The sequence below is a fragment of the Hymenobacter miniatus genome (genome assembly GCF_016427455.1).
GTDB classification, from domain to species: Bacteria; Bacteroidota; Bacteroidia; order Cytophagales; family Hymenobacteraceae; genus Hymenobacter; species Hymenobacter armeniacus.
Genome location: NZ_JAELXR010000010.1, coordinates 115344 through 171218 on the forward strand (window position 1 = coordinate 115344; position 55875 = coordinate 171218).

Below are 55875 nucleotides of genomic sequence, written 5' to 3' on the forward strand. Positions count from 1 at the left end.
ACCACGGTTTTGCCCAGGTACAAGTCGCCGTAGTGCTGCAGGAAATCCAGCACCTCCGCGTCGGTATCCGGCGTCGGAATGATTTCGAGCAGCTTCAGGTAGCGCGGCGGGTTGAAGAAGTGCGTGCCCGCAAAATGCTTCTTGAAATCCTCCGACCGGCCCTCGGCCAGCAGGTGAATCGGAATGCCCGAAGTGTTGCTGGTGATGAGCGTGCCGGGCTTGCGAAACTGCTCAACCCGCTCGTAGAGGCTCTTTTTGATGTCGAGCCGCTCTACCACGACCTCAATGGTCCAGTCGCAGCCGGCAATGTCTTTCAGGTTGTCGTCGAGGTTGCCGGTTTTGATGCGGCTGGCGTCGGCCTTGCGGTAGAGCGGCGACGGGTTGGCGGTGATGGCGGCCTGCAGCGCGGCGTTCACGATGCGGTTGCGCACGGCGGGAGCGTCCAGCTTCAGGCCTTTTTTCTCTTCGTCGGGCAGCAGCTCCTTGGGCGCAATGTCCAGCAGCAGCACCTGCACGCCAATGTTGGCGAAGTGGCAGGCAATGCGCGAGCCCATGACGCCGGAACCCAGCACGGCAACTTTCTTGATGGTTCGTTTCATCCTCTTTCTTGGGTGGTTAGGGGTAATGAGGTGAGGGAATAGTAGCGGCATACCGAGCGCCGCGAAGCACCTCGGACCGGTAGCGTTTTTAAGAAGCAGAGCTTTCTTGCCGCAATGGTTTCAGCACAAAGTCTTCGAAAAGGGTTTTGCCCTCAATCATGCCCGTAATCTGGGCGGCTACTTTAAAGAAATTATCGAGCTGGCTCTGCGGGATTTTCTCGCGCACTTTCAGGTTGAAGTGGCGCACGGTCTGGCGCGACACCTCTTTTTTCTCCAGCCCGAGCGGGGTCAGAAAAATGCGCACCGAGCGTTTGTCCACCGAATCGGCCTGTTTGTAGATGAGGCCTTTTTCCTCCATGCTGCGCAAAATGCGGGTCAGGCTGCGGGTTTCGAGGCCCAGCAGCGGCGCAATTTTGGTAGCCGGCGTTCCCTTCTCCTGGTCGATGTTCAGCAACACAAAGCCAATGCTGGTGGTGATGTCGTTCTGCGCCGCCTGGGTGTTGTACATCCGCGAAATCGCATGCCAAGCCACTTTGATGTTGTAATCGACGGTTTCTTCGGGTTTCATAAGCAGACGGTAAGTGCGGTAAACTTACGAAAAATTTGTTAGGCTTGCATACTAGTTTCCAATTAAAAAAGTTGGAGAAGCGCCGCCTTTGCCGGCTTCCCCAACTTCCTTTTTGTGTGCGCAAACCAGCGAAAGGCGCCTCTCTGACGCCCTTCGCCAGAGTCGTTTAACGCTTCTCGGCCTGCAGGTACAGGCTGTCGATGAGGTCCTTGTTATTCTCGGTAATCACCTTGCGCTTCACCTTCATGGTGGGTGTCATCTCGCCGCTTTCCACGGTCCAGAGTTCGGGCAGCAGCACAATGCGCTTCACCTGCTCCCACTGCGCGAAGCTTTGGTTGTACTTCTTCACCAGCCCTTCGAAGAGGTCCACGATTTTCTCGTTTTTGATGAGTTCTTCGTTGGAGCAGTCGCAATTCACGTTGTTGCGCTTGCACCAGCCCTTCAGGTCCGAGAACGAGGGGATGACCAGCGCGGAGGGAAACTTCTGGTCGGCGCCCACCACCATGGCCTGCTCAATGAGCGGGTCTTCCTTCAACTTGCCTTCGATGACCTGCGGGGCAATGTATTTGCCGCCCGACGTCTTGAACATCTCCTTCTTGCGGTCGGTGATTTTCAAGAATTTGCCGTTCACCAGCTCGCCAATATCGCCGGTGTGGAACCAGCCCTCCTTGTCAAACACCTCAGCCGTGAGGTCGGGCTTGTTGTAGTAGCCTTTCATCACGGAAGCCGACTTGGTCAGAATCTCGCCGTCCTGGGCAATTTTCACTTCCATGTTGTCGATGAGCGGGCCCACAGTGCCAATCATGTTGTTCTCGGGCTCGTAGCCGCCCACAGCAATTACGGGTGAAGTTTCGGTGAGACCATACCCCTCCATGACCCGGATGCCCGCAGCCCAGAACACACGCGCCAAGCGCGGCTGCAGGGCTCCGCCGCCGCTCACAATGCAGCGCAGGTTGCCACCCAGCGCTTCACGCCATTTATTGAAAATGATTTTGTTGGCTAGCGCCAGTTGCGTGTTGTAGAGAAATCCCTGGTCTTTCTGCGTGTCGAACTTCAAGCCCAAATCCAGAGCCCAGAAGAACAAGCTTTTCTTGATGCCTTCCTGCTCGTGACCTTTGGCCACAATCTTGTCATACACTTTTTCCAGCAGGCGGGGCACGGTGGTGAAAATCTGGGGCTTCACCTCGCGCAGGTTGTCGGCAATCACGTCCATGCTTTCGGCGTAGTAGATGCTCACGCCGTTTATCATATACAGGTACGTTACCATGCGCTCGAAAATGTGGCAGAGCGGCAGGAAACTCAACGCTTTGTCGTCCTTCGTGACGGGCACAAACCGCTGCGAATTACGGCAGTTGCTCAGGATGTTGTCGTGCGTGAGCATCACGCCCTTGGGGCTGCCGGTGGTGCCGCTGGTGTAGATGAGGGTGAGCAAATCGTCGGGTTCCACGGCAGCCTTCAGCGGGTCGAGGTCGGCAGGATTGCCCTTTTTGCCAATCTCGAGCAGTTCGCTGAAGTGGCGAGCACCGTCAATTTTGTCGAACGTGAAGATGTTTTCGGCGGGAATGTCGAGGTCCTGCGTGGCTTCCTTCACCTTGTCGAACAGCTTGGCGTCGGCCACGAAAACGGCTCGCACGCCGGCGTCGGTGAAGATGTACTTGTAATCCTCGACGGTGATGCTGGGGTACATGGGCACGCTGGTGGCCCCGATTTGGGAGATGCCGAAATCGGCCAGCATCCACTCCGGGCGGTTCATGCTGATAATGGCCACCTTGTCGCCGCGCTTGAGGCCAAGCGACACGAGGCCCAGGCTGACGAGGTTGGCCTGGTCGAGCAATTGCTGGCTGCTGATGGGCACCCACTGCCCGTTTATTTTCGACGCCAAGGCATCGGGCTTGGGCGAAGTGGCAATTTGATGCGGGAGGATATCGAAGGCGCGACGAACGTCCATGAGGGTGGGATTTGCGAAAGCAGGCGAATGAAATTCACCTTAAATAAAAAGCTTTTTTCTCGGGCAAGCTAGGCCCCGGGGGCGCAACAGCACGGTTGGGCTTACGGGTAAAAACCAATCGAGCCGCAAAAACGGTCAAAAAACCACCGGCGCGGCCTTTTCCTGTGTAATTTTGGGCCGCTTGCTTTTCCGTCCCCAATGAACCTGGCCCTGTTTTTTGACCCTCTGCCGGAAACGCTGACCGCCGCTGCGCCCGCGCCCACCACGCTGGCCGCCTACGCCACCCGCTTCACCGAAACGTTTCCGGACTGGCGTGCCGCCGACCTGGCCCTCATCGGACTGGACGAATGGCGCGGCAGCGCCACCGGCCACCCCAGCCGCCACGGCGCCAACGAGGTGCGCCACCGCTTCTACAGCCTGCAGAAAGGCAGCGGCGCCGTGCGCCTCGTCGACCTGGGCAACCTGCGCCCCGGCCTCACCCTGGAAGACACCTACCAGCGCCTGCGCGAAATAATCGGGGCCCTAATTGAGGAAAACACGGTACCCATCCTGCTCGGCGGCAGCCACGACCTCGACTACGGCCAGTTCCTGGCCTACGAAACCCAGAACCGCGCCATCAGCTTCGCCATGGTCGACTCGCGGCCCGACATGGCCGAGCCCGGCCCCGGCACCGCGCCCGAAGACAGCCACCTGCGCCGCATGCTGGTGCACGAACCTAATTTCGTGTTCAGCCTGGCCCACTTGGGCCACCAGCAGTACCTCACGCCGCCCGAAGTGCTGGTGGCGCTGGAGAAGATGCACTTCGAAACCATGAGCGTGGGCGAGGTGCGGGCCGACCGACGCCTGTCGGAGCCGCTCATTCGGCAGGCCGATTTCATGAGCGTCGACATTGCCGCCATTCGCTGGCAGGACGCGCCGGGCTATTATCCGGCCTATCCCTTCGGCCTCGGCAACGAGGAAGCCACGCAGTTGTGCTGGTACGCGGGCCACAACGAGCAGCTCAGCTCCTTCGGCCTCTATGGCTACCGCACCGACCAGGACACCAACGGCATGGCCGCCGCCACGCTGGCCACCATGCTCTGGTATTTTGTGGAAGGCTTCTACCACCGCCGGCCCGAAACGGGCTTCGGCACCTTCCGCTTCCTCACCTACACCGTGGTGCTGCCCGGCAACCCCGATAAGCTGGTGTTCTACAAATCGCGCCGCGCCGACAAGTGGTGGATGGAAGTGGAGCGCTTGGGCGACAACGCCGTGAAGCGCGTGGTGCCCTGCACCTACGAAGACTACCTAAACGCCTCGCAAGGTGACTTGCCGCAGCGCTGGATTCGACTGCAGGCCTTGCTGAGCTAGGTTTTCTATGGTATGAAAAATACAGAACGTCATGAAGAGCGCAGCGAAGCATCTCGCCAGCGCAACTAATTACTTACTGCGAGCGAGATGCTTCGCTGCGCTCTTCATGACGTTCTTTAGCCTTGCCCGTTCAAGATAATTCGGTCGCCCTCCCTACCTACACCAAGCGCCAGCTGGCCCTGCGCAATGGGCAGGACCGCGACGAAATCTGGGTGGCCTACCAAGGTCGGATTTACGACGTGAGCCGCTCGCGTCTGTGGCGGCGCGGCAACCACTACGAGCACTGGGCCGGCCAGGACCTCACCGCCGAACTCGACCGTGATGCCCCGCACACGGCCAACGTATTTGATAATTTTCCCGTCATTGGGACCCTGATGTAACCCCGCGCCATGACCACCGAATCCCCGTCCGAATTCGACCACCTCGAAACCCTCTCCACGTCCGAGCTGCTGGCCGGCATGAACCGCCTCGACCACACCGTGCCCGACACCGTGGCCAAAGCCCTGCCCCAAATTGAGCGGCTGGTGGAGGCCATTGTGGCGCGGCTGGGCGCCGGTGGGCGGTTGTTTTACATCGGGGCGGGCACCAGCGGGCGGCTGGGCGTGGTGGATGCGTCGGAGTGTCCGCCCACGTTCGGCGTGCCGGCAAGCTTGGTGGTGGGCATCATGGCCGGCGGCGACGGCGCCATTCGCCAAGCCGTGGAAGGTGCCGAAGACGACGCCGAACAAGCCTGGATTGATTTGCAGCAGCACAACATCAACGCCAACGACGTGCTGGTGGGCATTGCCGCTTCGGGGCGCACGCCCTACGTCATTGGCGGGCTGAACCGGGCCCGGGAGGCGGGCCTGGCCACCGGCTGCGTGGTGTGCAACGCCGGCTCGGCCGTGGCCGCGGCAGCCGAGTTTCCGGTGGAAGTGGTGACGGGGCCGGAGTTCCTCACGGGCAGCACGCGCCTCAAAGCCGGCACGGCCCAGAAACTGGTGCTCAACATGCTCACCACCGCCACGTTCATTCGCCTGGGCCGCGTGAAGGGCAACAAGATGGTCGATATGCAGCTCTCGAACGAAAAGCTGGTGCACCGCGGCGAGAAAATGCTCATGGAAGAGTTGGGCATTGAAGAAGCCGAAGCCGTGCAGCTGCTGAAGCAGCACGGCGGCGTGCGCGCCGCGCTGGATGCCCGGGCAAAGCAGTAACACCACCTGCTTTGCCTTGTGGCTCACCGGCTTATTTTTTCGGCCGAACGATTCGGGCTTAATGGCGTTTCTAGGTAGGCACCGGCTACAGCCGGTGCTACTCCGCTATGCACACCATCGAGCCGTACTATAACTGGATTGACCAGTATTCCGCTTCCGAAGACCCCCGCTCGCCCCTCTTCGAAGCCGAGAACAGCCTGGAGGCGTACACCAACACCATCTACGGCTACTACATTCACCCGCAGTGGGATAGCCTGGGCTCCGACACGCTGTTTTTCAAAATCCTGTTTGCCGATTACGAGGACGGCATTGCCATTCTGGAGTTCATCGGCGAGTGGAACGACGCCATCGAGAATGACATCATGGAGCTCAAGCGCAACATCATCGATGTGCTGGTGCACGAGGGCATTCGCAAGTTCATTCTGGTGGGCGAGAACGTGTTCAACTTCCACGGCTCCGACGACGACTATTACGAGGAGTGGTACGAAGACGTAGAAGACGGCTGGATTGCGGGCGTGAACTTCCTGGAGCACGTGCAGCGCGAGATGAAGCAATACAACGTCGACAACTACATCAACTTCGGCGGGCAGCTCGACGACCTACCGTGGCGGACCTACGAACCGCGCCGGCTGTTTGAGGTAGTGGACCACGTGCTAAACCGCCGCCTGGGCGCTCCGGAAACCGACCTGTAAACACCACAAAAAAAGCCCCACCGTTTCCGGTGGGGCTTTTTTTGTGCCGTAAGGCGAAGTATTACTTCTTCACTTCTTCAGCGGGGGTTTCGGTAGCGGGGGCCATTTTGTCGGCACCGTCTTCCATTTTGTCAGCCTTGGCATCAGCCGAGTCACGTACGGCGTCAGCTTGGTTCTCCATGGCATCAGCTTTGGCTTCGCCAGCAGCTTCTACGTTGTCAGCAGCCTGCTCGGTAGCCTCTTCTTTCTTGCTTTCGCAAGCGGTGAACGAGAACGAAGCAGCAGCCAGGGCGAGGAACAATACTTTTTTCATCTGGGGTTGGGGTTAAAATGTGGGGTGAGATACAAGGCAATGGTTGAAGCGCTGCACCAGGCAATTCTTCAAATGTGCGGCTTTATACTCCGGCTTTGATTAGGTAACCCACTCATTCAAAAAATTTGCGAAGATTTTATGAACGAGCTTTTTCCCCGGTCCGCGGTTGGTCCACTTATTTCTTGCGGAACACAATGCCGATGGGCACGCCCTTGAAGTCGAAGTTCTCGCGCATGCGGTTTTCGAGGTAGCGCGTGTAGCTGGCCGTCACGTACTGCGGCAGGTTGCAGAAGAAGGCAAACACCGGGTTGTGGGTGGGCAGCTGCGTCACGTACTTGATGCGAACCATCTTGCCCTTCACGGCCGGCGGACCGTACCGCTCAATCTCCTTCAGCATCACGTCGTTGAGCTGCGAAGTCGGAATTTTGCGGCGCTTGTTGTGGTACACTTCGATGGCCGTTTCGATGGCCTTGTGCACGCGCTGCTTGTTGAGCACCGAAATGAAAATGACGGGCGGGTAGGCAATGGGCGCCAGCTTCTCCATGATTTTCGCCTCAAACTCCTTGGCGGTGTTGGTCTGCTTGTCCTCCACCAGGTCCCACTTGTTCACCAAAATGACGATGCCTTTGCGGTTTTTGTCGGCCAGGGTGATGATGTTCACGTCCTGGGCCTCGATGCCGCGGCTGGCGTCGAGCATCACGATGCACACGTCCGACTCTTCCAGCGCGCGCAGGCTGCGCATGTTGGCGTAAAACTCCACATCCTCGCTCACCTTGGCCTTGCGGCGCAAACCGGCCGTGTCGACGAGGATAAACTCGTTGCCGAAGGCATTGTAGCGGGCCGAAATCGAGTCGCGGGTGGTACCGGCGATGTCGGTCACGATGCTGCGGTCTTCGCCCAGCAGCAGGTTCACGAGGCTGGACTTGCCCACGTTGGGGCGGCCCACCACGGCAATGCGCGGAATCTCTGACTCGGGCTCTTCCTCGCCGGGGTCGTTGAAATGGCTCACCACCTGGTCGAGCAGTTCGCCGGTGCCGTGGCCGTTCTGGCTGCTAATGGCGAAGATTTCGCCGTCGCCGAGGCCCAGCGAATAAAACTCGCCGGCGCCGTGGGCGCGCAGGTTGGTGTCGGCCTTGTTGGCCACCAGGTAGATGGGCTTTTTGCCCAGGTAGCGGCGCAGCACCGAGGCAAACTCCTCGTCGAGGCCGTGCACGCCGGCTTCGGCGTCCACCATGAAGAGCACCACGTCGGCCTCTTCAATGGCCAGCTTCACCTGCTTGTTGATTTCGCCCTCGAAAATGTCTTCCGAATTATGCACGTAACCGCCCGTGTCAATCACGGTGAAGTTCTTGCCAATCCAGTCGCCGTAGCCGTAATGACGGTCGCGGGTCACGCCGCTCTCGTTGTCCATGATGGCCTTGCGCTGGCCCACGAGGCGGTTGAAAAGCGTGGATTTGCCCACGTTGGGCCGCCCCACGATGGCGATGGTGTTCTGCTTAGACATGTTGTGTGGCCCCAGCCGCCGACCCGACCTAGATTCGGCAGTGCCCGGGGTTATGTATGTTATAGATGGTCGGAATGTATTTTCTCTGTCATCCTGAGCGCAGCGAAGGACCTTCTCACGCCTGCGCCGTTTTGCTTTTGCCACAAGCAACTCAGGCGTGAGAAGGTCCTTCGCTGCGCTCAGGATGACAGACGAATTATTTATTGATATCCAAACCGGCTCAGCGCTTTCGCGTCGGTGCGCCAGTTCTCGTTCACTTTCACGTGCAGCTCCAGAAACACCTTTTTGAGGAAAAACTTCTCCATTTCCTCTCGCGCCCAGGTGCCTACTTTCTTCAGCGCCTCGCCGCCCTGGCCGATGACGATGCCCTTCTGGCTGCTCCGCTCCACGTAGATGATGCCGCGGATGCGGATAATGGCGTCTTCTTCCTTAAACTCTTCGATAACGACCTCGCAACTGTAGGGAATCTCCTTTTTATAGAGCTTGAAGATTTTCTCGCGCACCATTTCGGCGGCGAAAAAACGCTCGGGCTTGTCGGTCAGTTCGTCTTTGGGGTAGTAGGCGGGGTGAATGGGCAGGCGTTCGAGCACCATTTCCAGCACCCGTTCGGTGCCAAAGGCGTTGAGGGCCGAAATGGGCAGTACCTCGGCGGCGTTGGGCAACTGCTCTTTCCAGTAAGCCAATTTGGCCTCCACATCGGCCTGCTCAGCCTGGTCAATCTTGTTGACGAGCAAGATGATGGGCGTGTCCACCATCTTACGCAGGCGCTCTACCACGGGCTCTTCGTCGTGTTTCTCGTAGATATCGGTCACAAACAGTACCACGTCAGCGTCTTCGAGCGACGAGTACACGAACGACATCATGGCGTTGTGCAGCTCGTACTTGGGCTGAATGATGCCGGGCGTATCGGAATAAATCAGCTGAAAATCATCGCCGTTGAGGATGCCCAGGATGCGGTGGCGCGTGGTCTGGGCCTTGCTCGTGACGATGCTAAGCCGCTCGCCCACCAGCGCGTTCATGAGCGTGGACTTGCCCACGTTGGGCTTGCCAATGATGCTCACAAAGCCGGCGCGGTGGGGTTTGGTTTCGGGATTCACGATGGATGGGTTTGATAATCAGGGCCGCAAAGGTACGGCTTTCCGGGCGCAAAAGCTAGACCTGGCCGCAAATCGGCCATTACGGGTCGTCTCCGAAACCATGCCCGCGGCCGGCTGTTTGCTGGGCAGGCACGTGTAGCGTAGACTCTGCGAGTCCGTGACCAGGCACCATTCGCTCGCGGACTAAAAGTCCGCGCTACACTCCGCCACAGTTCCGACCTTTGCCCCCCATGAATTCCACTACTTCGCCCAACGCCCGCATTGGCGTGCTGCTCGTCAACCTCGGCACGCCCGACTCGCCCAATACGCCCGACGTGCGTCGCTACCTCAACGAATTCCTCACCGACGGCCGCGTGGTCGACATGCCGGCCGCCATTCGCTACCCGCTGTTTCAGGGGCTGGTAGTGCCGCTGCGGGCGCCCAAGTCGGCCAAGATTTACAAGGAACTCTGGACTGAGCGGGGCTCGCCCCTGCTCTTCCACGGCCTCGACTTGCAACAGAAAGTGCAGGCCGAACTGGGCGAGCGCTACGTGGTGGCCTTCGGCATGCGCTACCAGAAGCCCAGCATCGAGAAGGCGCTGGAGGAACTGCGCGCGGCCGAGGTAGAGCGCATCATTGTGCTGCCGTTGTTTCCGCAGTATGCGTCGGCCAGCACGGGCTCGGTGCAGGAGAAGGTGATGGACATCGTGAAAGACTGGTGGGTGGTGCCCAGCATCAGCTTCATCAGCCAGTTTGCTACCGACCCCGGCTTCATTGCCACCATCGTGGCGCGGGGCCGGGCCGAAATGGCCAAGCACGACTACGACCACATCGTGTTCAGCTACCACGGCATTCCAGAGCGCCACGTCAAGAAAGGCGACCCCACCAACTATTGCCGCTTCGGCAGCTGCTGCGACACGCTCACGCCACAGAACCAATATTGCTACCGCGCCCAGTGCTTCGCCACGTCGCGCCTGGTGGCCGAAGGCCTGGGCATTGGCCCCGAGCAATACACGGTGGCTTTCCAGAGCCGCCTGCAAAGCCGCCTGCGCGACCCCTGGCTGCAGCCCTACACCGACGAAGTGCTGAAGGAATACCCCGCCAAGGGCATTCACAACGTATTGGCCTTCTCCCCTGCCTTCGTGGCCGACTGCCTCGAAACCACCATCGAGGTGGGCGAAGAATTCAAGGAAATGTTTGAGGAGGCAGGCGGCAAGCACTGGCAGCTGGTGCCCTCGCTGAATTCGGAGCCGCAATGGGTAGAGGCCGTGGCCGAGATGATTCGGCGGAATTAGCACACCCGCAAACGCATGTCGGTGAAGGCCCTGTTGAGCATAGTTCGGCAGGGCCTTCTCGCATATTTATATTTCCATCAACCGCATTTGCTGTAACTTCGAGGTTTCGTCCCCCGCAATTTCCCACCCAAATGCGCTTTTGCTACGCGTTATCCTTTGTTCTTAGCTTAGCAGCCAGCACCCAGGCCCGAGCCCAGCAAGCTGTCAAAATCCTATTTGATGCCACAAAAGCTCAAACGGCCGGCAACGCCGACTGGGTGATTGATGCCGACGTGGCAGGCAGCGCTCAGCGCCTGCCCACGCCCGCTCAAAGCACCATCTCGGCCAGCACGCCCGAAGGATTCTGGACGGGTGCCATCTCGTCGTGGGGCATCGCATTGGTGAAGCGCGGCTACCAAGTTGAGACTCTACCCAGCAGCGGCCGCATCACCTACGGCGACGCCAGCAATGCCCAGGACCTGCGCAACTACGCGGCTTACATTGTGGACGAGCCCAACACGCGCTACACCGCGGCCGAGAAAACGGCCATTCTGAACTACGTGCGTAATGGCGGGGGCCTGTTCATGATTTCGGACCACACCATTTCGGACCGCAACGGCGACGGTTGGGATTCGCCGGCTATCTGGAACGACCTGATGAGTTCGGCCAGCCCCGCCAACCCCTTCGGCATCACCTTCGACTTGAACAACCTCACCTTCACCAGCGGCGTGGGCGCGGCGGCGGCCCCGGCCGACTCGCTGCTACACGGCCCCGCCGGCAACCCCGTGGCCATGGAATACCACAACGGCGCCAGCCTCACGCTGAGCCCGGCGGCCAATGCCAGCGTGCACGGCGCCCTGTTCCGGCCCGGCGCGGCCACTACCGGCACCACCGGCGCCCTGGTGGCGTGGGCTCGCTACGGCCGGGGCCGCGTGGCCGCCCTCGGCGATTCGTCGCCGCCCGACGACGGCACCGGCGCCCCTGGCAATAACCTTTACGACGGCTGGGCCGCGGAGGCCAACGGCGACCACGCCCGTATTCTGCTCAACGCCACCATCTGGCTGGCTACGCCCAATCGCATCGTCAGCGCCGCGCGCCGTGCCACTGAGGCCGATTTCAGCATCTACCCCAATCCCTTCGCCGACGCCTTTTTCATCAGCGGCAACGTGCTGCCCACGGCAATTCGCTGCCAGGACATGCTCGGCCAGCCCGTGGCCATTACCAGCACACCGGCCGGCGCGGGCGCCCTGCGCATAGAAGCGGCTGGCCTGGCGCCGGGCATCTACGTGCTCAGCTTGCGCCTGCCCGACGGGCAGGTGCTTACGCGCCAGATTGCGCGGCAGTAGCAGGCGGACGAATCACGACGCCCGGCGGCTGTAGAAGCTGTCGGTATCGAACGATTCCTGCTCGTAGAAGCGAGGATTGGCGGTGGGCTCCTTGCCCAGCGCGCGCAGCATGGCTTCCTCGTATTCGCGGGTAATCTGAATTTCGATGTAGGGCGGATAGTTCAGCACCGACTCGGCATTGAGCGCCGGCACAAACACGTTGTCGCCTTCTTCATCGAGCGAAGCAGCCCCGATGGGCAGCAGGATGTGGTTTTCGTGCTCGTTGATGTGGAAACGCGAGTCCAGCTCCACGTCGAGGTAGCGCACATTCATGGCGTCGGGGTCCACAATCAGCTCAAATACAGTGCCCAGGGCCTGGCCATCGTTGCCGCGCACGGTCCATCCGCGCACGTCGGGGTTGTCGTCAGCTACTTCAAAATCGGTGAGGTCGCGCAGGCGACGCAGCACGGGGGTTTCCATGGCTTGATTCGTTAATTCAGGGTGTGTTGGGTGGGTTCGCTCAGGGCGCGCACGATATCGGCCGCTTTGGTCAGGAACTGCTGGGTTTGCTGCTGGTCGGCGGCCGTGGCACTGCGGCCCGACAGCTGGTCCGCCAGCCGCGTCAGCTCGGCGGCCTGGCTTTCCAGCTCAGGGTAGGCTTTCTGCTGCATGGCCCTGATGAGGGAAGCCGCCGCCACAAAGCCCGGCCGGAGGCTGACCTTGGGGTCGCCCAGGCGGTCGGTGGCGCTGGTCAGATTGTCGCGCTGCTCCGTGATGGTGGGGTCGCGCAGGTCGTCGCGGTCGGTGAGCGACACAAGCACGCCGGTGAGCTTTTGCAGGCCGTTGCGGGCGTAGCCGGGCGCGGCCGGGTCGGTGGCAGCCTGGGCGGCCAGCGAGGCCGCGGTTTCGGTGCTGGCTTCTTCGGCGGTGGTAGTGCCACCGGGCCCGGCGGGGTTGTGCGACTGGCGGAACGTGTGCCCGGCTGCGGTATCGGCGGGGGCCGGCGCGGCAGTGTCGGCAGTTGCCGAGGCTGTTGTATCGGTCGCAGCGCCCGCTACGCCGGTATTGGCAGGCGGGGCGGGCTCGTCGGCGGGGTCGGGCCGGAGGAAAAAGTAAGCGGCTACCGCCACGGCAGCCACCGCCAGCAGCACCAGAATCCAGGGGCTGGGCGACGCTTTCTTGCGTTGAATGTTGATATCAGCCATGCTGAAGTAAAAAGCTAAAAAACCATCTTCCTGTACGCTAATGTACCCGGGCGGTTTTTATCAACCCACAGGACGTCCAGGCCACCTCGCAAATTCCACCTTTAGCCACAAAAAATCCGGCCGCGCGGGTGCACGGCCGGATTTCAACGTTGTCGTCTTCCGCACCTACCGCGTGGTAGCGTCCATGCGCTTCAGCTCGCCGTAGGTTTTCTTCGACTGCGCATACTGGTGTTCCACGGCCCGACGCATGGGGCCGGTGAGGGTGCCGTCGTTGAGGGCTTCTTCGTAGGCCTTCAGGGCCCATTCCTCGCCGTAGATGTTCGAGCCGATGATGGAGCTTTCGTCGCGGCCGGTCACGGCGGCCTTGGCATCCATGAAGGCGCGGTAGAGCTTGCCTTTCAGGGTGGTGCTGTTCTGGCGGCCGGCGCCCTCCTGGTCGAGGTAGGCATTCAGCTGGTTGGCAAATTGCTGGCTTTGGCTCACTAGCTGCAGGTAGTAGCTGCGATGTTGGGTGTCCTGGCTTTCGTCGGCGGCACGGCGGTAGCCCTCAATGCGGTCATTCACAAAGTACAGCAACTCGTTGATGGTAGCGGCTTGGGCGCGCTTGGCGCTGCTGCCGCGGCGGGCCAGGTAAGTGGCCCCAGCTACTAACAAGGCGCCGCCTACCACTTTCTGGGTAGTACTCAGCTTGTTGAAACCAGTAGTGGCGGTGTTGCCCACGTTTTTCAGCGAGGCCGGCACCTTGTTCAGCAGTTCCTTGGCATTGCTGTCTTTGAGCCACTGCTGGGCTTTGGTCAGCAGGGCTTCGGCGGCGTTGCCGTTAGGGGTCGCGCTGGCATTGTCGGTAGCGGGCGTGGCCGTCGGGGTAGCTTCGGAGGAGGCGTTAGTCGGTTGCATTAGTGGTTGTGCTTGGAATAGAAAGGTGTAACAATCAATCCTGCCTACGCCCAAACCCCCGTTGGCGTTCGATTGAACACGCCCTTCCCTACCAAGACCAGCCCACTCCTACCTTTCGATAACCTCCGCTCAGCGCGGCATGCAACTACCTGACGCCGACCTCAGGCCCACTTCGTTCTAGGCAAGCCCCCAATCGTGCTGCCTTCGCTGATTTATTATTTTCTACACCGCTACCGGCCGGTAGAGCTTGGCCAGCGCCTCCACGGCGTAGTCTACTTCGGCCGCGGTGTTCATCTTGCTCATCGAGAAGCGCACCGTGGCCCGGTCGGGGTCGCAGCCCAGCGCTTCCAGCACGTGAGAGCCCGCCTGGGCGCCGCTGGTACAGGCCGAGCCGCCCGAGGCCGCCACTTTGTTGATGTCAAGGTTGAACAACAGCATCTCGTTGATGGCCGACGGCGGCAAACTCACGCTCAGCACCGTGTAAAGGCTCTTATCGGCGTGCTCCGAGAGGCCATTGAACTGCACGTCGTCAATCTCGGCCCGCAGCTTTTCGATGAAACGGGTTTTCAAGCCCTGCACGTGGGCCTGGTGGTCGGCCAGGTCGCGCACCGCAATTTCCAAGGCCTTGGCCAAGCCCACGATGCCGTACACGTTTTCGGTGCCCGAGCGCACGTTGCGCTCCTGCGAGCCCCCGTGAATGAGCGGGCTCACCTGCAGGCCGCTGCGGGTATAAATGAACCCCACGCCTTTCGGCCCGTGAAATTTGTGCGCCGAACCCACCAAGAAGTGGTTTTTCAGCTGCTGCACGTCGTGCCGGTAGTGGCCCATGGTCTGCACCGTATCGGTGTGGAACACGGCGTCGTAGCGCGCACAAATTTCGCCAATGGCCTCAATGTCATTGAGGTTGCCAATTTCGTTGTTGGCGTGCATCAGGCTCACAAAAGTGCGCGACTGCCCCGCCAGCAGTTCTTCTAGGTGGCCCAAATCCAGCGCGCCCTGGGCGTCGTGCTTCACGTAGTGCAGCTCAATTTCGCCCAGCTTGGCCAGCGCCTGCAGCGGGTGCAGCACGGCGTGGTGTTCCAATTTGGAAGTAATGGCGTGCTTCAGGCCCAGCGTGCGAATGCTGCCAAAGGCCGCGTAGTTGTCGGCCTCGGTGCCGCCGCTGGTGAAAATGATTTCCGACGGGGCCGCGTTCAGCAAATGGGCCACCGTCTTGCGGGCGTTTTCGATGGCCGCGCGCACCTGCCGGCCGGGCCCGTGCAGGCTGCTCGGGTTGCCGTAGTGGTTGCGCAGGAAAGGCAACATGGCCTCCAGCACCTCCGGGTCGAGGGGCGTGGTGGCGGCGTTGTCGAAGTAAACGAAGGCGGGGGCGGACGGGGTGGTTGGGGTCATGGGGTGAAGAAAGACGGGTTGACCGGGCGTGGGTGCGCCCGGCCAACCCGGTTGTCAATGCACAAACCTCGGACTTTTAGCCGAAAGCAACCGCCCAGCGCTCAGCCTTATGCCTTCACGGCAATAATCTCCTTGATATCGCCAATGATTTTCTGGGCCAGGTAGTCGGCCGTGGCGTTGGTTTCCGACTCGGCGTAGATGCGAATAATGGGCTCGGTGTTGGACTTGCGCAAGTGCACCCATTCCTTGTCGAACTCAATCTTCACGCCGTCGATGGTGTTCACCGGCTGCTTGGCGTAGCGCTTCTGCATCTGCACCAGCACGTTGTCCGTGTCAATTTCCGGCGTAAGCTCAATTTTGTTCTTCGAGATGAAGTAGCCGGGGTAGGTGTTGCGCAGGCGGCTCACCGTAAGACCCGACTTGGCCAGGTGCGTCAGAAACAAGGCAATGCCCACCAAGGCGTCGCGGCCGTAGTGCAGCTCAGGGTAAATGATGCCGCCGTTGCCCTCGCCGCCAATCACGGCGTTGGTTTCCTTCATCTTGGTCACCACGTTCACCTCGCCCACCGCGGCGGCGGCGTAGCTGCAACCGGCTTTTTCGGTCACGTCGCGCAGGGCGCGGGTGCTGCTCAGGTTGCTCACGGTGTTGCCGCCGCCCAAGGACTTCAGCACGTAGTCGGCCACGGCCACCAGCGTGTACTCTTCGCCAAACATCTCGCCGTTTTCGCTCACCAGGGCCAGGCGGTCCACGTCGGGGTCTACCACGATGCCGAGGTCGAAACCGCCTTTTTCCAGCACCTTGGCAATGTCGCGCAGGTGCTCGGGCAGGGGTTCGGGGTTGTGGGCAAAGTCGCCGGTAGGCTCGCAGTGCAGCTTCTCAATGGTGGTCACGCCCAGCGCTTCCAGCAGCTGCGGCACGGCAAAGCCGCCCGAGGAGTTCACGGCATCCACCACCACCCGGAAGTTGCGGGCCTTGATGGCTTCCACGTCCACCAGCGGCAGGGCCAGAATGGCCTTGATGTGCTTTTTGAGGAAGGTATTGTCGGTGGTGTACTGGCCCAGCTTGGTCACGGGCGCGAAGTCGAAGCCTTCGCTTTCGGCCAGGGCCAGCACCTGCTGCCCGTCGGTGTCGGAAATGAATTCACCTTTGGCGTTGAGCAGCTTCAGAGCGTTCCACTGCTTGGGGTTGTGCGAGGCCGTGAGGATGATGCCCCCGGCCGCGCTCTTGGCGGGCACGGCCATCTCTACGGTGGGCGTGGTGCTCAGGCCGAGGTCGCACACGTCGAGGCCAAGGCCCTGCAGGGTCGCGGCCACGAGGCGGCTCACCATGTCGCCGGAGAGGCGGGCGTCGCGGCCAATGACGATGAGCTTGCTATCAGTGGCCTGGGTTTTTACCCACGTGCCGTAGGCGGCGGCATACTTTACCACGTCGAGGGGGGTCAGGCCTTGCCCAACCGGGCCCCCGATGGTGCCGCGAATGCCGGATATTGATTTTATGAGAGTCACGCAGTAGATTTTTTGAAAGACCAAAATTAGGCATGAACGACCGGTTGGCGACGCCCGGTTTATCTTTGGAACAATGGAAAATACTGCCCCCGCCCCTGGCGACCTGCTCGCCAGCGCCCGCCGGCCGGCTCAGCTAGAAGCTTTTGGCCGCCTGCTCGACGTCCTCGACCGCCTGCGCACCGAGTGTCCTTGGGACAAAAAACAAACCCTGCAAAGCCTGCGCCACCTCACCATCGAGGAAACCTACGAAATCAGCGACGCCATTTTGCGCGACGACCTGCCCGACCTGAAAAAAGAGCTGGGCGACGTGATGCTGCACCTGACGTTCTACGCCCGCATTGCCGCCGAAAAGGGCGCTTTCGACATCGCCGACGTCCTCAACGCCCAGTGTGAAAAGCTCATTTACCGCCACCCGCACATCTACGGCGACGTGCAGGCCGACGACGAAGACGCCGTGAAGCGCAACTGGGAGCAGCTTAAGCTGAAGGAAAAAGGCAACACCACCGGCGTGCTCGGCGGCGTGCCCACCTCCCTGCCGGCCCTGGTAAAGGCCATGCGCATTCAGGAAAAAGCCCGCGGCGCGGGCTTCGATTGGGAGAAGCCCGAGCAGGTGTGGCAGAAAGTGCAAGAAGAATTAGGAGAATTTGGCGAAGAGTACGGCCACGGCAACCCCGCCAAAATGCAGGCCGAGCGAGCCGCCGATGAGTTTGGCGATTTGCTCTTTTCGCTGGTCAATTTTGCCCGCTTTGCCGGCATCAACCCCGAAGAAGCCCTCGAACGCACAAACCGCAAGTTTATCAGTCGGTTTCAGTATCTGGAAAAGGCTGCGGAGGCCCATGGCCAGCGCCTGGCCGACCTGTCGTTGGCCGAAATGGACGTGTACTGGGAGCAGGCCAAACAGCAGGCAACCCAACCCAAGGGCGCGAATTAGCGTTGTCCCATTTCTACCGCACTTCCGTTTCATTTCAATTGGCCGCAGCCAAGTTTTCTTTGGTAGGGCCGCTCTTTTTGGTTAGGTTTGCCCAGCTAAGCCGGCACTGGGGCAGTTCAAACTTTGGTAAGTGCTATTCTAGTCTACCTTCATTGCGGGATTATCAAGGTTCCCGGCCGCTAGCTGCGCTTCTCACCAATTTTTGCTTTTTCTTTACCCACTCAATTCAACTACTTCACACAATAACCCCCAAACACTCCGGAACAATGGAACAGAAAAATGCCATGAATACGAGCCCCCGGCCCGCCGCTACGGCCGCCAAAGCCGAAGCCCAAAGCAGCGGTGGAGCCTCGCTGTTCTCCGTCCTGGTCATTATCCTAGCCTTCATCGTCAGCGTTGTCGTCTATAAATTCGTCCTCGGCGACCCCAGCCACTTCCAAGGCAATAACAACGAAAACAACCCCAATGCCGGTGACTACCTCGGCGTGGTATACAAAGGCGGCTTCATCGTGCCGATTCTGATGACCATGCTGCTTTGCGTAATCACCTTCTCGATTGAGCGCGCGCTCACCATCAGCAAAGCCAAAGGCTCGAAGAGCATCGAAGCTTTCGTGCGCACTGTGCGTCAGAAGCTGAACACCAACGACATCAACGGCGCCCTCGCCGCCTGCGACCAGCAGAAAGGCTCGGTAGCTAACGTGGTGAAAGCCGGCCTGTTGAAATACAACGAAATGGGCCGTGACCGCTCCATGGCCACCGACCAGAAAATTCTTGCCATCCAGAAGGAAATCGAAGAAAGCACCGCTCTGGAGCTACCCATGCTGGAAAAGAACCTCGTTATCATCTCCACGCTGGCTTCTATCGCCACGCTGGTAGGTCTGCTCGGCACGGTATTCGGCATGATTCGCGCCTTCGCCGCTCTGGCGCAGGCCGGCACCCCCGACGCCGTGGCACTGGCCAACGGTATCTCGGAAGCTCTGATTAACACGGCTCTGGGTATCGGTACCTCGGCCCTGGCCATCGTGGCTTACAACTACTTCACCAGCAAAATTGACGAGCTGACCTACAGCATCGACGAGGCCGGTTTCAGCATCATCCAGACGTTTGCCGCCCAGCACGGCAATACGCAGCCTGCCCAAACGGTTTAATTCCGTTTTCAGCACGTTGCTGATGCACTAAAACGCGGGGCTATTCGTTCTTCGGAACGAGTAGCCCCCTTTTAACCCCACCTCGCAATGCCTAAAGTAAAACCGCACCGTACCTCGCCGTCGCTCGACATGACGCCGATGGTGGACCTGGCCTTCTTGCTGGTGACGTTCTTCATGCTCACCACCAAGTTTGCCCCCGAGGAATCTGTGGTGGTGGACACCCCGTCTTCCATCTCGGAGATTAAGTTGCCCGAGAACAACGTGATTACGCTGACCGTCGACAAGAACAAGCGCGTGTTTTTTGGCGTCGACGCCAAGCAAACCAAAATCCAGGCCCTGCAGCGGGTTGGCGCCAAGTATGGCGTGCAGTTCACGGCTGCTCAGGCCAAGGAGTTTGGCGACCTGCCCAACTTTGGCCTGCCCATCAGCCAGCTTGGCTCCTACCTCAATATGGACAAGGAGTCGCGCAAGACGGTGAACAAGCAGCAGCCCGGTGTGCCCCTCGACTCGCTCAACAACCAACTGGTTGACTGGGTGCTGGAGTCGCGTCGCGCCAACCAGGCTATCTTCCACAAGCCGACTTACATTGCCATCAAAGGCGATGGCGACGCGGACGTGCCCACGGTGCAGAAGATTATCAAGGTGCTTCAGGAGAAGGACATCAACCGCTTCAACCTCATCACGGATATGGAGAACAAGCCGGTTGCAGCCAAATAATCTTGGCCTGCCTCTGTGCTCCTCTTCATTAACTTAATCAAATACCATGGCAGAAATCCAACCGAAAGGCGACTCCGGTGGCAAAGGTGGAAAGAAGCGGGCGAAGAAGATGTCGACCAAAATCGACATGACGCCGATGGTGGACTTGGCCTTCCTCCTGCTCACCTTCTTCATGCTGACTACCACCTTCGCCAAACCCAACGTGATGCAGCTCACGATGCCGGTGAAGAAAACCGACGACGTGGAGGACACCAAAATCAAGGCTTCACAGGCCATGACCATCCTCCTCGGCAAAGACAACAAGGCGTACTACTACTTCGGCCTCAATACCCCGGCCGATAAAACGGTACCCAAGCCCGAGCTGAAAGTGACGAACTTCTCGGCCAACGGCATCCGGCAAGTGCTGCTGGAGCGTCAGCGCCAGCGCCCGGAGCCCATCATCCTCATCAAGGCCACCGAAGACGCCAAGTACAAAAACATGGTGGACATTCTGGACGAGATGAACATCACGAACCAGAAGAAGTACGCTTTGGTGAAAATCCCCAAAGAAGACACGGACCTCATTAAAGAATCAGCGCTATGATGGACAACGCGCAAATTGCCAAGGCCAGCTTAAACGACATCGTTTTTGAGGGCCGGAACAAGGCATACGGAGCCTATGTGCTCCGTCGCTTGTATCAGCGGCACGTGACCCGGGCGCTGATTATTGCCACGGCAGTTTTCCTGTTGCTGATTGCTTTTCCGCTCATTTCGCAGTATCTGAAAGACCGGATGCCGAAAGAGCCCAAGAAGAATCTGCAGGAAAACGTGCTGATGGACGCGCCCCCGCTGGACGAAACCAAGCCGCCACCCCCTCCCCCGCCGCCCGAGGCTCCGCCGCCCCCGCCGCCCAAGCTCACCACCATCAAATTCACCCCTCCGGTGGTGAAAAAGGATGAGGAAGTGAAGAAGGAAGAGGTGCCGGACCAGGAAGAGCTGAAGGACAAAACGGTGGCTACCGTGACCGTAAAAGGCAACACCGATGCCCCGGACCTGAGCGAACTCGCAAGCGGCGAGGGCGACAAAGTGGTAGAGGAGGTAGTAGAAAATAAAGTCTACACCTACGTGGAGCAGATGCCCCAGCTGCCCGGCGGCGGCGGCAACGCCGCCATCGTAGCAGCCATCCAGAAAGCCACCAAGTACCCGCCCCTGGCACTCCGTAACCAAGTTGAAGGCCGCATTTTCGTGAGCTTCACGGTAAATGCCCAAGGCGACGTTTCGGACGTGAAAGTGGTGAAGGGCCTGGGTTCGGGATTGGACGAGGAGACGATTCGGGCAGTGAAAACCCTGCCCAAGTTCATCCCCGGCAAGCAGAACGGCCGCGCAGTGAGTGTATCGTTCACGGTGCCGATTACCTTCAAGATTCAGTAATTGCCGCGGCTGGCCTTTGGCCCGCCGCACTTGAAACCCCGGATTGAGCCTTACGGCTAAGTCCGGGGTTTTTCGTTGACGGCGATGCGGTAAGGCAATTAAAAATGTTGTCGGCTTGCATACTATTAGCAATGAGTAAGTCGTTGTGGAAAGGCAAGCCAGTGGCGGAGGGCCCCCGCCCGCGTGGCTTGGGTTCGATTGTATCACCTCAACCCATTGCTGCCATGTCCACGCCCATCCTCCTCACCGGCTCCCTCGACGATATCGTGTTCGAGGGGCGGAACAAAGCCTATGGCGCCTTTCAGCTGCGCCGCTCGTATCAGCGGCACCTTGGCTCGGCGCTGCTCATTGCCGTCACGGCTTGCACGCTGCTGTTTTTACTGCCCTTCGCCGTGAACCTGCTGTGGCCGGCAGTAGTGGAAGCACCGCCGGTACTGCCCGAGCTGCCGCAGAACCAACCCAACATCTACGAGTTTGAGAAGGTGACACCGCCCCCACCGGCCGCCGCGGCGCCGGAGGTGAAGGTGACGCCGCACGACGTGATTCAGACCCACGTAGCCCCCGATGCGGAAGTAAAACCCACCGTGGAATCGACACTTCCGCAGGACGTAGGCCCGACAGGGCCGGCTAAAGACGGCGCCGAAAACCCGACCGGCGCAAGCGGTGGCAGTGGCCCCGCGACCACACCGGTAGGAGATTCGGCAGCACCGGCGGCCGCGGCGCCGATGGCTCCGGTGCTGGCCCCTGAAGTGATGCCCGATTTTGTGGGCGGCCGCGCCGCCCTGATGCGCTACCTGCAAAAGCACCTGCGCTACCCGGCCGCCGCGATGGCCGCGCAAGTATCGGGCAAAGTGTACGTTTCGTTTGTGGTGCAGACCGATGGCAGCATTGGCGAAGTGACGGTGCTGAAAGGCTTGGGCTACGGCACCGAGGAAGCCGCTTCCCGCGTGGTGCGCGAAATGCCGGACTGGACGCCGGGCCTGCAGAACAACCACGCCGTGCCGGTGCGCTTTACTCTGCCCATAACTTTTCAGTTTGAGTAGCAAACCGGTACCGTACACCGTCGAGTAATCTCAGCAAGGCAAAAACCGAAAATTGGCCGTAGCTATGAAAAGCGGCTAATTTTCGGCTTTTTTGTGGGCTGGTTGCCGTGTGGCTTTGCGATTTGGCCGAACCTTTACGGGCCTTTTGCGGGTTTATACATCTCCATTCCTGCATTTATCACTTTATGCTCAACCTTCCCACTACCGAGGAACGCCTCGGCAAGTCGCCCCAGCGACTGGTGCGTTACTTTGTGCTCGCCATGGCCCTGGTGTACCTGGGGCTGGGCGTGTGGCTGTGGTGGACGGCCGACACGGCGACGGGCGGCGGCGTCATCACGCTGGGCCCCACGGCCCGCCGGGTGCTGGGCTCGGTTTTCGTTCTGTATGGCCTGCTGCGGTTTTTCCGCGGCTACCAAACCTATTTCCGCAAAAAACCCTTCTCCGATGACAATGAATAAGCGCGCGCACCTGCTGACCAGCGGGGCCCTGGCCATACTGGCAGGAGCCGCTACCGTGATTTCCTGCAACGGCCCCGGCACGCCGGGCGCTCAGGACACGCCCACTACCGGCACGGTGGCTGTGGGCGTGGACGAGACGTTTGCCCCCATTCTGCAGGCGCAGATTGACACCTTTGCCAAGCTCTACCCGAACGCCCACGTCAAGATGAGCTTTCAGCCGGAAGAGAAGGTGATGCTCGACCTCATCAACGACCAGATTAAGCTGGCCGTGGTGTCGCGGGAGTTGAACGCCGAAGAAAAGGCGGACTTCGAAAAGCAGAAAATCAGCCCACGGCTGACCCGCATCGGCATCGACGGCCTGGCCATCGTGCTGAACCGTGCCAATCCTGACTCGCTGCTGACGGTGGCGCAGCTGAGCGATATTTTCACGGGCAAGACCAGCACCTGGAACCAAGTGAGCGGCAAGAAGGGCCTTGATGCCATTAACGTGGTGTTTGACGCCAACCGCAGCAGCACGGCCCGGTTCGTGCGCGACTCCGTGACGCACGGCGCGCCCCTCACCAAGCGCGTGTTTGCGGCGACTTCCAACCTGGCCCTACTCGATTACGTGGCCACGCACCCCAACGCCATCGGCGTGGTGGGCGTGAACTGGATTTCGGACCGCGACGACCCGGCGGCCATGAAGTTTGCCAACAAAGTGCGCGTAGCCAGCATCACGGCGCGCCCCAACCCAACCGCCGACGACTACATTCAACCTTACCAGGTTTACCTGGCAGAAAAGACGCCGGAACAACTCGCCGAGCACCCGGAGTTGCAGAATTACCCGCTGCGGCGCAACCTTTACATCATCAGCCGGGAGGCGCGCGCAGGGTTGGGCACGGGGTTTGCATCCTTCGTGGCAGGCAAGAACGGACAGCTGATATTTCAAAAGTCGGGCTTACTTCCCGCTCAGATGCAGGCTCGCATCGTGACCACGCCTAAACTGTAAGCGCGCTTCGCGCGTACCCCCTTTTCACTTACGCTTTTTCATTTTTTCTTCATCCTATGACTTTCAAGCCCTGGAAACAGCCGCTGCTCGCCGCCCTCCTCGTAGCGGCAGGTACTACGGCAGCCACTGCCCAAGACATTCAGAAAGCCCAGCGCGCCATCGAATTGGGCCGCTACAACGAAGCCCGCGCCATGTTGCGTGCGGGTTCTTCGCCCGAGTCGAACTTTGAACTGGGCCGTTTGTACCAAATGCGCGACATGCCGGATTCGGCCGCGTTCTACTTCAACCGTGCTTCGGGCTCTTCGCCTTTCGGCCAGGTAGCCGCCGGCCGCGCGTTGCTCGCCAAGGGCCAGCTTGGTCCGGCCGAGCAGCAGTTTGACGCTGCCGCCAAAGCCACCAAAAACAAGGACACCAAAGTCCTGACCATGATTGCCCAGGCGTACGGCGAAGCCGACATCAAAGAAGCCGGCAAGTCGCAAACGTACCTGACGGCCGCCCAAACGGCTTTCAAGAAAGACGACCCGGCCCTGATGGTGGCCCGTGGCGACATTTATCTGCATTCTGACCAAGGTGGTGGCGAAGCCATGACCAGCTTCGACCGCGCCATTGCGGCCAACCCCAGCTACGCGCAGGCTTACTATAAGAAGGGTGCGTTGAACGTGCGTTCGCGCAACTTCAACGAAGCCCGCACGGCGCTGACCAAAGCAACCGAACTGGACCCCAGCTACGCTCCCGCCTACCGCGAGCTAGCCGATATGTACTACTACGCCGGTCAGTACGACCTGGCCGCCAGCACGTTCAAGAAGTACCTGGAGCTGGCAGAGCGCACGCCGGCCACGGATGCGCAAAATGCTTCGTTCCTGTACCTCACCAAAAAGTACCCCGAGGCATTAGCGGAAGTAAATAAGGTACTGGTGGCTGACCCCAAGAACCTGACCATGAACCGCCTCAAGGCCTATCTGCTGTACGAAACCGGCGATTTCAACGGTGCCTTGGCAGCCATGGACACGTACATGAAGCTGGCTCCCGCCGAGAAAATCATTCCGGAAGACTACTCGTACCTGGGCCGCATTCAGGCCCGGGCTGGTCGTCCTGATGAAGGCATTGCCACCATCAACAAAGCCATTACCACCACCACGGACCCCGCCAAAAAGGCTGAGCTCCAGAATGACTTGGCAACGGCTTACATGACCAAGAAGGACTACAAGAGTGCTATTGGTGTGTACCGTGACAAGCTGAAAAACGGCGGCGACCTGACCGACCAGTTCCGTTTGGCCGTGGCTTACGGCAACAACAAGCAATATGCCCAGGCTGACAGCGTGTACGGCATCATCAACACGGCCAAGCCTACCTACGCTCCGGCAGTGTTGGCCCGCGCCAAGGTGAATGCCGCCCGCGACGCCGACGGCAAGCAGGGCCTGGCCAAGCCGTACTACGACAAGTACATTGAACTGTCGAAGGCCGAAGGCGCCGACGCCAGCAAGTTCAAAGAAGGTCTGGTGGCTGCTTATGGCTACCTGGGCGTGTACAACTACACGAAGGGCGACAAGGCTGCGGCCCTGACGAACTTCGAGCAGGTACTGGCCTTGGACCCCAGCAACGAAGGTGCGAAGAACAACATCGACGTGCTGAAGGCCAAGCCCAAGGCTCCCGCCAAAGCGGCTCCTAAAGCTGCTGCCAAGAAGAAATAATGGCTATATAAGCCGTTAGCCCAAAAGCCCCGACGCAGCTGCGTCGGGGCTTTTTTTATTGTCATAACACGACTAGGCCGCAGCCCAGGCCCGCCACTTTTCCAGCACGCCCGCAAAGTCATTGGGAAGCTCGGCTTCGAAAAACAGTTGCTCGCCCGACGTGGGATGGACAAAGCCGAGCGACCGGGCGTGCAGGGCCTGCCGGGGCATAAGCTGAAAAGCACCTTCGACAAAGTCGCGGTAGGCCCCGGTGTTCTGGCCCACGCGAATGCGGTCGCCGCCGTAGGTGGCGTCCGAAAAAAGCGGGTGGCCGAGGTATTGCATGTGGGCCCGAATCTGGTGGGTGCGGCCGGTTTCGAGCACGCAGCGCAGCAGCGTGACAGGGCCAAAACTTTCCAGAACTTCGTAATGCGTTACGGCTGGCTTGCCCTGCTCGCCGTTCGGATACACGGCTTGTACCTTGCGGTCGCGCACACTGCGCCCAATATGCCCGCGGATGGTTCCGGTAGGCCCAGGCGGCGTGCCCCACACCAGCGCCAAATAACTGCGCTGAATGGTGTGGTGAAAAAATTGGTTGGACAGGTGCGTCATCGCAAACTCCGTTTTGCCGATGACCAGCAGGCCCGAAGTATCCTTGTCGATGCGGTGCACCAGCCCGGGCCGGATTTCGCCGTTGCGACCAGTAGGCAGGTTAGCCAAGTGAAAGGCCAGTCCGTTGACCAGCGTGCCCTGCCAGTGCCCGTAGGCCGGGTGCACCACCAGGCCCGCCGGCTTGTTCACGATTAGCAATTCGGCGTCTTCGTAGCGAATATCCAAGGGCATTTCCTCGGGTACCACCCGGTCATCGCGTGGCGGTTCGGGCAGCGTCACCGTAATGGTGTCATTCGGCTTCACCCGGTAGTTGGGCTTAACGGGGGTACCGTTCACCTCCACGGCCGAGGCGCGAATGGCTTCCTGCACTTTGTTGCGCGAAGTATTGCGCAGGCGGTTGTGCAGAAACTTGTCGATGCGCAGCAGCTCCTGGCCGCGGTCCACTACGATGCGGTGGTGTTCGTAGAGTTCATCGCCCTCGGCGCCGTCGGCGTCGAGTTCATCGTTTGCTAGGTCGTTGGGTATCATGAGCGGTTCGGTACACGAAAAAAGCCGGAGCACTTGCTCCGGCTTTTCGCAATTGGGGCAGCGGGCGCTGCTTATTTCTTGGTCTTGGTCTTCGTTTTGCCAGCGGGCGCCGGCGCGGGCGACGTAGCAGGAGCCGGCGTTTTGATTACCGGAGCGGGCGTAGCAGCACCAGGCGTAATGCCCATCTTCTTCAGCACGAGGTCCGATATGTCGCCTTCTTTGGGAGCGTGCAACAGCAGCGGGCTGCCGCCACCATCCGAGTTAAACACGTAGGTGAAGCCGTTTTCGTTGGCCACGTCGTCAATGTTCTTCTGCAGCTTGTCGAGGGCGGGCTTTAGCAGGGTCTGCTGCTTCTGCTGCAGCGACTGCTGGGCGCTCTGCTGGAACTCCTGGATGGACTGCTGCAGGTTTTGCAGGCTCTTCTCCGTATCAGCCTTCACGATGTCGGTCATCGTACCAGACTTCTGCTGGTAGTCTTTCACCTTGGTTTCGAACTCAGTGGTTTTGCTTTTGAGCTGAGCAGCCAGCTGGTCGTTGTACGTCTTCAGCTGCGATTCAATTTGCTTGCTCTCGGGCATCTGCGACAGTACATATTGCACGTCGGTGTACCCAATCTTGAGGGGGGCCTGGGCCTGCGCGGAAGTGGCGGCCAGGGTTCCGGCGGTCAGCAGAGCGGCGGCGAGCGTCAGACGAAAAATTTTCACGAGGTTCATCAAAAGAAAAAGGGTCAGAAAAATGTTGGAACAAAGGTAATTACTTCGAGCCCTTCTTCACGGGCCGGGTGGTTTTGGGCGCGGCTTTGGTGGGCGCTGCCGGTTCGGGCGTGCCCGAATCGGACTCAAAGTTGGGGTCAACGGGGGTTTTGGGCGGCGCCACGGTCTTCACAGCACCTTTCGGGCCAGGTTGGTTCCGGTCCTCAGCACCGAGGCCCAATTCCTCCAGCACAAACTCCGTGTAGTCGTGTGCCGGATTGGTATAGAGCATCGTCAGGTCGCCCGATTTATCGAACAGCACGGCCAGGGACTTTTTCTTCGCCACCTTCTCGCAGGCTTCAAAAATCTTATCCTGCACCGGCTTGTTCAACTCCTGGCGCTTCTTGAAAATCTGACCTTCGTAGCCGAACTGTTTGTTCTGGTAGGCTTTGATGTCTTGTTCTTTTTTCAGAATCTCGTCTTGGCGCTTCTTCTTCATGGGCTCGGTGAGCACCACTTCTTCGGCCTGGTAATTACGGTAAAGCTTGTCGAGGTCCTTTTTCTGGGCTTCGAGTTCCTTCTGCCACGTATCCGAAAGCGCGTTCAACTCCACCTGGGCTTTGGCGTATTCGGGCATCTTGTTCATGATGAACTCCGAATCTATCCAACCAAATTTCTGCGCCCAAGCACTCGGCGCAACAAGTAGCAACCATAAGGCCAGCAGCGGGCCACCGAAGTTCTTCATACTGGAGGAAACGTGAAATGAGGCCCGCTAGTGCCCTGCTATCGAATTTGCTGACCGATGATGAAGTGGAAGTGGTTGGGGTCTTGCTTCGTGTTGTCGGGCAGGCTCGGAATCACGCTGTCGAAGCCGTGGCCGAAGTCGAAGCCCAGCAAGCCGAACGCCGACATGAAGATGCGGGCGCCTACCCCGGCCGAGCGGTACAGCTTGTAGGGATTGTAGTTTTTGTAAGAATCGAACGCGTTGCCGGCTTCGGCAAACGCCAGCACGTACACGGTGGCGGCCGGGTTGAGGCTGACGGGGTAGCGCATTTCCACCACGTATTTGTTGAAAGCAATGCCGCCCGCTTGCGAGTTTTGGGCCGTTGGGATGGCATAAGTGGCGCCTGGGTCGTCGTAGCCGCGCAGGCCTACGTAGTCGGTGCCCACTAGGAAGTTGCCGCCGCCGTTGTAGCCCAGGCCGGCACCGCCCATTTTGAAGCGCTCAAAGGGCCCAACCGGACGATTGGAATTGTAGGTGCTGAGGTAGCCAAAGTGCGCCCGCGTATTTAGCACCAGCTTGCCCACGATGGGCGTGAACCATGAGGCGTCGAACATCCACTTATGGAACTCAATCCACTCGTTGCTGGTGTGGTCGTTGTTCAGCAGCGAATACGGGGGAGTCAGGCTCAGGCTCAGGCTCAGCGACGAGCCCCGGCGGGTATAAGTCGGATTGTCGATGCTGTTGCGAGCCAGCGTGGTGTTTAGGGTAATGTTGTTGAACGTACCGGTAGCCGCCCCGGGAATTACCGGATAATTCTGCGTCTGATACTGGCTGTAGGACAGCGAATTGCTGAGCGTGAAGTAGTCATCCGGCACGCGCAGCTGCCGGCCCAGGCCCACGCTGGCGCTGTTCACCTTGATGAACTGGTCGCTCGAAGCATCCAAGGCCGCGCCCGTACGCTGCACGCTGTGGTTGAGGCTGAACGAGAATGAATTCGGGCGGCGTCCGCCCAGCCACGGCTCGGTGAAGGACAGCGAATACGCCTGGTATTGCACGCCGTTGGCCTGCACGTTCAGGGCCAAGCGCTGGCCATCGCCGGCCGGCACCGGGGTCCAGTTGCGCAACGTGCCGGCTTTGCGCAGCGAGAAGTTGTTGAACACGAGGCCCACCGTGCCAATGAAGCCGGCGTAGCCGCCCCAGCCGCCCGACAGCGTTACCTGGTCAGAAGGTTTCTCCACCACCGTGTAGTTGATGTCCACGGTGCCATCGGCCTGGTTCGGGATGGGGTTGATGCCGATTTTTTCCGGGTCGAAATAGCCCAGCGTGGCAATTTCCCGCTGCGAGCGAATCAGCAGTTCGCGGTTAAACTTGTCGCCGGGCAGCGTGCGCAGGGTGCGGCGCAGCACGTGGTCGCTGGTTTTGGTGTTGCCCGAAATGTTGATGTCTTTGATGTGCGCCTGTACGCCTTCGCTCAAGCGCATCTCAATGTCGATGGAGTCGCCCTCCACCTTCGTTTCCACCGGGTCGATGGTGAAAAACAGATAACCGTCGTTGAGGTACAGCGAAGAGATGTCCTGACCGGTCGGGTTGTAATTCAGGCGCTTGTCCAGCGTTTCCTTGCTGTAGGGGCTACCCGATTTGATGCCCAGCACGTTAGCCAGCGTCTTGTCGTCGTAGAGGTAGTTGCCGCTCCAGGTAATGTGGCGGAAATAGTATTTCGGACCCTCGTCCACTTTGATGGTCAGCGCCAAGCCTTTTTCGTCGCGCACCAGCGTGTCGCTCACGATAGCGGCGTCGCGGTAGCCCTCAGCGTTGTAAAATTCCAGCAGCTTCTTTTTGTCTTCCTCGTACTCGGCGCGCTGAAACTTGCCCGCAGTGAGGATTTTATACGGCTTCCGCTCCTTTGTCTTTTTCAGCTTGCCTTTCAGCTTACGGTCCGAAAAGGCCTTGTTGCCCTCGAACGCAATGTCATGGATACGCACTTTTGAGCCCTTGTCCACGTCAATACGCAGGGCCACGCTGTTGGCCAGCGACGAGTCAGCTACCTGCACCACGTTCACCTTGGCGTCGAGGTAGCCCTTGTTCACGAAAAACTTCCGCACCTGCGTCCGCGTGTTGTTCAGCAGGGCGTCGGTCACCACCTTTCCGCGAATCAGCGTAATTTTTTTGGTCAGGTCCTCGGTCTGTCCTTTCCGGATGCCCGTGAAGGTGAATTTTGACAAGCGGGGCCGTTCCTTCAGGTTGTAGTCCAGGAATATCTTGCTGCCCTCGATGCGGGCAATGGTCACGCTCACGTCGCCCAGAATACCCTGGGCCCACAGCTTGCGGATGGATTTACCAATTTCTTCGCCCGGCACCGAAATGGGGTCGCCCACACGAAGGCCGGTGAGGCTAATAAGGGTATTGGGGTCGAGGTAGCGCGCGCCGCTCACGGTAATGCCCCCTAATTCGTACCGCTTGGGCTCATCGGCCGCGCTGCCGCCCGCCTGTTGCGCCCGCACCGGACTGCTCATCACCCCACCCAACACCACCAGGGCCAGGACCAACTTGACAACTAAATTACGCACAAGAAACATTACTAGAAATTAAGAGACAGCGACTTGCTCGCTTGTTTTGCCAAAGCGCCGTTCCCGGCCCTGGTAGGCCCGAATGGCCTCCTGGAAATGCTCTTTCCGGAAGTCCGGCCACAGCAAATCCGTGATATACAACTCCGTATAAGCCAACTGCCACAGCAGAAAATTGCTAATGCGTTGCTCGCCGCTGGTCCGAATAAGCAACTCGGGGTCGGGTATGCCCGCGGTGGCCAGGTACCCGGCCACGGTGGCTTCGCTAACGTCCGCAGGCTTCACCTGGCCGCTGGCCACATCGGCCGCCAAGCGCCGCGCGGCCTGGGTCAGGTCCCAACGGCCACTATAGCTCAGCGCTAGCACCAAGGTCATGCGGGTGCCGCCTTTGGTCAGTTCCATGGCCTCGGCTAGCTCGCGCTGGCAGTTCTTGGGAAGCGTACTGATGTCGCCAATAGCCTCGAGGCGGATGCTGTTTTTGAGCAGCGTGGCCGTTTCCTGTCGAATGGTGTGCACCAGCAGCTGCATCAGGGCCATTACCTCCAGCGCCGGACGGTTCCAGTTTTCGGTAGAGAAAGCGTACAGCGTGAGGTAGCGCACGCCTAATTGCGCTGCTTCCTCCACGGTTTCGCGAACAGCCGTGATGGCGCTTTGGTGCCCGAACACGCGCATGCCGCCCCGTTGCTTGGCCCAGCGTCCGTTGCCGTCCATAATGACGGCCACGTGGGCAGGAATATTTTGAGTATCAATTTCGGCCTTGCCGGTCATCTTTGCGGTTTCGCTAAAAGAGCCCGCAAGTTACGGAAATGGTTGCATTTGGGCGTCGTCGGCCCAATCGCCCTCCTGCACCCGCATTCCCGGTATCCGGGTGATTTCAAGGCCTGAATCAGCCTTGCTGACTATTTCAGCAGCCTCTTATTCTTCTTGTACTGCGACGGACAAGGAATTTTATAGAAAGTATACGAAATGCTGAGTCCGCTGTAATAATACCAGTCTTGGTCGTGCACGTTCACCAGCAGCGGGTCCTGCTCCGACAAATGGTCGAGTTGGTCGGTGAAAGCCTTGCGCACGCCTACTTCCAGACCTAGGTTGATATGCTCCGATAGGGCATACTTGAGCCCCGCGCCGGCCGGAATGGAAAATCCCAACATGGACCCTTCCTGATTGAACTCCCCACCCAGGGTGTTGCTCACCGTGGTGGTGCTGGCATAGAAAGCAGCAACGCCGGCGAACAGGTAAGGGGTGAAGTGTATCTTATCGGTGCGGTAGTGGTAGTCTAGGAAATTGTATTCCACCACCGCCGATGCTTCCAGAATGCTGCCTTTGGTATTGGCTTGGCGGTAGTTTTGCAGGGGCGGTACGCCCCCGTTCTCGCCGGTCACGTTGCCGTCGTCGGCGCGCAGAAAGCCCGCGGTGAAGCCTCCGCGCAGCGTGATGGGCACCGATACATCCTTACGGTAGAAGACGGTGAAGGCCGGCCGGTTGTTTTGCAACTGGTAATCGGGCGAGATTTCTCCGCGGTAGTTGGTGGCCCCGAGGCCAACACCCAACTCACTGGTGTTCTGCGCACTGGCAGAGGCACAAAAAAGTGCACTCCCCGCCTGCACGAAGCAAACGAGGAGTGCACTTTGAACAAATGACTTTATCATCTAAACTAGGTTGCTGGCTAGGAAAGTAGCGTTTCGGCCAGCGGCCGCAGGCTAGCGGAATTTCGGGTTCTTGATGCGGGGCGTCAAGATGTAGTTCAACGTCACGCCTGTAACGATGTACCAATCGGTTTTATTGCCTTTATCGCCGCGAGGAGACGGGTTATTGGGGGTACCGAGGAAACCGGGAAATTTCGTTGGGTTAAAATTGTTGTCGGGCTGCGAAATGCTACGCGTGATGTCGCGGCCAAAGTACTGCTGGGAAGCAGTCGTTAGCTTGGCCGGGTCAGCATAGTTTCCTCCTACGTCGTCGAGGTAGTCGGTGAAGGTTTTGCGCCAGCCGATTTCGAGGCTTGCGTCAAAGTTACGGTTGATGCGGTAGCGGATACCACCGCCGAAAGGAATGGAAAACTGCGTCTGACCGTAAGCTTTGTCTTGGCCCTCCGTTTTCAGGTCGGCCAAGGCAACGTACTGACCTTCGGAAAGGCCGAGGTTGTTCTTGCCTACCAAACCTTTGGGATTGTGGTAGAAACCGGCCACGCCTACAAATACATACGGCACAAAGTCCGGACGCTTCAGGTAGTTGTTGCGGTTCTCAATCAAGTCGATAACGGCAACGGCCGAAGCTTCGAAAATGTCGTTGCGGAAGGTCATATTCCGGTTGTAGCGGAAACGTGCATCCGGGTCTTCGCTGTTGGCTGCCTGCGAGTCGTCGCCCGAGATACGGCCGTAAGAGAGACCAAAGCGGCCCGACAAACGCGGATAGAAGCGACGCGTGATGGAAACACCGGCACCTACCCGAGTAGCCCCCAGACGCAGGCTGGTGAAGTTGGTCACCGGCGTCACGTCGCCGAAGTAGTTCATGGCGTTCAGGCTGAAGCCAATGGAGTTATACTGCTTCCGCTTGCTGAACTGCTGAGCATCTGCATCGGGCGTCGCCACCAAGGCCAGGCCCAGCACAAGTGCCGAAGAATAAGTGAAAATATTTTTCATAAGGCAACTAAAATGATGATTCGGGTTTCGGGGTGTTGAGGGCAGAGCAGTGAATGCGCAGTTTCAGACGGTGACAAAAGTAGGCCTAATCGGGAACTAAAAAAACTTTCAACGTTTTTTTCCAAAAAAAAGCTATCCGTTTCTATTTAAATTCCTGCCGGGTTGCGGCGGTCGAGGCCCCAATTCAGCTTACTGCGCAAGGTACTTAGGAAGTTAACGTGGTTGAGCTTTACTAGACGAGCGTTGAAAGTTTCGCGGCGAACGGCTATCTGGACGGAGGCTTCGACGGGCAGGGAGCGGGAATCGAGCGCCAGCATGTAGCTGGTGCTACGGCCTTCGATTTCGAAGGAAATCACGCTCTGGTCAGACACCACGAGCGGGCGCACGTTCAGATTGTGGGGGCATACGGGGGCAATAATGAAATTGTTTGTTTGCGGCAGCATCACGGGGCCGCCGCAGCTCAGCGAATAGCCGGTGGAGCCGGTGGGCGTGGCCACCACCAAGCCATCGGCCCAATAAGAATTGAGGTATTCGCCATCGATGTACGTGTGCACGACAATCATGGACGAAGTGTCGCGCTTGAGCACGCTGAATTCATTGAGCCCAAAATTGAGCCCGCCGAAAACGTCGGGGTCCGTATCGACGCGAATCAGGCTGCGCTCTTCGATATTGAAGTGGCCTTTATATAGGGCGTCGATGGCCTGGGCAATGCGGTCGGGGGTGATGGTGGCCAGGAAGCCGAGCCGGCCGGTATGAATACCCAAAATGGGGATTTGCAGGGCGCCGACGTAGGTAACGGTATCGAGCAGAGTGCCGTCGCCGCCGATGCTGAGCACGAACTGCACGCCGCGCAATGAGTCGCCGCGCCGAAACTCGGTGGTGCCGGGCGGTAGGCGCAGGCGGTTGTCGAGGAAAGTGCGGAAGGACTCGCCGATGCGGACTTCGGCCCGGCGGGCGGCCAAATCATCGAGCAGCGCCTGGATGGCGGGGGCAGCTTCGTCGTCGAAAGGCTTGCCAAGGATGGCGATTTTCATGCGGAGGCAGCGGACAGGTTACGCTCGGGAAAAGGCGTTTCCGCAGGAAGATTGATAACAAATTAACAACCCAACCGGCGAGTCATTCGCCATCAAATGGGGAATTCGGCGCGAAAAAAGTAACCGGTTTGCCCCAAGCCGTTCAGGGTGTACTCGGCCGTGAACACCCGGTCGTAGTACGTGACGAGGTGCAAGCCGAGGCCCACGGCGCTGAGCAGGCGGTTGGGAAGGCGGTTTTGGGGCAAATGGCTGGGGGCGGCCACATAGCCGGCGTCGGTAAAGATATTGAGGTAGAGCGCCAGCGGAATGCTGTTGATTTTGGGATTGTCGATGGAGCCTAGCTGAATGTTGCGGGGCTGCAACAGCTGGTAAGACAGCCCCTGCTGCAGCAAGCCGTAGTGGCGGCCATCGATGACGTACTCGTCGTAGCCGCGCACCAAGTCGGCGTAGCCCAGGGCCCGCACGTCGGCGTAGGCTAGCTTTTCGGCGAAGCGTGCCTGTGCACTCAGCCCAATGCTATAGTAGAACCGGTGCCCCAGCGCCAGGTAGCGCGAGTACGTAGCGTGCACGGTGGTGACGCTGGGGGCTGTGCGTCCCAGGAACACGCGGTGCGACACGCTCAGCTGCGCGTACTTGCCCGTGAGGGGATAGGCGAAGGTGTTGCGCTGGTTGCGGGTGGTGGTGAAGGTAAAATCGAGGTATTCGCGCTGGGTACGGCCCAGGTAATACTCCGGGTTGCGGTAACGAATGGAGTCGCTTATCTGCTCGCGGTGATAGGAAACGTCCAGCGCCGTGAGGAACTGCACGGTGTGCCGGAAGCGCAGGCCGCCCGTGAAATAGAGCCGCTGAATGGGAAAGTTGTCATCGGCCCGAAACGGCACGAGGCGGTCGCCGAGCGTGATGTAGTCGAGGGCGTGGCTTTGGTAATAGGACGCGCCCGCGCCAAGGCCCAAGCGGCGGTAGTGGCCCAGGCCGGGGGCCTCGTAAAACAGCTCATACTTGCGGTTGAAGCCCAGCTGCAGGTTGGCCATAATCTGCTCGTTGCGGCCGCGAAAGTTGCTGCGCACTAGGTGCACGCCGTAGTCGACGCGCTTCCAACGGTCGGAGCGGTCGAGCCAAGAGCGCAGGTTGCGGTCGGCCAGCGAGAGGATGGGCACCGGAAATAGGTACCAACGCTCCTGCAAACCGAACACAATGAGCCATTTGCCGCCGGAGCAGCTGGCCTGCACCACCACGGTGTGGAAAAGCTGGAGGTTGAACAGGCGGCTGCGGTTGGCTTCGAGTCGGGCGGCCAGGTCAGCCACGGCTAGGGTATCGCCTTCGTGAAAATCGAGCTCGACGCGCAGAATCCGCTCCTTGGTGACGGCATTGCCTAGAAACAGGATGGTGCCCACGGCCGCGCGCTGCACGTCGGGGCACGGCACGATGCGCACCAGCGTATCGGCGGGCGCGATGGTGGGGCGTAGCGCATGGGGCAGTGTATCGGCCGGAGCCGGAGCGCCAAGCAGCGTCTGCAGGAACAGTAACAGGACTCCGAGCACCCCGCCGTTACACGCTCAGGTACCGCAGGAGGGCGTCGTAGCGCTCCTGCTCGTCTTCGTTCGGGGCGGCAGTGCCGCTGAACTGGGCCGTTACCACGTAGCCAAACCGCTCGAGGGTGGCCGTGATGCGGGTCAGGTTGTCGGTATTAAGCTTGAGTGTGAGGCGAATGCGCTGGGGGTCGACTTCGTCCTGAGCCACCAGCGCGCTGATGACTTTGGCGTTGTTTTCCTCCACGTAGCGGCTGATTTGGGTGAGCGAGTAGTCGCGCTCCTCCATGGTGAGCACAATGATGCCGCCCTGCCCGCCGGCCGGCTGCTGGCCAAACGCGGCCAAGGCATCGGCAATGGTGACGACGCCGGCGTATTCGTGCCGCTCATCTACCACGGGCACCAGCTGAATTTTATTTTCAATGGCCAGCTCCATCACGCGGTAGAAGTGCTGGTCGGGGCGCACGTAGGCGTCGCCGAAGCCCAGGGGCAGCTCCGAGAGCAAGGTCTCCGGGTCGTCGAAATCGGCCAGGTCGGATTCGGTGACGAGGCCGCGGTAGTGGCGGTTGTCGAGCACGGGCAACTGGGCCACGTGAAACTCATCGAGCCAGCGAGCCGCTTTGCCCGCCGAATCGGTGCCTTTCAGGGGCGGAATCATTTCGTTGAGTAAATCCTCGGCGAGCAGGGCAGGCATATGCGGGGCTAATGATGAGGGTAAAGGCAATAACGCGGCGTTAGTGGGAAGGGATAGAATAAGGTAGCGGGTGCGCCAAGCGGCGCGCGTAAAGGAACAACAATCGAGCCGGCGAAAAAGATACCCGCCGTTTAGGCAGCCACGGCGGGGGCCGTTTCGGTAGTACGCAAAAACCGGCGCAGGTAGCGGTTGAACCCGGCGGGGCGCTCCATCATGGGGGCGTGGCAGCAGTGGTCGAGGAAGCGTAGCTCGGCGTGGGGCAGCAGGCGGGCAAACTCGTGGGCCACCGGCGGCGGCGTGATGGTGTCGTTCAGCCCCCACACCAGCAGGGTGGGCACCTCGATTTTGGTCAGCTCCTTGCTCAGGTTGTGGCGCTGCGCCGACCGCGCGATGGCAATGATGCGCAAGCACTTGGCGTTGGAATTTGTGACGTTGAACACCTCGTCGACCAGCTCCTGGGTGGCTACCTTGGGGTCGTAGAACGTATAGCCGACCCGCTCCTGCACGTAGGCGTAGTTGCCGCGCTTGGGGAAGGAGCCGCCCATGCTGTCCTCGAACAAGCCGCTGCTGCCCGTGAGCACCAGCCGGCTGACGCGGGCTTTGTTATTAAGGGTATACACCAAGGCAATGTGGCCGCCAAGCGAGTTGCCCAGCACGGTAAACGTGGGTGGCAAGGCCAGCGCCTTCACAAAGCCTTCGACGTAGGCCACAAGGCCCGGCACGCCGGCCTGGGTAAGGGGCATGTCGTATATCGGCAGCAGCGGAATGATGACGCGGTAGTCGGCCGAAAACTCCGTGACGACGTCCTGCCAGTTGCTCAGGGCGCCGAACAGACCGTGCAGCAGGAGCAGAACGGGGCCCTGGCCTTCGTCCACGTATTCGTACCCATGCTGGTGCTGGTGGCGCAATTCCATCTCGTTTCTCGTCAATTCCCGGCGGTTTTGGCAATGATACAACAGCGCAGCCAATTGGCCAAAATTGCCAGTCCGTGCGGCGTGAGCAGGGCTTCGGGGTGAAATTGGACGCCGTAGAGCGGCAGCGTGCGGTGGCGCAGGGCCATGAGCTCGGACACCGGCCCGGTGGTGCGGGCCAGCGGCACCAGGGCCGGCGGCAGGGGCTCCTGCAGCAGCAGCGAGTGGTAGCGCGTGACGGGCTGCGTGGCCGGCAGGCCCGCAAACAGCGGCTCATCGGGCATGCACTGCATTTCCGACACCTTGCCGTGCACGGGCCGCGCCGCCCGCGTCACGGTGCCGCCGAAGAACTCGCCCAGCGCCTGGTGGCCCAGGCACACGCCCAGCATGGGCACCCGCTGGTGGTAGTGCCCGATGACGGCCGGCATGACGCCTGCCTGCGCCGGCACGCCGGGCCCGGGCGACAGCACAATGCCATCGAAGGCCAGGGCCTGTAATTCTGGCAGCGTCACGTCGTTGCGGCGCACCACTACTTCGGCCTTCAGCTGGCGCAGGTAATCGGCCAGGGTGAAGGTGAAGGAGTCGAAATTATCGAGCAGCAGCAGGCGCATGTACGGAACACGAAAGGAGCACGGGAAAGAGGAACTTCAGCCAATCACCTTCCTCGTGCTTCATGCTTAACTTTTCACGAAGGCGGTGCGCATACGCACCAGCAAATCTTGTGCGAAGGGCAGCGCGTAGCCGGTGATTTGCAGGGCCAGCGGGGTAGCCTGCTGCACAATGGGCAGCACCTGCGAGCCCGCCACCAGGTTCGGCGACAGCAGGTGCAGGCCTGCCAGACCGGTGCCGTGCAGCAACAAGCTCAGGCCCAGCACCCACTTCAGCACGCCGGCCACGCCGCCCAGCAGGTTATCGAGCACGCCCAGCGGGGTGAGGTGCACGGCGGTTTTGAGCAGGCCGCCCAGCAGGTGCACGCCCCACATAATGGCCACAAACACCAGCGCGAACGACACCAGCGGCAGCATGCCAAACGCGCTGCCCACGTAGTGGCGCACCAGCGGCACGGCCGCCGACAGCAGGCTGAGCCCGCCCACCACGGCCAGCACAAACGCCAGCAGCGACACCACTTCCAGCACCAGCCCGCGCCGGTAGCCCTTCACGGCCCCGATGCCCAGCGGCAACAACAGCAGAATGTCGAGGGCAGTCATTTTTAGGGTGAGAGGGGTAGGAGGGTATGGGGGCAGGAGGTGTGAAAGGGGTTGAGTTCTCAACTCCTGCCCCCATACCTTCCTACCCTCCTGCCCTTATAAATTGGTGTTGTTGAGCAGGTGGCCGAGCACGTCGGAGATGCGCTTGCCGTCGGCCTGGCCAGACAGCTCGCGGGCGGCCACGCCCATCACCTTGCCCAAGTCGGAAGGGCCGGTGGCGCCCACGCGCTGGATGATGTGCACGAGGCGCTCTACGAGGTCGGCTTCGGAGAGCTGCGCGGGCAGGAATTCTTCAATGATGGCTAGTTCGGCCAGCTCGTTGGCTTCCAGCTCGGAGCGAAACTGCTCCTTGTAAATGGCGGCGGCGTCGCGGCGTTGCTTGGCGGCTTTGTTAAGAAGCTTGAGCTCGGCCTCCGGGGTGAGGGCACCGCCCTGGGCACCCTCGGCGGTTTCGGCCAGCATGATTTGGGATTTGATGCTGCGCAACGCGGTGAGGCGCACTTTGTCTTTGGCCAGCATGGCTTGCTTGATGGCGGCGTCGATGGTGTCTTTTAGCATGAGGCGGAGTGGTGTGTTAGTGAAATGGCGAAATGAGGCGTGGAAAGGGAAGCCGTAATTTCGCCCCGAAGCTACGGCCCCGGCTGTCATCCTGAGCGCAGCGAAAGACCTTGTCACGTCTGAATGGTTTACTGTATCGCACCCGACGCAGACCTGAGAAGGTCCTTCGCTGCGCTCAGGATGACAGCCGTTTCCAAACACTTCCTCCCTGCCTACCCCCCATACCCTCCTGGCCCAACCACCATGACGAAGCTCAGCGTTAACATCAACAAACTGGCCACCCTGCGCAATGCCCGGGGCCACAACCGCCCCGACATTCTGCAGGCCTCGCGCGACATCGAGCGCTTCGGGGCCGAAGGCATCACGGTGCACCCGCGGCCCGATGAGCGCCACATCCGCTACCAAGACGTGCGCGACCTGAAAAGCATTGTGACCACCGAGCTGAACGTGGAAGGCAACCCCACCCCCGACTTTCTGGCCCTGTGCCGCGAGGTGCGCCCCGAGCAGGTGACGCTGGTGCCCGATGCCCCCGAGGCCATCACCTCCAACGCGGGCTGGGACGTGATTACGCACCGCAGCTTCTTGCAGGACGTGGTGGCCGAGCTGAAAGGCCTGGGCGCCCGCGTCAGCATTTTCCTCGACCCCGACCTGGCCCTGGTGGAAGGCGCCGTGGCCACCGGCACCGACCGCATTGAGCTCTACACCGAAGCCTACGCCCGCCACTACTTGCAGGACCGCGAAGCCGCGGTGGCCCCCTACCGCGCCGCCGCCGCCCGCGCCGGCCAGCTCGGGCTGGGCGTGAACGCCGGCCACGACCTCGACCTCGACAACCTGGCCTGGCTGCACCGCCAGCTGCCCGAGCTGGCCGAAGTCAGCATCGGCCACGCCTTGGTGTGCGACGCGCTGTACCTGGGCCTCGAAAACACCGTACAGCTATACCTGCGCCAGCTGAAATAGCTTGCCGAACGTCGTGCTTCATCTGGCGTCCGCTTGCCAAAGCATGACGTTCGATTGATTTTTCCTTTCCCCGATTCATGCCTCGTCACCCGCTGGCCGCTTTCCAAGCCCTCCCCTACCCCATCCTCGACGTGCGGGCCCCCATTGAGTTTGCGCAAGGCCACGTGCCGGGTGCCCTCAACCTGCCGCTGTTCACCGACGAGGAGCGGGCCCGCATCGGCACGGCCTACAAGCAGGTGAGCCAAGAGCACGCCGTGCACCTGGGCCTGGAATTCTTCGGGCCGAAGATGTCGGCCATGGTGAAGCAGGCCAAAAAGCTGGCCCCTGGCAAAGAAGTGCGGCTGCACTGCTGGCGCGGCGGCATGCGCAGCGGCGCCGTGCTGTGGCTGCTGGAACTGGCCGGCTTCAAGGTGCATTTGCTCGACAAGGGCTACAAGGATTACCGGCGCGCGGTGCTGGCTTCGTTTGAGGAGCCGCGCGCGTGGCGGGTGCTGGGCGGCCTCACGGGCAGCGGAAAAACCGACGTGCTGCACGCCCTGGCCGCCGCACCCTACCGCCAGCCCGTACTCGACCTGGAAGGACTGGCCCACCACAAGGGCTCGGCCTTTGGGGCCATTGGGCAGCCGGCGCAGCCCACGCAAGAGCAGTTTGAAAACAACCTGGCCGCGGCCCTGCTCGGCCTGCCCACCGACGCCCCCGTGTGGGTAGAAGACGAAAGCCGCCAGATTGGCCGGCTCACCATTCCCGCGCCGCTGTTTGAGCAGTTGCGCACTTCGCCGCGCTGGGTGCTGGAAGTGCCGCGCGCGGCCCGCGTGGCCAAGCTGGCCGCCGAGTACGGCGCCGAAAACCCCGTCGAGCTGGCCGCCGCCATCGAGCGGCTGCACAAGCGGCTGGGCGGGCTGGCTACGCAACAGGCGCTGGCTGCTGTGGAAGCCGGCGACTTTGCCCACATGGTGGAGCTGGTACTTGATTACTATGACAAAACGTATACCTACGGCCTGGCGCAGCGCCCCGGTGAGCCGGCCCGCACCTTTGTGCCCGTGGCCGGCTGCAACCCCGCCGACAATGCGGCTACTTTGGCTGAGCGTACTTCGCCCAAACCCTGAGACCGGTCGATTAAAATCGATTCTTTATCTGGAGAAACCCGACCCAAGTGCTGGGTTTGGTGGCTAATGTGTAATTTGGGCGCAGGTTCATTGCTTGTTGCCGGACCTGCGGCCGTTTGCGGCCCTTCTTGTTTCATCACTTCCCCTTTTTTATTCCTCACTTTTCCCCCATTTTCATGCTTACAACCTTACAGACCCGGCTGAAAACAGCCAGCCGGTGGCTGCCGGTGGCTTTGTTGCCGCTGCTGCCACTCGCGGCAAACGCCCAAACGCTGAATTACCCCGCTGCCAACGCAGCGAACGTAACCGGCACTTACACTGACCTCGGCACCACCGGCACGGCCATCACCACGGCCAACTTTGACGATGCCAACTCCGCCGCAACGTCCATTGGCTTCACGTTCACCTACAATGGCACTGCGTACACGCAATTTGTGCTGAACACCAATGGCTACCTCAAGCTTGGCGCCACGGCTCCTGCCGCGCCTTACTTTGGGGCCGGCCCGCAGGACGTGTCGGGTGGCCCTCTGAGCTCTGCCGACAACGACCTCCTACTCCCGTTCAACTTCGACCTCGAAGCTGGTGTGGGCACCACGGAATACCGAGTTGCCACCACCGGTACCTCCCCTTCCCGCGTGACCACCATCCAGTGGAAAAACGTGAGCCCCAAGTCACAAATAATTGCCGGCACTACCATTAGCATCGACAAGCAGTACCTGAACATGAACTTTCAGGTAAAGCTGTACGAGGGCAGCAACATCATCGAATTCGTTTACGGTCCGGCTACGGCCAGCACCAACGTTTCGAACGCCGAATGGGCCGTTGCCGGCATCAAAGGCACGGGCGCGTCGCAAAAAGTATTGGCTGAAAAGCTGTCGTCGGCCGCATGGTCGGCTGCCACTTTCATCAGCACCGACTATACGACCTCCAACGCGTTCAATATCCGTCAGACGGCGTTGCCGGATGCCGGCCGCACCTTCCGCTTCTCGCCGGTGACCGGCACCGACGCGAAAGTGTCGGTGGTTTATACGCTCACCAAGCTGCCCATTCCGCAGGGCGCGCCGCACGCCGTGCGGGCCTACGTGACCAATGCCGGAACCGGTGCCCTGACCAATTTCCCGGTCGCCTTGAGCGTAACGGGTGCCAACACCTTTACCAACACCAAAACTATTGCTTCGCTGGCCGCAGGTGCTTCCACCACGGTTACGTTTGACCCTTACGTGCCCACCACTGCTGGAACCAACACGGTAACCGTAACGGCAAACGCCACGGGCGATGGCAACCCCTCGAATAACACGGCTACCGCCACGCAGGTCGTTAACACCTCCGACTACTCGTACAGCGACGCTTCGGCACCGACTTCGGCTCGGGGTTTTGGTCCCAGCACGACCTCGACGGCGGCTTTCTCGACCAAATTCACGGCCAACACGTCGGTTAACGTGACGGCGGTTCGCGCTTTCCTGGTTGATTTCGTGGGCACGGGCGCTGGCAGCACCATTGGCAAAACGGTGTACGCGGTGGTGCTGAACCCCACCACGGGTGCCGTGCTGGGCCGCTCCCCCGATTTTGTGGTAACCGCTGCCAGCGTGGCCGGCACGGCCTTCACCACGTTCACGCTGAACACTCCGGTGGCAGTACCTGCCGGTGAGTTCCTGGTAGGCTTGGCTCAGACCTATCAGGCGGGTCAGACCACTCAGTATTTCCCCATTGCCACGCAGGAAGAACTCCCCACGGCCCGCACCGGTACCTACTACACTTCGTCCATCACGACGCCTGCTGCTCCCACCGACGTAACCACCACGGCTACGGCTACTAACCCGTCGAATTACCGCTTCATGCTGGAAGCCGTGACGACCTCAACCAGCGCCCCGGCTTGCACCCCGGTGAACAACTTGGCGGCTGGTTCCATCACCCAGACCGGTGCCACCATCACCTTCACGGCTCCGGCCGGTACGGGTGGCTATGTGGTGACCTACACCGCTGCTGGCGGCACTCCCGTAACCGTGACGCCGGCCCCCACGGGCTCGCCCATCACCCTCACCGGCTTGGCTTCAGGCACCACTTACACCGTGAGCGTGGTAACGTCCTGCTCGACGGGTGCCAACTCCATCCCGGTGACCACCACCTTCACTACCCTGCTGCCCCCCGCGGCCTACGCCACGCTGCCCTTCACCGAAGGCTTCGAAGGCACTTGGATTAGCGTAGGCGGCACGCGCGACGTGCCCACCAACAGCTGGCGCAATACGCCCGCCACCGGCGACAACTCTTGGCGTCGCGAAGACGACGGCTTCCTGTCGGCCGGCTGGCAGTATGAGGCCTACGAGACCCCTTCGACCAGCAACCCCACGCCTCCTTACGTGACGCGTTCGAGCACCGGCGCCCACTCGGCCCGCTTCCACACCTTCGGCTCGGCCATTGGCGCCCAGGGCAAGTTTGACCTCTACGCCAACCTGAGCGGCACCGCCGGTGCCCGCACGCTGACGTTTGACTTCATCAACCCCAGCGGCACCGACAAAGTGGACGTGTTCTACAGCACCGATGGCGGCGCTACCTTCACCACCACGCCCCTGCTGACGGCCACCACCAACACGACCTTCACGGCCAAGACGGTGGTTATCCCCAGCACCTCGGCCACGACGGTGATTCGCTTCCAGGCCACTTCGGACTTCGGCAACGACGACATGGGCATCGACAACGTGCGCCTGAGCATCATCTCGTCGAGCCGCAACGAAGCCCTGGCCGCCACGGTGGGCCTCTACCCCAACCCGGCCCACCAGAACTTCACGCTGGATGTACCGGCCGGCAGCCTGCACGCTGCTACCGCTACGCTCATCAACTCGCTCGGCCAGACGGTGCTGACCCAGCAGCTGAGCCTGCCTACCGCCGGTGGCAGCGCGAAGTTCGACGTGAGCCGCCTTGCTGCTGGCGTGTACTCGCTGCAGCTGAAGTCGGGCAACGACCTCGTGGTGAAGCGCGTGGTGGTGGAATAACCATTGCAGTACTTCGCATGAAAAAGGGCTGACCGTATGGTCAGCCCTTTTTTTTATGGCAGTTGCTCTAGCTGCCGCTACTTGCGTTGAGCGCTGCTTAGCTGATGGGCACCTTGCGCAGGATGGCCTCGATAAGGTCTTGGGTCCGAATGCCGTCGGCTTCGGCTTCATACGTGAGCAGAATGCGGTGATTGAGCACGTCGGCGGCCACTTCTTTGATGTCTTCGGGCAGCACGTAGTCGCGGCCTTCGAGGTAGGCCACGGCCTTGGAGGCGCGGTGTAGCGCAATGCTGGCGCGCGGGCTGGCCCCGAATTGCACGGCCTGGGCAAACTCGGGCAGGTCGTAGTCGGCGGGGCGGCGGGTGGCGAACACCAGCTCAATGAGGTACTTCTCCAACGTGTCGGAAATCTGTACCTGGTTGATTTGCTGCCGAATGCCATAGATGTCGGCCTGCGTGAGCACCGGCTGCACGTCTTCCACAAAGCTGAGGTTGGCCATACGGCGCATTACCTCCAGCTCGTCGGCTTTTTTGAGGTAGTCGACGTGCACTTTCAGCATGAACCGGTCGACCTGGGCCTCGGGCAAGGGGTAGGTGCCCTCCTGCTCCACGGGGTTTTGGGTGGCCAGCACCAGGAAGGGCAGGTCGAGCGGGTAGGTGGTGTCGCCGATGGTGACCTGCTTTTCCTGCATGGCTTCGAGCAGGGCGCTCTGCACCTTGGCCGGCGAGCGGTTGATTTCGTCGGCCAGCACGAGGTTGGCAAAAATCGGCCCTTTCTTCACCTCGAAGATGGACTGGTTCTGGTTGTAAATCATGGTGCCCACCAAGTCGGAGGGCAGCAGGTCGGGCGTGAACTGCACCCGCTGAAAGTGCAGGTGCAGCACCTTGGCCAGCGTGGAAATGGTGAGGGTTTTGGCCAGGCCGGGCACGCCTTCGAGCAGGATGTGCCCGCCCGTGAACAGGCCGATGAGCAGGCGGCTAAGCAGGGGCTGCTGGCCCACCACGACTTTGCCCATCTCGGCAAATACCTGGCGGATGAGGGGATGGTAGTCGGCGGGGCCGGCCGCCGGCGCGGCAGCGTCGGTAGGAGAAAGCATGGGCTAGGAAAACAAGCGAAACAGCTGCCGCAAGGTAGGCACGCCGCCGGAGTAGCACGCCACGCCTCCCCGCCGCGTGGTATTTTCATGCGAGCAGGCAAACCAAGCTAGCTGAGCCCCGTAGTGAAAAACCGTCCGCTTGCCCTTCATTTAATGGCCCAAGCACCGACTTATGATTTAACACAGATAATACTTTCCGAAAGCTATATTTCAAAAACATTGTGATACATTTACCGCTCTGGTTGCCTACGCATTTCACTTCACCTTCTCAGCCCTAACGCATGAAATCATTTCTCCTAACTCGCTTGCTACCAGCTTTTACTCTCGTGCTGGCCTTTGCCGGAACCGTACTTGCCCAAGGCCCCGGCTCGGGCGGCCCCACGCCCGGCACGCCCGCCGCCGAAGTGCCGCTGGATGGCGGCGCCTCGCTTCTGCTGGCCGGCGGGGTGGCCTACGGCCTCAAGCGCCTGCGCGACCGCCGCAAGAAAGCGTAGCGGCTTGCTTCCAAACCGCCCGCATTAGCACGACGGCCTTTCTGCTGAGAAAGGCCGTCTTTTTTTTGCAGCTTCGCAGCTGTTATCTTTCCTGCCCTATGCTCCCATCCGCCCCCGCCGCCGGCGCACCGCCCGACAATCGGCTGCTGTTTCGCTTTTTGCTTGTGGCCGCGGCCATGTACCTGGCGTGGTTTTTCGGCTATCAGCAATGGCTGGGCCCCGATGGGCGCCTCGACGCCGCCTTATGCGCCCAGATTACGCGCAGCAGCGTGGGCCTGCTACAAGGGCTGGGGTTTGAAGCAGGCGTGAGCCCCACCTACGACCAATTGGTTCTTATGAACGGCCGACCTTCGGTGGTGGTGTACCCGCCTTGCAACGGGCTGGTGCTGTACGCATTGTTTGGCGGCTTCGTGCTGGCATTTCCGGGGCCGTGGCGGCGCAAGGCGTGGTTTATTCCGGCCGGCATGGCCCTCATCTGGGGGCTGAACGTGCTGCGCGTGGCCGCACTGGCCATCAACCACCGCTACGCGCATTCGTCGCTGGAATTCAACCACCACTACACGTTCAATTTCGTGGTGTACGGCTGCATTTTCGGCCTCTGGATGCTGTGGGCCCGGCGCCTGGCCGTGGCTCCCAACGCCCCGGCCCATGACTGAGCAAGTATTGGCTCGGCGCAGCATTGGAGGCCGCTGGGTGCTGGTGGGGGCGCTGCTGGCGGCCCTGCTCCTACTGGGCGTGTACGACGTGGCCGTGCTGACGGTCCTGACGAAATGGTGGCAGCGCATGCTGGCCGCCGTGGGGCTGCGCCAGCAAGTCGAAGCCCTGCAGCAAAACATCAGCGGCAGCGTGGTGAAGCGGCCGCTGCCGGTGGTGGCCACCTACGCGGTGGGGTACCTGAGCATTTGCCTGCTGCTGTTGCGCCTGCTGCTGCCAGCGGCTGCGCAATGGCGCCTCGTGCTGCGGCTGTATGCCGGCACACTGGCCGTGTACGTGGCCTTGGTGGTGCTGGGCAAGCTGGCTGGCGATGCCCAATGGGCCTACCGTCTCAGCCGCCAACTGCTGGACTTTGTGGTGAGCCCGCTGCCCGTGGCGGGGCTGTATGTGCTGCTGCGCTCGGGGTTTGGGGCAAGAGCCGCCGCCTGAACAACTCCGCCCGTCTTGCAGCAAGAAAAGGTTGAACGTGCAGTGTTTCCAGCTCATGCGTAGTAGCCGCGTTTGTGGCGTTTTGATTAAAACAAACACTCGTTAGCTTTTGGGGTTATATTGACTATATTTGTAATGCTGCCGACTGCTGCCTTTTGTATTGGCAACCAGTAGGCAGCCTTCTGACTGCCGGCTTTCGGAGCGCGGCGGTTGGAGGTGCTTCCGCCCTACGCCCTCACTGCTCATCCCATCCCACCCATGAGCCGGTTTCATAAGCTTACCATCAAGAACATCCGTCGCGAAACGCCCGACTGCGTTTCGCTGGCGTTTGACGTGCCGGCCGAGCTGCGCGACACGTTTCGCTACACGCCCGGCCAGTACCTCACCCTGCGCCGCGAACACGAGGGCGAAGAGCTGCGGCGGTCCTACTCCATTTGCAGCAGCCCGCTCGACGATGAGTGGCGCGTGGCCATCAAAAAAGTGCCCGAAGGCCGCTTTTCCACCTTTGCCGTGGAAGGCCTCCACGCCGGCGATACCCTGGACGTGATGCCGCCGCAGGGGCGCTTCTCGCCCAGCCTACACCCCACGCAGGCCAAGCGCTACGCACTGTTTGCGGCCGGCAGCGGCATCACCCCCATCCTGAGCATCGCCAAGACGGTGCTGCTCACCGAGCCGGGCAGCCACGTGTACCTGGTGTACGGCAACCGCGGCCGCAATTCCATTATTTTCAAAGAGGCCATTGAAGGGCTGAAGAACAAATTCCTGCACCGCCTGAGCGTGTACCACGTGCTGAGCCGTGAGCAAGGCGACAGCGAGTTGTTTTTCGGCCGCCTCGACTACGCCAAAGCGGCGGAATTTCTGCAAAAAATAGTGCCCGCCGACCGGCTCGACGAGGCCTACATCTGCGGACCGGAGGAGATGATTCACGGCGTGAAGCAGGCGTTGACGGAAGCCGGCGTTGCGGCCGAGCACATTCACTTTGAGCTTTTTGCCTCCAGCAGCAGCCCCACCACGGCCCGGGCCGCGACGCCCCGGCCGGTGGGCGACGACGACCAAAAAAGCCAGGTAACGGTGCAGCTCGACGGCCGCGCCTACCCGCTGGCCATGTCGTACTACGGCGACACGGTGCTCGATGCCCTGCTGGCCATTGGGGTGGATGCGCCTTACTCCTGCAAAAACGGCATGTGCAGCACCTGCCGGGCCCGCGTCACGGCCGGCACGGCCGAGATGGACGTAAACTACTCGCTGTCCGACACCGAAGTGGCCAAGGGCTACGTACTTACTTGCCAGGCCCGGCCCACCACGCCGGAAGTCACGGTTGACTTTGACCAGTAGCCGCTTCTCTCCCATTCACCCGAAACCCACCCATTTAGTCATGGAAACGCTCGAACAAGTCCTCACCCCGGAAGAACAGTTTCAGGCCCGCATCGATGCCGACGTGCGCATCGAGCCCAAGGACTGGATGCCGGAGGCGTACCGCAAAACCCTCATTCGCCAGATTTCGCAGCACGCCCACTCCGAACTGGTGGGCATGCTGCCCGAAGGCAACTGGATTACCCGCGCCCCTTCGCTCAAGCGCAAGTCCATTTTGCTGGCCAAAGTGCAGGACGAAGCCGGCCACGGCCTCTACCTCTACAGCGCCGCCGAAACCCTGGGCACCACCCGCGACCAGATGCTGGCCGACCTGCACTCAGGCAAGGCCAAGTACAGCAGCATTTTCAACTACCCCACCCTGAGCTGGGCCGACATGGGCTGCGTGGGCTGGCTGGTGGACGGCGCCGCCATCCTGAACCAAGTGCCGCTGTGCCGCACCTCCTACGGGCCGTATGCCCGGGCCATGGTGCGCGTGTGCAAGGAAGAAAGCTTCCACCAACGCCAGGGCTTCGAAATCATGCAAACGCTGTGCGAAGGCGCCCCCGAGCAGAAAGCCATGGCCCAGGAAGCTCTGAACCGCTGGTGGTGGCCCACGCTGATGATGTTCGGCCCGAAAGATGCCGACTCGCCCAACACCGAGCAAAGCATGAAGTGGCGCATCAAGCGCTTCACCAACGACGAGTTGCGCCAGAAATTCGTGGACATGATGGTGCCCCAGGCCGAGTTCCTGGGCCTGACCGTGCCCGACGAAAAAGTGAAGTGGAACGAGGAGCGCCAGGCCTACGACTTCGGCGAAGTGAACTGGGACGAGTTCTGGGCCGTGGTGAAGGGCAATGGCCTGTGTAACCAAGAGCGCCTGCAGGCCCGGGCTTCGGCCCACGAGGAAGGCGCTTGGGTGCGCGAGGCCGCCAACGCCCACGCGGCCAAGCGCGCCGCGCGGGAGGCAGTAGCGGCGTAAACCTCACCCCCGGCCCCTCTCCCAAGGAGAGGGAAGCCAGATGACATTTTTACACTTAGCAACTAACCGCGCCGCCGTGGCTCCCCTCTCCTTGGGAGAGGGGCCGGGGGTGAGGTTTTTTCAAGCACAATGAACCAATCCGAATGGCCTCTGTGGGAGGTTTTCATCCGCAGCAAGCAGGGGCTTGACCACAAACACGTGGGCAGCCTGCACGCCGCCGACGCCACCATGGCCGTGCAAAACGCCCGCGACGTGTACACGCGCCGCCTCGAAGGCGTGAGCATCTGGGTGGTGGAGTCGAAGCACATCCACGCGTCCAATCCCGACGACTCGGAGGCCTTCTTCGACCCGGCCGCCGACAAAGTGTACCGCCACCCCACGTTTTACGAGGTGCCGGATTCCATCAAACACATGTAACTGCCATGCTGCCGCAAAACGACTCCCGCGTGGCCGCTGCCACACCGGCCACCGCCCCGGGCCCGCTGTTTCCCTTCGTGCTGCAGTTGGCCGACACCAGCCTGATACTGGCGCACCGCCTTTCGGAGTGGTGCGGGCACGGCCCCGTGCTGGAGCAGGACCTGGCCATGGCCAACATTGCGCTGGACCTGCTGGGCGAGGCACGCAGCTACTACCAATACGCGGCTGAGCTGGAAGGCCAGGGCCGCACCGAAGACGACCTGGCGTACCTGCGCAGCGCCGTGGAATACCGCAACCCGCTGCTGGTGGAACAGCCCAACAACGACTTTGCGCACACCATCCTGCGCCAGTTTCTGTTCGATAATTTCCACTACCACCTGCTGAAAGCGCTGCTCAATTGCCCCGATACGCAGTTGGCCGCTATTGCCGAGAAGTCGGTAAAAGAGGCTTCCTACCACCTCAAGTGGAGCTCGGAGTGGGTAATTCGCCTCGGCGATGGCACGCCCGAGAGCCGGCAGCGGCTGGAGAAAGCCATTGCCACGCTCTGGCGCTTTGGCGAGGAGCTGACCACGGCCACTCCTACCGAAAAGGCCCTGCAGGAATTGGGCGTGCTGCCCGACTATGCTACGCTACTGCCGGCCATGCAGGCGCATACCGCCTATGTATTTGCCGAAGCCACGCTGCCGCTGCCGGGCCCGGTATTTGGGCAGCAAGGCGGCAAAACCGGTCGCCACACCGAGCATCTGGGCTATCTGCTGTCGGAGCTGCAATACATGCAGCGCACGTACCCCGGCCTGACATGGTAACCGCCGCCGCTCCCACCGAAGCCCACATCTGGCAGCTGCTGGAAGAAGTGAGCGACCCCGAAGTGCCGGTGCTCAGCATCCTGGATTTGGGCATCGTGCGCGCGGTAGCCGTGGCGGGCGACCAGATTACCGTGACCATCACACCCACCTACTCGGGCTGCCCGGCCATGAACGTCATTGCCACCGAAATCCGGCTGCGCTTGCTGGCGGAAGGCTATTCCAACGTGGTTATTCACAACCAGCTCAGCCCGGCCTGGACCACGGATTGGATGAGCCAGGCCGGCCGCGAGAAGCTGGAAGCCTACGGCATTGCCCCGCCCGTGGACGGCACAGCCACCGGCCACGTGCTGAACCTGTTTGGCAAAGACACGGCCGTGCGCTGCCCGGTTTGCAAATCGACGCACACGCATTTGGTGAGCCAGTTTGGCTCCACGGCTTGCAAGGCGCATTACCAATGCGACGACTGCCTGGAGCCTTTCGACTACTTCAAATGCCACAACTAGCCTGAACGCATGACCATTGGAATCATCGGCAGCGGGGCCATGGGCGCAGGCATTGCGCAAGTGGTGGCCGTGGCCGGACACGACGTGTACCTGCTGGACCAGAGCGCCACGGCGCTCGAAAAAGCCACCGCCGGCATTGCCAGCACCCTGCGCAAGCTGGCTGAGAAAGGCAAAATGCCGACTGAAGCCGCCGAAGCCGCCATCGCTCGCCTGCGCCCGACCACCGACATGCAGGACTTTGCGGGTTGCAGCCTAGTGCTCGAAGCCATTGTAGAAGAACTGGCGGTGAAGCAGCAGGTATTCCGGCAGGTGGAAGCAGTGGTTTCGGCGGAGTGCATGCTGGCCAGCAACACTTCGTCGCTTTCCATTGCGTCCATTGCCGCGGCCTGCCAGCGACCGGAGCGGTTCATTGGCATTCACTTCTTCAACCCGGCCCCGCTCATGGCGCTGGTCGAAATCATTCCGGCCGTGCAGACGCGCAAGGGACTGGCCGAAGAAGTTCGCAGCCTGGTCCAAAGCTGGGGCAAGCTTCCCGTGCTGACCAAGGACACCCCCGGCTTCATCGTGAACCGCGTGGCGCGGCCTTTCTACGGCGAAGCCATCCGGCTGCTGGAAGAAGGCGTGGCCGACATGGCCACCATCGACTGGGCCCTGACCGAGTTGGGCGGCTTCCGCATGGGCCCGTTTGCCCTCATGGATTTCATCGGCCACGACGTGAACTACCGCGTCACGGAATCGGTGTTTTCCTCCTTCTTTTTTGACCCGCGCTTCAAGCCATCTTTCACTCAGAAGCGCCTGTTTGAAGCCGGCTACTACGGCCGCAAAACAGGCCGCGGCTTCTACAACTACGCCGCCGATGCCGTGCTCCCCGAGCCGAACCGCGACGAGCAGATGGGCCACCAGATTGTGACCCGCGTGCTGGCCATGCTCATCAACGAAGCCGTGGATGCGCTGGCGCTCAACGTGGCCTCGAAAGAAGACTTGGAACTGGCCATGACCAAAGGCGTGAACTACCCCAAAGGCCTGTTGGCCTGGGCCGATGAGCTGGGTTTGCCGCAGGTGCTGAACACGCTGGACGCCCTGTACGACGAGTACCACGAAGACCGGTACCGCGCCAGCCCGCTGCTGCGCCGCATGGTGCGCGCCGGCCAAACGTTCGCCGACCGGTAGCGCGTTGCCTGGCCTCACGGCAGCAGCCGGATGATGAAGTTCTTGAGCGGGTTCTTTTTGATGATGGCGACCAGCTGGCCGTTGGCGTACTGGTACTCGTCTTCGCGGCCGTCGCGCACGGCGCGGGTGGTGCCGTCTTTGGCCCGGGTGAGGGCAAAATAGTCGCCGAAATATTCTGCAAAGGCCCGCGGTTGCCCGGCGGGCTCGGCGAAGAACATGTTGGTGACGGCGTAGCGAATGGGCTGGGTTTCGGTGGCTTCGTAGTGGTGCTTGTACTGGTGGGCCACGATGGCGTAATGGTCGCCTTTCCACTCGGTGCGCGAGGCGAAATCTCCCTGGTTGGTGTGAGCGTCGACGGTGGAAAGCAGGAGCTGGCCGTTGCGGAAGCGGTTCGTTACCTGGTAATAAATTTTCAGGTGATAGAACAGAAAATTCACTTTCACGTCGCTCACCAGCGTGTACACCTGCTCCGGGCCCACGGCTGGCTGGCGGGTGGCCGTCATGGTGCCCACCTGAAGGCCGGCCACCTCAATGGCGTAGCGGCGGACTTCGGCGGCGGGCTTGGCGGATTGTGCCAAGCTGGCCAGCGGGAAGGCGCAGAGCCAGAGCAGCGCGGGCAGCTTTTGCATGAATTAAGGACTAACAAAAAGAACGTCATGCTTCGCTGCGCTCCGCACGACGTTCTTTTTTGAAGCTAGAGCCGCTGCCTAGCAGCAGCCGCCGCCGTCGTAGTGATAAGTCGAGGGCGACACGAAAATGTCGTCGCGGCCCAGGGCGAGCAGGGCGCCGGCGGTTTTGTCGCACACGGCCAAGGGCTGGTTGGCCATCAGCACGTGGCCTTTCTGGTCGTCGAAGTATTCCTCGCCGCCGTAGTAAATAGCCGTGCGGCCCGTGAAGATGCACGGACCGTCGGCCGGCATAGGGTCCTTGATGGCGCATACTTCCACGCTTTCGATGTAGATAAGCTCATCGGTGGCGTAGTGGCCGGGCGCCAGCACGCGGTAGGCGCGCTTGGCGCGCACTTCCACCGTGCCGAAGCCTACTTCGGTAATCATGTTCAGGTATTCCTGCAGCGGCAGGGAGCCCGTGAGGCAGAGGGCGCGCAGGCGCTCGTCGGCGCGCAGCTCGTCGCTCATGGGCTGCTCGCAGGTGGGGTCCGACATCACCAAGCGGCCGTGGGGCTTGAGCACGCGGTAGGTTTCCTGCAGGGCGCGCCGGAGGTCGTCGGCTTTGAAGATGTTGAACAGGCAGTTTTGGGCGGCCACGTCCACGCTTTCGTCTTCTACCGGGAGGCTCAGGGCGTCGCCAGACCGCAGGTCGATGAAGTCGCGGCTGAACCAGTCGTTTTCCTGCTCGGCGGTGAGCATGTTTTCACGGGAGGCGTCCAGCATTTCCTCCACCACGTCCACGCCAATCACGGCGCCGGGGCGGCGGCTGAAGTAGGAGAACTGAAGCAGCTCCATGCCGCCGCCCACGCCCACGTAGAGCACGGTGGGGCTGTTGGTGAGGTCGCGCGGGTTCACGGTGCTGCCGCAGCCGTAGTTCATGGCCAGCATGCGCTTCGGGATGCTCAGGCCGGGCAGCTGCCACACGGGGTTGGTGGTGCAGCAAAGGCCGACTTGCGGCTCTTGCGCCGCCTGGCGGTACACGTCGGCGGTGGTATCGAGGTAACTCATTTGGTGGTTGTTGTGGAGAGCGGTTATGATGTCACTTAAGGGGTTGAGCGTCATGCTTCGCAACAGTAGTCATCTACCATCGCAGCAGATATGCTGCGACGAGCGGACGCCCGATGAAGCTTGACGTTCTATTTCGGGCCGTCAGGCCCTACTGCTGGTTCAGCTTCCAGTTGTAATCCAAGTAGCTGATAGGCGTCTTTTCGTCAATCTTGGTAGTGGCGTATTTATTCACCCACTTCGCCACCGACTGGCCGTTTTTGGTCCAGTCGCCCTTGTACCAGTCGAAGTACTTGGAAAGCTGGGCGCTGCTTTTGCCAGTCTTGTTTTTGGCCGGGTTATTCAAAAAGTCACGGCCCTGGTCGTCGAGCTGGCTGTCCAGCCTGGCGGCGGTGTAGGCTTCGTTGCGCAGGCGCGGGCAGCTCATGGAGGCACACACCAGCGCGAAGTGAATGCGCGGGTCGTCGTACTTCTTGCGCAGCGTGCCGTGCTCGATGTTATCGAGGCTCATTTTCTCGCCGCCAATGCTGAAAAATTTGATGGCCCAGGGCGTGGTCACGAACGGAATCTTGATTTTCGAGCCAATGTCCTTGATGCTCTCCACCGGGTAATGGTCGAGGATGAGGCGGATGGTATAGGCGTTGTAGGCGTTTATCCAGAAAGCCATTTGCTCCTGCTTGCTCCAGCTGCTGGCCGGTGCGTTTTTGCTGAGCAGGTCGAGGTACTGGTTGAACGCCGTTTCGTCGGCTTTAAAGCCCTTGTAATCAACCAGGCCTTTGGCGTTGACGTGCTTTTTCAGCAGCTTGTCGAAGGCAGAATGGTCGACGGCGGCCGGGGCTGCTATCACCGGATGCCCGGCGGCCAACGCCGGGGCAGGAGCAGCCGCGTTAGTCGCAAGCACAGCCGCGGCCAGCAGGGAGAAGAAAGCTTTTTTCATGAAACGGGATATTGTCCGGAATATACGGTGGTGGTTGTCCTTTAAGATTGACGCGAGCCAAACTCTGGCCTGACGAGCTTACGTAAGCAGTGAAATTGGTGGCTCTAGCTGCCACCGCATCCGGCCGTGCCCGACGGGCCCCAGCGCCCGGCACCACCGCTCGCAGTGGCCACCCGCCGCTTTCAACTTTATTGAAAAAGCCGGAAGTTGCACCCTCTTCCTTTCCCCCATGACGTTCAGCGTTATCATCCCCACCTTCAACGAAGCCCCCAACATCGCCCGGCTGGTAGCCGATTTGCGCCGCCACGCCCCGGCGGGTGAGGTCGAAATACTGGTGGTGGACGCCCACAGCCCCGACGGCACCGCCGAGGCCGCGCGCCAGGCCGGCGCCACCGTGCTGCTCAGCCCCCGGCCCGGCCGCGCGGCCCAAATGAACTTCGGGGCCGCCCACGCCACCGGCACCATTCTATACTTCGTGCACGCCGACGTGGGCATTCACCCCGATTACGTGGCCACCATCCGGCAAGCGGTGGCCGCCGGGCACGCCGCCGGCTGCTACCGCTTCCGGTTCGATTCGCGGCACCCGCTGCTGCGCATCAACAGCTACGGCACACGCTTCAAAGGCATCATGAGCCGCGGCGGCGACCAGACCTTGTTCATCACCCGCGAGCTGTTTCAGCGGCTGGGCGGCTTCAACGAGCGGTTCGTCATCATGGAAGATTTTGAAATCATCCGGCGCATTCGGCGGGTGGCCTCCTTCTACATCGTGCCGCAAGATGTGGTGGTATCGGCCCGGAAATATGAAACCAACAGCTGGCTGCGCGTGCAGCTGGCCAACCTCACGGCCTTCGGCATGTTTTTCCTGAACGTGCCGCCGCCGCGCATCGCACGCACCTACAAGGCCCTGCTCAACTACCGCTGATGCTGGGCCGCGTACTCGTAACGGGCGCCAACGGCTTCCTGGGCCGCCATTTGGTGGAGGAACTGGTGCAACGCGGCTACCCGGTGCGGGCGCTGCTGCGGCCCGGCACTGCACCGCCTTTCCCGGCGGCCTGGGCCGTAGAATATTGCGAAGAAGACTTGGCCCGGCCCGTCAATATTTCCCATTTAACCACCCTGGCCAAAGGCTGTGAATCCATTATTCACGCAGCAGCTTTGGCCCAAGTGAACCCGGCCCGAAATCCGGAGGTGGCGCTTGTCAACCTCGGCGGCACGGAAAATGCCCTGCTCATGGCCCGGCAGGCCGGCGTCAGCCGTTTCGTGTACGTGGGCACAGCCAACGTTTTTGGTTTCGGAACGAAGAGTGAACCCGGCGACGAAACCCGGCCTTACGCCGGCCAGCGTTACGGCCT

General features: G+C 60.7%; 58 protein-coding genes (2 of these 58 running past the window's edge). 29 read left to right on the plus strand and 29 right to left on the minus strand.

Annotation, left to right across the window (positions count from 1 at the left end; translation table 11 throughout):
• From JAO73_RS16165 to JAO73_RS16175, 3 genes are all read right to left on the minus strand, one after another.
• Positions 1-599: the 5' portion of a 3-hydroxyacyl-CoA dehydrogenase/enoyl-CoA hydratase family protein gene (locus tag JAO73_RS16165; RefSeq protein WP_198978181.1), read on the minus strand. The gene continues 1810 nt to the left of window position 1, outside the view; only the first 599 of its 2409 coding nucleotides appear in the window; the start codon lies at positions 597-599; its stop codon lies off the left edge, out of view.
• An 88-nt stretch (positions 600-687) separates the two neighbouring features.
• Entirely contained in the window at positions 688-1167 is a 480-nt protein-coding gene (locus tag JAO73_RS16170) for a MarR family winged helix-turn-helix transcriptional regulator (RefSeq protein ID WP_198978182.1), read from the minus strand.
• Positions 1168-1333: 166 nt separating this feature from the next.
• Positions 1334-3115 carry an AMP-dependent synthetase/ligase gene (locus JAO73_RS16175; protein ID WP_198978183.1) on the minus strand — a complete coding sequence of 594 codons (1782 nt, stop codon included), beginning with the start codon at positions 3113-3115 and terminating at the stop codon, positions 1334-1336.
• 198 nt (positions 3116-3313) lie between these two features.
• Between JAO73_RS16175 and JAO73_RS16180 the strand changes: the two genes are divergently transcribed.
• The 4 genes from JAO73_RS16180 to JAO73_RS16195 all read left to right on the plus strand — a co-directional run bounded on the left by JAO73_RS16180 (position 3314) and on the right by JAO73_RS16195 (position 6350).
• Positions 3314-4465, plus strand: coding sequence for an arginase family protein (locus JAO73_RS16180; RefSeq protein ID WP_198978184.1), 1152 nt, complete (start codon positions 3314-3316; stop codon positions 4463-4465).
• Between the two features lie 122 nt (positions 4466-4587).
• Positions 4588-4845 carry a cytochrome b5 domain-containing protein gene (locus JAO73_RS16185; protein ID WP_198978185.1) on the plus strand — a complete coding sequence of 86 codons (258 nt, stop codon included), beginning with the start codon at positions 4588-4590 and terminating at the stop codon, positions 4843-4845.
• Between the two features lie 9 nt (positions 4846-4854).
• A complete protein-coding gene (gene murQ, locus JAO73_RS16190) occupies positions 4855-5658 on the plus strand; it encodes an N-acetylmuramic acid 6-phosphate etherase (protein WP_198978186.1) in 804 nt (267 codons plus the stop codon).
• 107 nt (positions 5659-5765) lie between these two features.
• A complete protein-coding gene (locus tag JAO73_RS16195; RefSeq protein ID WP_198978187.1) occupies positions 5766-6350 on the plus strand; it encodes a hypothetical protein in 585 nt (194 codons plus the stop codon).
• A 61-nt stretch (positions 6351-6411) separates the two neighbouring features.
• Here JAO73_RS16195 and JAO73_RS16200 read toward each other — a convergent pair whose 3' ends face one another.
• From JAO73_RS16200 to era, 3 genes are all read right to left on the minus strand, one after another.
• Positions 6412-6663, minus strand: coding sequence for a hypothetical protein (locus JAO73_RS16200; RefSeq protein ID WP_198978188.1), 252 nt, complete (start codon positions 6661-6663; stop codon positions 6412-6414).
• Between the two features lie 175 nt (positions 6664-6838).
• Positions 6839-8167: a ribosome biogenesis GTPase Der gene (der, locus tag JAO73_RS16205; RefSeq protein ID WP_198978189.1), complete on the minus strand. Its 1329-nt coding sequence runs from the start codon at positions 8165-8167 to the stop codon at positions 6839-6841.
• Positions 8168-8367: 200 nt separating this feature from the next.
• On the minus strand, positions 8368-9264 hold the full coding sequence (gene era, locus JAO73_RS16210) for a GTPase Era (RefSeq protein ID WP_198978190.1): 897 nt from the start codon (positions 9262-9264) through the stop codon (positions 8368-8370).
• 230 nt (positions 9265-9494) lie between these two features.
• Between era and hemH the strand changes: the two genes are divergently transcribed.
• Both hemH and JAO73_RS16220 read left to right on the plus strand, forming a co-directional pair.
• Positions 9495-10538 carry a ferrochelatase gene (gene hemH / locus JAO73_RS16215; RefSeq protein WP_198978191.1) on the plus strand — a complete coding sequence of 348 codons (1044 nt, stop codon included), beginning with the start codon at positions 9495-9497 and terminating at the stop codon, positions 10536-10538.
• 131 nt (positions 10539-10669) lie between these two features.
• The gene (locus tag JAO73_RS16220; protein WP_198978192.1) at positions 10670-11863 is read left to right on the plus strand and encodes a T9SS type A sorting domain-containing protein; all 1194 of its coding nucleotides are present in this window, start codon (positions 10670-10672) and stop codon (positions 11861-11863) included.
• Positions 11864-11875: 12 nt separating this feature from the next.
• Here the strand turns inward: JAO73_RS16220 and JAO73_RS16225 are convergent, their stop codons facing one another.
• The 5 genes from JAO73_RS16225 to glmM all read right to left on the minus strand — a co-directional run bounded on the left by JAO73_RS16225 (position 11876) and on the right by glmM (position 16841).
• Positions 11876-12322: a PRC-barrel domain-containing protein gene (locus tag JAO73_RS16225; protein ID WP_198978193.1), complete on the minus strand. Its 447-nt coding sequence runs from the start codon at positions 12320-12322 to the stop codon at positions 11876-11878.
• A gap of 11 nt (positions 12323-12333) precedes the next feature.
• A complete protein-coding gene (locus JAO73_RS16230) occupies positions 12334-13047 on the minus strand; it encodes a hypothetical protein (protein WP_198978194.1) in 714 nt (237 codons plus the stop codon).
• Between the two features lie 165 nt (positions 13048-13212).
• Positions 13213-13944, minus strand: coding sequence for a PA2169 family four-helix-bundle protein (locus JAO73_RS16235; RefSeq protein ID WP_198978195.1), 732 nt, complete (start codon positions 13942-13944; stop codon positions 13213-13215).
• A 222-nt stretch (positions 13945-14166) separates the two neighbouring features.
• Positions 14167-15336: a cysteine desulfurase family protein gene (locus tag JAO73_RS16240; protein WP_198978196.1), complete on the minus strand. Its 1170-nt coding sequence runs from the start codon at positions 15334-15336 to the stop codon at positions 14167-14169.
• A gap of 107 nt (positions 15337-15443) precedes the next feature.
• Positions 15444-16841: a phosphoglucosamine mutase gene (gene glmM, locus JAO73_RS16245; protein ID WP_198978197.1), complete on the minus strand. Its 1398-nt coding sequence runs from the start codon at positions 16839-16841 to the stop codon at positions 15444-15446.
• Positions 16842-16914: 73 nt separating this feature from the next.
• Between glmM and mazG the strand changes: the two genes are divergently transcribed.
• The 9 genes from mazG (at position 16915) to JAO73_RS16290 (ending at position 25227) form a co-directional block, all read left to right on the plus strand.
• On the plus strand, positions 16915-17772 hold the full coding sequence (mazG, locus tag JAO73_RS16250) for a nucleoside triphosphate pyrophosphohydrolase (RefSeq protein WP_198978198.1): 858 nt from the start codon (positions 16915-16917) through the stop codon (positions 17770-17772).
• 284 nt (positions 17773-18056) lie between these two features.
• Entirely contained in the window at positions 18057-18920 is an 864-nt protein-coding gene (locus JAO73_RS16255) for a MotA/TolQ/ExbB proton channel family protein (RefSeq protein ID WP_190928495.1), read from the plus strand.
• A gap of 87 nt (positions 18921-19007) precedes the next feature.
• Complete coding sequence (locus tag JAO73_RS16260; protein WP_190928262.1) at positions 19008-19637, plus strand: ExbD/TolR family protein; 630 nt, start codon at positions 19008-19010, stop codon at positions 19635-19637.
• A gap of 46 nt (positions 19638-19683) precedes the next feature.
• Positions 19684-20220, plus strand: a complete 537-nt coding sequence (locus JAO73_RS16265; RefSeq protein WP_190928260.1) for an ExbD/TolR family protein — start codon at positions 19684-19686, stop codon at positions 20218-20220.
• Positions 20220-21047, plus strand: coding sequence for an energy transducer TonB (locus JAO73_RS16270; RefSeq protein WP_198978293.1), 828 nt, complete (start codon positions 20220-20222; stop codon positions 21045-21047). The genes JAO73_RS16265 and JAO73_RS16270 overlap by 1 nt, the downstream gene beginning before the upstream one ends.
• A 224-nt stretch (positions 21048-21271) precedes the next feature.
• Complete coding sequence (locus JAO73_RS16275) at positions 21272-22090, plus strand: energy transducer TonB (protein WP_198978199.1); 819 nt, start codon at positions 21272-21274, stop codon at positions 22088-22090.
• A 185-nt stretch (positions 22091-22275) separates the two neighbouring features.
• Complete coding sequence (locus JAO73_RS16280) at positions 22276-22548, plus strand: hypothetical protein (protein ID WP_198978200.1); 273 nt, start codon at positions 22276-22278, stop codon at positions 22546-22548.
• Positions 22541-23536 carry a PstS family phosphate ABC transporter substrate-binding protein gene (locus JAO73_RS16285; RefSeq protein ID WP_198978201.1) on the plus strand — a complete coding sequence of 332 codons (996 nt, stop codon included), beginning with the start codon at positions 22541-22543 and terminating at the stop codon, positions 23534-23536. Before JAO73_RS16280 ends, JAO73_RS16285 begins: the two co-directional genes overlap by 8 nt.
• A 56-nt stretch (positions 23537-23592) precedes the next feature.
• Positions 23593-25227, plus strand: a complete 1635-nt coding sequence (locus JAO73_RS16290) for a tetratricopeptide repeat protein (RefSeq protein ID WP_198978202.1) — start codon at positions 23593-23595, stop codon at positions 25225-25227.
• A 72-nt stretch (positions 25228-25299) separates the two neighbouring features.
• On the opposite strand, the gene JAO73_RS16295 is transcribed toward JAO73_RS16290, so the two are convergent.
• The 14 genes from JAO73_RS16295 to JAO73_RS16360 all read right to left on the minus strand — a co-directional run bounded on the left by JAO73_RS16295 (position 25300) and on the right by JAO73_RS16360 (position 38899).
• Positions 25300-26346: an RluA family pseudouridine synthase gene (locus tag JAO73_RS16295; protein ID WP_198978203.1), complete on the minus strand. Its 1047-nt coding sequence runs from the start codon at positions 26344-26346 to the stop codon at positions 25300-25302.
• Positions 26347-26417: 71 nt separating this feature from the next.
• Positions 26418-27059: an OmpH/Skp family outer membrane protein gene (locus JAO73_RS16300; protein WP_198978204.1), complete on the minus strand. Its 642-nt coding sequence runs from the start codon at positions 27057-27059 to the stop codon at positions 26418-26420.
• 40 nt (positions 27060-27099) lie between these two features.
• Positions 27100-27783: an OmpH/Skp family outer membrane protein gene (locus JAO73_RS16305; RefSeq protein ID WP_198978205.1), complete on the minus strand. Its 684-nt coding sequence runs from the start codon at positions 27781-27783 to the stop codon at positions 27100-27102.
• 38 nt (positions 27784-27821) lie between these two features.
• Positions 27822-30338, minus strand: coding sequence for an outer membrane protein assembly factor BamA (gene bamA, locus JAO73_RS16310; RefSeq protein ID WP_198978206.1), 2517 nt, complete (start codon positions 30336-30338; stop codon positions 27822-27824).
• A gap of 9 nt (positions 30339-30347) precedes the next feature.
• Positions 30348-31094 (minus strand): undecaprenyl pyrophosphate synthase, encoded by a 747-nt coding sequence (uppS, locus tag JAO73_RS16315; RefSeq protein ID WP_198978207.1) that lies wholly within the window; start codon positions 31092-31094, stop codon positions 30348-30350.
• A 131-nt stretch (positions 31095-31225) separates the two neighbouring features.
• Positions 31226-31975: a type IX secretion system protein PorG gene (gene porG, locus JAO73_RS16320; RefSeq protein WP_262896070.1), complete on the minus strand. Its 750-nt coding sequence runs from the start codon at positions 31973-31975 to the stop codon at positions 31226-31228.
• 51 nt (positions 31976-32026) lie between these two features.
• Entirely contained in the window at positions 32027-32965 is a 939-nt protein-coding gene (locus JAO73_RS16325) for a DUF6089 family protein (RefSeq protein WP_198978209.1), read from the minus strand.
• Between the two features lie 146 nt (positions 32966-33111).
• On the minus strand, positions 33112-33999 hold the full coding sequence (locus JAO73_RS16330; protein ID WP_190928234.1) for an NAD kinase: 888 nt from the start codon (positions 33997-33999) through the stop codon (positions 33112-33114).
• A gap of 92 nt (positions 34000-34091) precedes the next feature.
• Positions 34092-35540, minus strand: a complete 1449-nt coding sequence (locus tag JAO73_RS23060; protein WP_198978210.1) for a BamA/TamA family outer membrane protein — start codon at positions 35538-35540, stop codon at positions 34092-34094.
• 7 nt (positions 35541-35547) lie between these two features.
• Positions 35548-36222 (minus strand): CBS domain-containing protein, encoded by a 675-nt coding sequence (locus JAO73_RS16340; RefSeq protein ID WP_198978211.1) that lies wholly within the window; start codon positions 36220-36222, stop codon positions 35548-35550.
• Positions 36223-36353: 131 nt separating this feature from the next.
• A complete protein-coding gene (locus JAO73_RS16345) occupies positions 36354-37136 on the minus strand; it encodes an alpha/beta fold hydrolase (protein WP_198978294.1) in 783 nt (260 codons plus the stop codon).
• Positions 37137-37147: 11 nt separating this feature from the next.
• Positions 37148-37744, minus strand: a complete 597-nt coding sequence (locus JAO73_RS16350; RefSeq protein ID WP_198978212.1) for an anthranilate synthase component II — start codon at positions 37742-37744, stop codon at positions 37148-37150.
• 66 nt (positions 37745-37810) lie between these two features.
• Complete coding sequence (locus JAO73_RS16355) at positions 37811-38341, minus strand: CvpA family protein (RefSeq protein ID WP_198978213.1); 531 nt, start codon at positions 38339-38341, stop codon at positions 37811-37813.
• A gap of 96 nt (positions 38342-38437) precedes the next feature.
• Positions 38438-38899, minus strand: a complete 462-nt coding sequence (locus JAO73_RS16360; RefSeq protein ID WP_190928222.1) for a GatB/YqeY domain-containing protein — start codon at positions 38897-38899, stop codon at positions 38438-38440.
• A gap of 243 nt (positions 38900-39142) precedes the next feature.
• Between JAO73_RS16360 and JAO73_RS16365 the strand changes: the two genes are divergently transcribed.
• From JAO73_RS16365 to JAO73_RS16375, 3 genes are all read left to right on the plus strand, one after another.
• A complete protein-coding gene (locus tag JAO73_RS16365; protein ID WP_198978215.1) occupies positions 39143-39856 on the plus strand; it encodes a pyridoxine 5'-phosphate synthase in 714 nt (237 codons plus the stop codon).
• 77 nt (positions 39857-39933) lie between these two features.
• Positions 39934-40962 (plus strand): tRNA 2-selenouridine(34) synthase MnmH, encoded by a 1029-nt coding sequence (gene mnmH / locus JAO73_RS16370; protein WP_198978216.1) that lies wholly within the window; start codon positions 39934-39936, stop codon positions 40960-40962.
• 176 nt (positions 40963-41138) lie between these two features.
• Positions 41139-43952, plus strand: coding sequence for an NIDO-like domain-containing protein (locus JAO73_RS16375; protein WP_198978217.1), 2814 nt, complete (start codon positions 41139-41141; stop codon positions 43950-43952).
• 97 nt (positions 43953-44049) lie between these two features.
• Here JAO73_RS16375 and JAO73_RS16380 read toward each other — a convergent pair whose 3' ends face one another.
• Positions 44050-45048, minus strand: coding sequence for an AAA family ATPase (locus JAO73_RS16380; RefSeq protein ID WP_198978218.1), 999 nt, complete (start codon positions 45046-45048; stop codon positions 44050-44052).
• Positions 45049-45329: 281 nt separating this feature from the next.
• Here JAO73_RS16380 and JAO73_RS16385 point away from each other — a divergent pair, with 281 nt between their 5' ends.
• From JAO73_RS16385 to JAO73_RS16425, 9 genes are all read left to right on the plus strand, one after another.
• Entirely contained in the window at positions 45330-45542 is a 213-nt protein-coding gene (locus JAO73_RS16385) for a PID-CTERM protein-sorting domain-containing protein (protein ID WP_198978219.1), read from the plus strand.
• Between the two features lie 98 nt (positions 45543-45640).
• Positions 45641-46198: an exosortase X gene (gene xrtX / locus JAO73_RS16390; RefSeq protein WP_198978221.1), complete on the plus strand. Its 558-nt coding sequence runs from the start codon at positions 45641-45643 to the stop codon at positions 46196-46198.
• The gene (locus JAO73_RS16395; RefSeq protein ID WP_198978222.1) at positions 46191-46685 is read left to right on the plus strand and encodes an XrtX-associated membrane protein; all 495 of its coding nucleotides are present in this window, start codon (positions 46191-46193) and stop codon (positions 46683-46685) included. The genes xrtX and JAO73_RS16395 overlap by 8 nt, the downstream gene beginning before the upstream one ends.
• Before the next feature lie 258 nt (positions 46686-46943).
• Positions 46944-48020: a 1,2-phenylacetyl-CoA epoxidase subunit PaaE gene (gene paaE / locus JAO73_RS16400; RefSeq protein ID WP_198978223.1), complete on the plus strand. Its 1077-nt coding sequence runs from the start codon at positions 46944-46946 to the stop codon at positions 48018-48020.
• A 40-nt stretch (positions 48021-48060) separates the two neighbouring features.
• Complete coding sequence (gene paaA / locus JAO73_RS16405; protein ID WP_198978224.1) at positions 48061-49017, plus strand: 1,2-phenylacetyl-CoA epoxidase subunit PaaA; 957 nt, start codon at positions 48061-48063, stop codon at positions 49015-49017.
• 129 nt (positions 49018-49146) lie between these two features.
• Positions 49147-49434: a 1,2-phenylacetyl-CoA epoxidase subunit PaaB gene (gene paaB / locus JAO73_RS16410; RefSeq protein WP_190928204.1), complete on the plus strand. Its 288-nt coding sequence runs from the start codon at positions 49147-49149 to the stop codon at positions 49432-49434.
• Positions 49435-49439: 5 nt separating this feature from the next.
• The gene (paaC, locus tag JAO73_RS16415; RefSeq protein ID WP_198978225.1) at positions 49440-50240 is read left to right on the plus strand and encodes a 1,2-phenylacetyl-CoA epoxidase subunit PaaC; all 801 of its coding nucleotides are present in this window, start codon (positions 49440-49442) and stop codon (positions 50238-50240) included.
• Complete coding sequence (gene paaD, locus JAO73_RS16420) at positions 50234-50743, plus strand: 1,2-phenylacetyl-CoA epoxidase subunit PaaD (protein WP_190928200.1); 510 nt, start codon at positions 50234-50236, stop codon at positions 50741-50743. The genes paaC and paaD overlap by 7 nt, the downstream gene beginning before the upstream one ends.
• Positions 50744-50752: 9 nt before the next feature.
• Positions 50753-51913, plus strand: a complete 1161-nt coding sequence (locus JAO73_RS16425) for a 3-hydroxyacyl-CoA dehydrogenase NAD-binding domain-containing protein (protein ID WP_198978226.1) — start codon at positions 50753-50755, stop codon at positions 51911-51913.
• Positions 51914-51927: 14 nt separating this feature from the next.
• On the opposite strand, the gene JAO73_RS16430 is transcribed toward JAO73_RS16425, so the two are convergent.
• From JAO73_RS16430 to JAO73_RS16440, 3 genes are all read right to left on the minus strand, one after another.
• Positions 51928-52542 (minus strand): DUF6134 family protein, encoded by a 615-nt coding sequence (locus JAO73_RS16430; protein ID WP_198978227.1) that lies wholly within the window; start codon positions 52540-52542, stop codon positions 51928-51930.
• A 78-nt stretch (positions 52543-52620) separates the two neighbouring features.
• Positions 52621-53589: an arsenosugar biosynthesis arsenite methyltransferase ArsM gene (gene arsM, locus JAO73_RS16435; RefSeq protein WP_198978228.1), complete on the minus strand. Its 969-nt coding sequence runs from the start codon at positions 53587-53589 to the stop codon at positions 52621-52623.
• 148 nt (positions 53590-53737) lie between these two features.
• A complete protein-coding gene (locus JAO73_RS16440) occupies positions 53738-54523 on the minus strand; it encodes a DUF547 domain-containing protein (protein WP_198978230.1) in 786 nt (261 codons plus the stop codon).
• Between the two features lie 229 nt (positions 54524-54752).
• Here JAO73_RS16440 and JAO73_RS16445 point away from each other — a divergent pair, with 229 nt between their 5' ends.
• Positions 54753-55445 (plus strand): TIGR04283 family arsenosugar biosynthesis glycosyltransferase, encoded by a 693-nt coding sequence (locus JAO73_RS16445; protein WP_198978232.1) that lies wholly within the window; start codon positions 54753-54755, stop codon positions 55443-55445.
• On the plus strand, positions 55445-55875 hold the beginning of the coding sequence (locus tag JAO73_RS16450) for an NAD-dependent epimerase/dehydratase family protein (RefSeq protein ID WP_198978233.1). It continues 568 nt past the right edge of the window; the window shows 431 of its 999 coding nt (coding positions 1-431); the start codon lies at positions 55445-55447; its stop codon lies off the right edge, out of view. Before JAO73_RS16445 ends, JAO73_RS16450 begins: the two co-directional genes overlap by 1 nt.

Excerpts from the sequence above, each read along its gene's own strand:
- JAO73_RS16170 (WP_198978182.1), bottom strand. The coding sequence starts at position 1,167 with ATGAAACCCGAAGAAACCGTCGATTACAACATCAAAGTGGCTTGGCAT.
- JAO73_RS16175 (WP_198978183.1), bottom strand. The coding sequence starts at position 3,115 with ATGGACGTTCGTCGCGCCTTCGATATCCTCCCGCATCAAATTGCCACT.
- JAO73_RS16180 (WP_198978184.1), top strand. The coding sequence starts at position 3,314 with ATGAACCTGGCCCTGTTTTTTGACCCTCTGCCGGAAACGCTGACCGCC.
- murQ (WP_198978186.1), top strand. The coding sequence starts at position 4,855 with ATGACCACCGAATCCCCGTCCGAATTCGACCACCTCGAAACCCTCTCC.
- JAO73_RS16195 (WP_198978187.1), top strand. The coding sequence starts at position 5,766 with ATGCACACCATCGAGCCGTACTATAACTGGATTGACCAGTATTCCGCT.
- JAO73_RS16200 (WP_198978188.1), bottom strand. The coding sequence starts at position 6,663 with ATGAAAAAAGTATTGTTCCTCGCCCTGGCTGCTGCTTCGTTCTCGTTC.
- der (WP_198978189.1), bottom strand. The coding sequence starts at position 8,167 with ATGTCTAAGCAGAACACCATCGCCATCGTGGGGCGGCCCAACGTGGGC.
- hemH (WP_198978191.1), top strand. The coding sequence starts at position 9,495 with ATGAATTCCACTACTTCGCCCAACGCCCGCATTGGCGTGCTGCTCGTC.
- JAO73_RS16220 (WP_198978192.1), top strand. The coding sequence starts at position 10,670 with ATGCGCTTTTGCTACGCGTTATCCTTTGTTCTTAGCTTAGCAGCCAGC.
- JAO73_RS16225 (WP_198978193.1), bottom strand. The coding sequence starts at position 12,322 with ATGGAAACCCCCGTGCTGCGTCGCCTGCGCGACCTCACCGATTTTGAA.
- JAO73_RS16230 (WP_198978194.1), bottom strand. The coding sequence starts at position 13,047 with ATGGCTGATATCAACATTCAACGCAAGAAAGCGTCGCCCAGCCCCTGG.
- JAO73_RS16235 (WP_198978195.1), bottom strand. The coding sequence starts at position 13,944 with ATGCAACCGACTAACGCCTCCTCCGAAGCTACCCCGACGGCCACGCCC.
- JAO73_RS16240 (WP_198978196.1), bottom strand. The coding sequence starts at position 15,336 with ATGACCCCAACCACCCCGTCCGCCCCCGCCTTCGTTTACTTCGACAAC.
- mazG (WP_198978198.1), top strand. The coding sequence starts at position 16,915 with ATGGAAAATACTGCCCCCGCCCCTGGCGACCTGCTCGCCAGCGCCCGC.
- JAO73_RS16255 (WP_190928495.1), top strand. The coding sequence starts at position 18,057 with ATGAATACGAGCCCCCGGCCCGCCGCTACGGCCGCCAAAGCCGAAGCC.
- JAO73_RS16260 (WP_190928262.1), top strand. The coding sequence starts at position 19,008 with ATGCCTAAAGTAAAACCGCACCGTACCTCGCCGTCGCTCGACATGACG.
- JAO73_RS16265 (WP_190928260.1), top strand. The coding sequence starts at position 19,684 with ATGGCAGAAATCCAACCGAAAGGCGACTCCGGTGGCAAAGGTGGAAAG.
- JAO73_RS16270 (WP_198978293.1), top strand. The coding sequence starts at position 20,220 with ATGGACAACGCGCAAATTGCCAAGGCCAGCTTAAACGACATCGTTTTT.
- JAO73_RS16275 (WP_198978199.1), top strand. The coding sequence starts at position 21,272 with ATGTCCACGCCCATCCTCCTCACCGGCTCCCTCGACGATATCGTGTTC.
- JAO73_RS16280 (WP_198978200.1), top strand. The coding sequence starts at position 22,276 with ATGCTCAACCTTCCCACTACCGAGGAACGCCTCGGCAAGTCGCCCCAG.
- JAO73_RS16285 (WP_198978201.1), top strand. The coding sequence starts at position 22,541 with ATGAATAAGCGCGCGCACCTGCTGACCAGCGGGGCCCTGGCCATACTG.
- JAO73_RS16290 (WP_198978202.1), top strand. The coding sequence starts at position 23,593 with ATGACTTTCAAGCCCTGGAAACAGCCGCTGCTCGCCGCCCTCCTCGTA.
- JAO73_RS16295 (WP_198978203.1), bottom strand. The coding sequence starts at position 26,346 with ATGATACCCAACGACCTAGCAAACGATGAACTCGACGCCGACGGCGCC.
- JAO73_RS16300 (WP_198978204.1), bottom strand. The coding sequence starts at position 27,059 with ATGAACCTCGTGAAAATTTTTCGTCTGACGCTCGCCGCCGCTCTGCTG.
- JAO73_RS16305 (WP_198978205.1), bottom strand. The coding sequence starts at position 27,783 with ATGAAGAACTTCGGTGGCCCGCTGCTGGCCTTATGGTTGCTACTTGTT.
- bamA (WP_198978206.1), bottom strand. The coding sequence starts at position 30,338 with ATGTTTCTTGTGCGTAATTTAGTTGTCAAGTTGGTCCTGGCCCTGGTG.
- uppS (WP_198978207.1), bottom strand. The coding sequence starts at position 31,094 with ATGACCGGCAAGGCCGAAATTGATACTCAAAATATTCCTGCCCACGTG.
- porG (WP_262896070.1), bottom strand. The coding sequence starts at position 31,975 with ATGATAAAGTCATTTGTTCAAAGTGCACTCCTCGTTTGCTTCGTGCAG.
- JAO73_RS16325 (WP_198978209.1), bottom strand. The coding sequence starts at position 32,965 with ATGAAAAATATTTTCACTTATTCTTCGGCACTTGTGCTGGGCCTGGCC.
- JAO73_RS16330 (WP_190928234.1), bottom strand. The coding sequence starts at position 33,999 with ATGAAAATCGCCATCCTTGGCAAGCCTTTCGACGACGAAGCTGCCCCC.
- JAO73_RS16340 (WP_198978211.1), bottom strand. The coding sequence starts at position 36,222 with ATGCCTGCCCTGCTCGCCGAGGATTTACTCAACGAAATGATTCCGCCC.
- JAO73_RS16345 (WP_198978294.1), bottom strand. The coding sequence starts at position 37,136 with ATGGAATTGCGCCACCAGCACCAGCATGGGTACGAATACGTGGACGAA.
- JAO73_RS16350 (WP_198978212.1), bottom strand. The coding sequence starts at position 37,744 with ATGCGCCTGCTGCTGCTCGATAATTTCGACTCCTTCACCTTCACCCTG.
- JAO73_RS16355 (WP_198978213.1), bottom strand. The coding sequence starts at position 38,341 with ATGACTGCCCTCGACATTCTGCTGTTGTTGCCGCTGGGCATCGGGGCC.
- JAO73_RS16360 (WP_190928222.1), bottom strand. The coding sequence starts at position 38,899 with ATGCTAAAAGACACCATCGACGCCGCCATCAAGCAAGCCATGCTGGCC.
- JAO73_RS16365 (WP_198978215.1), top strand. The coding sequence starts at position 39,143 with ATGACGAAGCTCAGCGTTAACATCAACAAACTGGCCACCCTGCGCAAT.
- mnmH (WP_198978216.1), top strand. The coding sequence starts at position 39,934 with ATGCCTCGTCACCCGCTGGCCGCTTTCCAAGCCCTCCCCTACCCCATC.
- JAO73_RS16375 (WP_198978217.1), top strand. The coding sequence starts at position 41,139 with ATGCTTACAACCTTACAGACCCGGCTGAAAACAGCCAGCCGGTGGCTG.
- JAO73_RS16380 (WP_198978218.1), bottom strand. The coding sequence starts at position 45,048 with ATGCTTTCTCCTACCGACGCTGCCGCGCCGGCGGCCGGCCCCGCCGAC.
- JAO73_RS16385 (WP_198978219.1), top strand. The coding sequence starts at position 45,330 with ATGAAATCATTTCTCCTAACTCGCTTGCTACCAGCTTTTACTCTCGTG.
- xrtX (WP_198978221.1), top strand. The coding sequence starts at position 45,641 with ATGCTCCCATCCGCCCCCGCCGCCGGCGCACCGCCCGACAATCGGCTG.
- JAO73_RS16395 (WP_198978222.1), top strand. The coding sequence starts at position 46,191 with ATGACTGAGCAAGTATTGGCTCGGCGCAGCATTGGAGGCCGCTGGGTG.
- paaE (WP_198978223.1), top strand. The coding sequence starts at position 46,944 with ATGAGCCGGTTTCATAAGCTTACCATCAAGAACATCCGTCGCGAAACG.
- paaA (WP_198978224.1), top strand. The coding sequence starts at position 48,061 with ATGGAAACGCTCGAACAAGTCCTCACCCCGGAAGAACAGTTTCAGGCC.
- paaB (WP_190928204.1), top strand. The coding sequence starts at position 49,147 with ATGAACCAATCCGAATGGCCTCTGTGGGAGGTTTTCATCCGCAGCAAG.
- paaC (WP_198978225.1), top strand. The coding sequence starts at position 49,440 with ATGCTGCCGCAAAACGACTCCCGCGTGGCCGCTGCCACACCGGCCACC.
- paaD (WP_190928200.1), top strand. The coding sequence starts at position 50,234 with ATGGTAACCGCCGCCGCTCCCACCGAAGCCCACATCTGGCAGCTGCTG.
- JAO73_RS16425 (WP_198978226.1), top strand. The coding sequence starts at position 50,753 with ATGACCATTGGAATCATCGGCAGCGGGGCCATGGGCGCAGGCATTGCG.
- JAO73_RS16430 (WP_198978227.1), bottom strand. The coding sequence starts at position 52,542 with ATGCAAAAGCTGCCCGCGCTGCTCTGGCTCTGCGCCTTCCCGCTGGCC.
- arsM (WP_198978228.1), bottom strand. The coding sequence starts at position 53,589 with ATGAGTTACCTCGATACCACCGCCGACGTGTACCGCCAGGCGGCGCAA.
- JAO73_RS16440 (WP_198978230.1), bottom strand. The coding sequence starts at position 54,523 with ATGAAAAAAGCTTTCTTCTCCCTGCTGGCCGCGGCTGTGCTTGCGACT.
- JAO73_RS16445 (WP_198978232.1), top strand. The coding sequence starts at position 54,753 with ATGACGTTCAGCGTTATCATCCCCACCTTCAACGAAGCCCCCAACATC.